Origin of the sequence: Anabaena sp. UHCC 0187 (genome assembly GCF_009712035.1) — a bacterium.
GTDB lineage: Bacteria > Cyanobacteriota > Cyanobacteriia > Cyanobacteriales > Nostocaceae > Dolichospermum.
Genome location: NZ_VILB01000013.1, coordinates 29,563 through 85,747 on the forward strand (window position 1 = coordinate 29,563; position 56,185 = coordinate 85,747).

Annotated in this window: 59 protein-coding genes; 38 read left to right on the forward strand and 21 right to left on the reverse strand. The window is 38.1% G+C overall.

The genetic code is table 11. The features are described from left to right. From FJR11_RS13085 to FJR11_RS13100, 4 genes are all read left to right on the forward strand, one after another. A partial coding sequence (locus FJR11_RS13085; protein WP_168504342.1) for a DUF4114 domain-containing protein occupies nt 1-1,073 on the forward strand: 1,073 nt, incomplete at its 5' end. A 51-nt stretch (nt 1,074-1,124) separates the two neighbouring features. Further along, nucleotides 1,125-1,601 (forward strand): GNAT family N-acetyltransferase, encoded by a 477-nt coding sequence (locus tag FJR11_RS13090; RefSeq protein WP_168504344.1) that lies wholly within the window; start codon nt 1,125-1,127, stop codon nt 1,599-1,601. Next, nucleotides 1,598-2,263 (forward strand): ComF family protein, encoded by a 666-nt coding sequence (locus tag FJR11_RS13095; RefSeq protein ID WP_168504346.1) that lies wholly within the window; start codon nt 1,598-1,600, stop codon nt 2,261-2,263. Before FJR11_RS13090 ends, FJR11_RS13095 begins: the two co-directional genes overlap by 4 nt. A 50-nt stretch (nt 2,264-2,313) precedes the next feature. After that, nucleotides 2,314-2,769 (forward strand): PPC domain-containing protein, encoded by a 456-nt coding sequence (locus tag FJR11_RS13100; protein WP_168504347.1) that lies wholly within the window; start codon nt 2,314-2,316, stop codon nt 2,767-2,769. Nucleotides 2,770-2,858: 89 nt separating this feature from the next. Here the strand turns inward: FJR11_RS13100 and FJR11_RS13105 are convergent, their stop codons facing one another. Both FJR11_RS13105 and FJR11_RS13110 read right to left on the reverse strand, forming a co-directional pair. Beyond that, on the reverse strand, nt 2,859-4,205 hold the full coding sequence (locus FJR11_RS13105) for a DEAD/DEAH box helicase (protein ID WP_168504349.1): 1,347 nt from the start codon (nt 4,203-4,205) through the stop codon (nt 2,859-2,861). A gap of 278 nt (nt 4,206-4,483) precedes the next feature. After that, nucleotides 4,484-5,386: a DUF4351 domain-containing protein gene (locus FJR11_RS13110; protein ID WP_168504352.1), complete on the reverse strand. Its 903-nt coding sequence runs from the start codon at nt 5,384-5,386 to the stop codon at nt 4,484-4,486. A gap of 152 nt (nt 5,387-5,538) precedes the next feature. Between FJR11_RS13110 and FJR11_RS13115 the strand changes: the two genes are divergently transcribed. Further along, the gene (locus tag FJR11_RS13115) at nt 5,539-6,273 is read left to right on the forward strand and encodes a DUF1995 family protein (RefSeq protein ID WP_168504354.1); all 735 of its coding nucleotides are present in this window, start codon (nt 5,539-5,541) and stop codon (nt 6,271-6,273) included. A 144-nt stretch (nt 6,274-6,417) separates the two neighbouring features. Then, a complete protein-coding gene (gene dnaN / locus FJR11_RS13120) occupies nt 6,418-7,569 on the forward strand; it encodes a DNA polymerase III subunit beta (RefSeq protein WP_168504356.1) in 1,152 nt (383 codons plus the stop codon). Between the two features lie 58 nt (nt 7,570-7,627). Here the strand turns inward: dnaN and FJR11_RS13125 are convergent, their stop codons facing one another. The 3 genes from FJR11_RS13125 to FJR11_RS13135 are packed head-to-tail and all read right to left on the reverse strand — an operon-like array spanning nt 7,628 to nt 9,217. Beyond that, nucleotides 7,628-8,647 carry an aldo/keto reductase gene (locus FJR11_RS13125; protein WP_168504358.1) on the reverse strand — a complete coding sequence of 340 codons (1,020 nt, stop codon included), beginning with the start codon at nt 8,645-8,647 and terminating at the stop codon, nt 7,628-7,630. 13 nt (nt 8,648-8,660) lie between these two features. Next, the gene (petJ, locus tag FJR11_RS13130) at nt 8,661-8,996 is read right to left on the reverse strand and encodes a cytochrome c6 PetJ (protein WP_168504360.1); all 336 of its coding nucleotides are present in this window, start codon (nt 8,994-8,996) and stop codon (nt 8,661-8,663) included. After that, nucleotides 8,993-9,217, reverse strand: coding sequence for a hypothetical protein (locus tag FJR11_RS13135; protein WP_168504362.1), 225 nt, complete (start codon nt 9,215-9,217; stop codon nt 8,993-8,995). Before FJR11_RS13135 ends, petJ begins: the two co-directional genes overlap by 4 nt. Nucleotides 9,218-9,427: 210 nt before the next feature. On the opposite strand from FJR11_RS13135, the gene FJR11_RS13140 reads away from it, so the two are divergent. Continuing rightward, a complete protein-coding gene (locus FJR11_RS13140) occupies nt 9,428-10,204 on the forward strand; it encodes a histidine kinase (protein WP_168504364.1) in 777 nt (258 codons plus the stop codon). Between the two features lie 78 nt (nt 10,205-10,282). Here FJR11_RS13140 and FJR11_RS13145 read toward each other — a convergent pair whose 3' ends face one another. The 3 genes from FJR11_RS13145 to FJR11_RS13155 all read right to left on the reverse strand — a co-directional run bounded on the left by FJR11_RS13145 (nt 10,283) and on the right by FJR11_RS13155 (nt 13,164). Continuing rightward, nucleotides 10,283-10,474 carry a YqaE/Pmp3 family membrane protein gene (locus FJR11_RS13145; RefSeq protein ID WP_168504366.1) on the reverse strand — a complete coding sequence of 64 codons (192 nt, stop codon included), beginning with the start codon at nt 10,472-10,474 and terminating at the stop codon, nt 10,283-10,285. Nucleotides 10,475-10,505: 31 nt separating this feature from the next. Continuing rightward, nucleotides 10,506-10,874: a phage holin family protein gene (locus tag FJR11_RS13150; protein ID WP_168504368.1), complete on the reverse strand. Its 369-nt coding sequence runs from the start codon at nt 10,872-10,874 to the stop codon at nt 10,506-10,508. Between the two features lie 130 nt (nt 10,875-11,004). Continuing rightward, nucleotides 11,005-13,164, reverse strand: a complete 2,160-nt coding sequence (locus tag FJR11_RS13155; RefSeq protein ID WP_168504370.1) for a Tex family protein — start codon at nt 13,162-13,164, stop codon at nt 11,005-11,007. Nucleotides 13,165-13,383: 219 nt separating this feature from the next. On the opposite strand from FJR11_RS13155, the gene FJR11_RS13160 reads away from it, so the two are divergent. The 5 genes from FJR11_RS13160 to FJR11_RS13180 all read left to right on the forward strand — a co-directional run bounded on the left by FJR11_RS13160 (nt 13,384) and on the right by FJR11_RS13180 (nt 18,825). Then, the gene (locus FJR11_RS13160; protein WP_168504372.1) at nt 13,384-13,596 is read left to right on the forward strand and encodes a hypothetical protein; all 213 of its coding nucleotides are present in this window, start codon (nt 13,384-13,386) and stop codon (nt 13,594-13,596) included. A 332-nt stretch (nt 13,597-13,928) separates the two neighbouring features. Further along, complete coding sequence (locus tag FJR11_RS13165; RefSeq protein ID WP_168504374.1) at nt 13,929-15,188, forward strand: AAA family ATPase; 1,260 nt, start codon at nt 13,929-13,931, stop codon at nt 15,186-15,188. Between the two features lie 8 nt (nt 15,189-15,196). Then, nucleotides 15,197-15,721, forward strand: a complete 525-nt coding sequence (locus FJR11_RS13170) for a hypothetical protein (protein WP_168504376.1) — start codon at nt 15,197-15,199, stop codon at nt 15,719-15,721. Nucleotides 15,722-15,866: 145 nt separating this feature from the next. Further along, nucleotides 15,867-17,339: a TldD/PmbA family protein gene (locus FJR11_RS13175; protein ID WP_168504378.1), complete on the forward strand. Its 1,473-nt coding sequence runs from the start codon at nt 15,867-15,869 to the stop codon at nt 17,337-17,339. A 145-nt stretch (nt 17,340-17,484) separates the two neighbouring features. Further along, the gene (locus tag FJR11_RS13180) at nt 17,485-18,825 is read left to right on the forward strand and encodes a TldD/PmbA family protein (protein ID WP_168504380.1); all 1,341 of its coding nucleotides are present in this window, start codon (nt 17,485-17,487) and stop codon (nt 18,823-18,825) included. Nucleotides 18,826-18,907: 82 nt separating this feature from the next. Here the strand turns inward: FJR11_RS13180 and FJR11_RS13185 are convergent, their stop codons facing one another. Both FJR11_RS13185 and larC read right to left on the reverse strand, forming a co-directional pair. Next, entirely contained in the window at nt 18,908-19,840 is a 933-nt protein-coding gene (locus FJR11_RS13185) for a lysylphosphatidylglycerol synthase domain-containing protein (RefSeq protein ID WP_168504382.1), read from the reverse strand. Nucleotides 19,841-19,967: 127 nt separating this feature from the next. Beyond that, nucleotides 19,968-21,239, reverse strand: a complete 1,272-nt coding sequence (gene larC / locus FJR11_RS13190; protein WP_168504384.1) for a nickel pincer cofactor biosynthesis protein LarC — start codon at nt 21,237-21,239, stop codon at nt 19,968-19,970. A gap of 110 nt (nt 21,240-21,349) precedes the next feature. Between larC and FJR11_RS13195 the strand changes: the two genes are divergently transcribed. Together FJR11_RS13195 and FJR11_RS13200 are read left to right on the forward strand one after the other, a co-directional pair. After that, nucleotides 21,350-22,009, forward strand: coding sequence for an L-threonylcarbamoyladenylate synthase (locus FJR11_RS13195; protein WP_168504386.1), 660 nt, complete (start codon nt 21,350-21,352; stop codon nt 22,007-22,009). A gap of 406 nt (nt 22,010-22,415) precedes the next feature. Further along, nucleotides 22,416-23,636 (forward strand): HetZ-related protein, encoded by a 1,221-nt coding sequence (locus FJR11_RS13200; protein WP_168504388.1) that lies wholly within the window; start codon nt 22,416-22,418, stop codon nt 23,634-23,636. 237 nt (nt 23,637-23,873) lie between these two features. Here FJR11_RS13200 and FJR11_RS13205 read toward each other — a convergent pair whose 3' ends face one another. After that, nucleotides 23,874-24,701 (reverse strand): DNA adenine methylase, encoded by an 828-nt coding sequence (locus tag FJR11_RS13205; RefSeq protein WP_168504390.1) that lies wholly within the window; start codon nt 24,699-24,701, stop codon nt 23,874-23,876. Nucleotides 24,702-24,766: 65 nt separating this feature from the next. Between FJR11_RS13205 and FJR11_RS13210 the strand changes: the two genes are divergently transcribed. The 3 genes from FJR11_RS13210 (at nt 24,767) to FJR11_RS13220 (ending at nt 26,238) form a co-directional block, all read left to right on the forward strand. After that, nucleotides 24,767-24,973: a DUF751 family protein gene (locus FJR11_RS13210; protein ID WP_168504392.1), complete on the forward strand. Its 207-nt coding sequence runs from the start codon at nt 24,767-24,769 to the stop codon at nt 24,971-24,973. Between the two features lie 126 nt (nt 24,974-25,099). Continuing rightward, nucleotides 25,100-25,498, forward strand: coding sequence for a 30S ribosome-binding factor RbfA (gene rbfA / locus FJR11_RS13215; protein WP_168504394.1), 399 nt, complete (start codon nt 25,100-25,102; stop codon nt 25,496-25,498). Between the two features lie 497 nt (nt 25,499-25,995). Further along, nucleotides 25,996-26,238, forward strand: a complete 243-nt coding sequence (locus FJR11_RS13220; RefSeq protein WP_168504396.1) for a DUF4327 family protein — start codon at nt 25,996-25,998, stop codon at nt 26,236-26,238. A gap of 195 nt (nt 26,239-26,433) precedes the next feature. On the opposite strand, the gene FJR11_RS13225 is transcribed toward FJR11_RS13220, so the two are convergent. The 3 genes from FJR11_RS13225 to petN form a co-directional block, all read right to left on the reverse strand. After that, nucleotides 26,434-28,962, reverse strand: coding sequence for a GAF domain-containing protein (locus tag FJR11_RS13225; RefSeq protein WP_254444748.1), 2,529 nt, complete (start codon nt 28,960-28,962; stop codon nt 26,434-26,436). Between the two features lie 157 nt (nt 28,963-29,119). After that, nucleotides 29,120-29,281, reverse strand: coding sequence for a hypothetical protein (locus FJR11_RS13230; protein WP_168504398.1), 162 nt, complete (start codon nt 29,279-29,281; stop codon nt 29,120-29,122). 7 nt (nt 29,282-29,288) lie between these two features. Next, nucleotides 29,289-29,375, reverse strand: a complete 87-nt coding sequence (petN, locus tag FJR11_RS13235) for a cytochrome b6-f complex subunit PetN (protein ID WP_013189847.1) — start codon at nt 29,373-29,375, stop codon at nt 29,289-29,291. A gap of 101 nt (nt 29,376-29,476) precedes the next feature. Between petN and FJR11_RS13240 the strand changes: the two genes are divergently transcribed. Both FJR11_RS13240 and FJR11_RS13245 read left to right on the forward strand, forming a co-directional pair. Further along, complete coding sequence (locus FJR11_RS13240; RefSeq protein ID WP_168504400.1) at nt 29,477-29,917, forward strand: hypothetical protein; 441 nt, start codon at nt 29,477-29,479, stop codon at nt 29,915-29,917. A 126-nt stretch (nt 29,918-30,043) separates the two neighbouring features. Beyond that, complete coding sequence (locus FJR11_RS13245) at nt 30,044-30,595, forward strand: 3'-5' exonuclease (protein WP_168504402.1); 552 nt, start codon at nt 30,044-30,046, stop codon at nt 30,593-30,595. 4 nt (nt 30,596-30,599) lie between these two features. On the opposite strand, the gene FJR11_RS13250 is transcribed toward FJR11_RS13245, so the two are convergent. Both FJR11_RS13250 and FJR11_RS13255 read right to left on the reverse strand, forming a co-directional pair. Continuing rightward, complete coding sequence (locus FJR11_RS13250; RefSeq protein ID WP_168504404.1) at nt 30,600-31,847, reverse strand: adenylate/guanylate cyclase domain-containing protein; 1,248 nt, start codon at nt 31,845-31,847, stop codon at nt 30,600-30,602. Nucleotides 31,848-31,880: 33 nt separating this feature from the next. Continuing rightward, nucleotides 31,881-32,309: a DUF4363 domain-containing protein gene (locus tag FJR11_RS13255; RefSeq protein WP_168504406.1), complete on the reverse strand. Its 429-nt coding sequence runs from the start codon at nt 32,307-32,309 to the stop codon at nt 31,881-31,883. 116 nt (nt 32,310-32,425) lie between these two features. On the opposite strand from FJR11_RS13255, the gene FJR11_RS13260 reads away from it, so the two are divergent. The 10 genes from FJR11_RS13260 (at nt 32,426) to FJR11_RS13305 (ending at nt 41,274) form a co-directional block, all read left to right on the forward strand. Beyond that, nucleotides 32,426-33,103, forward strand: a complete 678-nt coding sequence (locus FJR11_RS13260) for a response regulator transcription factor (protein ID WP_168504408.1) — start codon at nt 32,426-32,428, stop codon at nt 33,101-33,103. Continuing rightward, nucleotides 33,048-34,478, forward strand: a complete 1,431-nt coding sequence (locus tag FJR11_RS23895; protein ID WP_217358232.1) for a HAMP domain-containing sensor histidine kinase — start codon at nt 33,048-33,050, stop codon at nt 34,476-34,478. The genes FJR11_RS13260 and FJR11_RS23895 overlap by 56 nt, the downstream gene beginning before the upstream one ends. Nucleotides 34,479-34,512: 34 nt before the next feature. Continuing rightward, nucleotides 34,513-34,983: a beta-lactamase hydrolase domain-containing protein gene (locus FJR11_RS13270; protein WP_168504410.1), complete on the forward strand. Its 471-nt coding sequence runs from the start codon at nt 34,513-34,515 to the stop codon at nt 34,981-34,983. Between the two features lie 72 nt (nt 34,984-35,055). Next, complete coding sequence (locus FJR11_RS13275; RefSeq protein WP_168504412.1) at nt 35,056-35,457, forward strand: heavy metal-responsive transcriptional regulator; 402 nt, start codon at nt 35,056-35,058, stop codon at nt 35,455-35,457. Nucleotides 35,458-35,459: 2 nt separating this feature from the next. After that, the gene (locus tag FJR11_RS13280; RefSeq protein ID WP_174763043.1) at nt 35,460-35,690 is read left to right on the forward strand and encodes a thioredoxin family protein; all 231 of its coding nucleotides are present in this window, start codon (nt 35,460-35,462) and stop codon (nt 35,688-35,690) included. Between the two features lie 258 nt (nt 35,691-35,948). Beyond that, nucleotides 35,949-36,956, forward strand: coding sequence for a permease (locus FJR11_RS13285; RefSeq protein ID WP_168504414.1), 1,008 nt, complete (start codon nt 35,949-35,951; stop codon nt 36,954-36,956). Between the two features lie 252 nt (nt 36,957-37,208). After that, complete coding sequence (locus FJR11_RS13290; RefSeq protein ID WP_168504416.1) at nt 37,209-37,889, forward strand: rubrerythrin family protein; 681 nt, start codon at nt 37,209-37,211, stop codon at nt 37,887-37,889. 2 nt (nt 37,890-37,891) lie between these two features. Further along, the gene (locus tag FJR11_RS13295; RefSeq protein WP_168504417.1) at nt 37,892-38,335 is read left to right on the forward strand and encodes a ubiquinol-cytochrome c reductase iron-sulfur subunit; all 444 of its coding nucleotides are present in this window, start codon (nt 37,892-37,894) and stop codon (nt 38,333-38,335) included. Between the two features lie 8 nt (nt 38,336-38,343). After that, nucleotides 38,344-40,935: a cation-translocating P-type ATPase gene (locus FJR11_RS13300; protein WP_168504419.1), complete on the forward strand. Its 2,592-nt coding sequence runs from the start codon at nt 38,344-38,346 to the stop codon at nt 40,933-40,935. A gap of 54 nt (nt 40,936-40,989) precedes the next feature. Then, nucleotides 40,990-41,274: a peptidase gene (locus tag FJR11_RS13305; RefSeq protein ID WP_168504421.1), complete on the forward strand. Its 285-nt coding sequence runs from the start codon at nt 40,990-40,992 to the stop codon at nt 41,272-41,274. Between the two features lie 17 nt (nt 41,275-41,291). Here FJR11_RS13305 and FJR11_RS13310 read toward each other — a convergent pair whose 3' ends face one another. Further along, nucleotides 41,292-42,710, reverse strand: a complete 1,419-nt coding sequence (locus tag FJR11_RS13310; RefSeq protein WP_168504423.1) for a hypothetical protein — start codon at nt 42,708-42,710, stop codon at nt 41,292-41,294. Between the two features lie 259 nt (nt 42,711-42,969). On the opposite strand from FJR11_RS13310, the gene FJR11_RS13315 reads away from it, so the two are divergent. Next, nucleotides 42,970-43,758 carry a peptidoglycan-binding protein gene (locus FJR11_RS13315; RefSeq protein WP_168504425.1) on the forward strand — a complete coding sequence of 263 codons (789 nt, stop codon included), beginning with the start codon at nt 42,970-42,972 and terminating at the stop codon, nt 43,756-43,758. A 72-nt stretch (nt 43,759-43,830) separates the two neighbouring features. On the opposite strand, the gene FJR11_RS13320 is transcribed toward FJR11_RS13315, so the two are convergent. Beyond that, a complete protein-coding gene (locus tag FJR11_RS13320; protein WP_168504427.1) occupies nt 43,831-45,159 on the reverse strand; it encodes an S-layer homology domain-containing protein in 1,329 nt (442 codons plus the stop codon). A gap of 374 nt (nt 45,160-45,533) precedes the next feature. Here FJR11_RS13320 and FJR11_RS13325 point away from each other — a divergent pair, with 374 nt between their 5' ends. Both FJR11_RS13325 and FJR11_RS13330 read left to right on the forward strand, forming a co-directional pair. Then, nucleotides 45,534-46,739: a histidine kinase gene (locus FJR11_RS13325; protein ID WP_371417529.1), complete on the forward strand. Its 1,206-nt coding sequence runs from the start codon at nt 45,534-45,536 to the stop codon at nt 46,737-46,739. A gap of 223 nt (nt 46,740-46,962) precedes the next feature. Next, on the forward strand, nt 46,963-47,223 hold the full coding sequence (locus tag FJR11_RS13330; protein ID WP_168505542.1) for a chlororespiratory reduction protein 7: 261 nt from the start codon (nt 46,963-46,965) through the stop codon (nt 47,221-47,223). A gap of 2 nt (nt 47,224-47,225) precedes the next feature. On the opposite strand, the gene FJR11_RS13335 is transcribed toward FJR11_RS13330, so the two are convergent. From FJR11_RS13335 to FJR11_RS13345, 3 genes are all read right to left on the reverse strand, one after another. Next, complete coding sequence (locus tag FJR11_RS13335) at nt 47,226-47,681, reverse strand: response regulator (RefSeq protein WP_168504429.1); 456 nt, start codon at nt 47,679-47,681, stop codon at nt 47,226-47,228. A gap of 376 nt (nt 47,682-48,057) precedes the next feature. After that, nucleotides 48,058-50,298 carry an ATP-binding protein gene (locus FJR11_RS13340; RefSeq protein ID WP_168504431.1) on the reverse strand — a complete coding sequence of 747 codons (2,241 nt, stop codon included), beginning with the start codon at nt 50,296-50,298 and terminating at the stop codon, nt 48,058-48,060. An 8-nt stretch (nt 50,299-50,306) separates the two neighbouring features. Next, nucleotides 50,307-51,209, reverse strand: coding sequence for a cation diffusion facilitator family transporter (locus FJR11_RS13345; RefSeq protein WP_168504433.1), 903 nt, complete (start codon nt 51,207-51,209; stop codon nt 50,307-50,309). Between the two features lie 293 nt (nt 51,210-51,502). Between FJR11_RS13345 and FJR11_RS13350 the strand changes: the two genes are divergently transcribed. The 6 genes from FJR11_RS13350 to FJR11_RS13375 all read left to right on the forward strand — a co-directional run bounded on the left by FJR11_RS13350 (nt 51,503) and on the right by FJR11_RS13375 (nt 56,175). Continuing rightward, nucleotides 51,503-51,850, forward strand: coding sequence for a hypothetical protein (locus tag FJR11_RS13350; protein ID WP_168504435.1), 348 nt, complete (start codon nt 51,503-51,505; stop codon nt 51,848-51,850). A gap of 471 nt (nt 51,851-52,321) precedes the next feature. Beyond that, the gene (locus FJR11_RS13355; protein WP_168504437.1) at nt 52,322-52,552 is read left to right on the forward strand and encodes a hypothetical protein; all 231 of its coding nucleotides are present in this window, start codon (nt 52,322-52,324) and stop codon (nt 52,550-52,552) included. After that, on the forward strand, nt 52,545-52,955 hold the full coding sequence (locus FJR11_RS23325; RefSeq protein WP_174763044.1) for a hypothetical protein: 411 nt from the start codon (nt 52,545-52,547) through the stop codon (nt 52,953-52,955). The genes FJR11_RS13355 and FJR11_RS23325 overlap by 8 nt, the downstream gene beginning before the upstream one ends. A gap of 43 nt (nt 52,956-52,998) precedes the next feature. Continuing rightward, entirely contained in the window at nt 52,999-53,328 is a 330-nt protein-coding gene (locus FJR11_RS13365) for a hypothetical protein (protein WP_168504439.1), read from the forward strand. A 32-nt stretch (nt 53,329-53,360) separates the two neighbouring features. Then, nucleotides 53,361-54,806, forward strand: a complete 1,446-nt coding sequence (locus FJR11_RS13370) for an ABC transporter ATP-binding protein/permease (RefSeq protein WP_168504441.1) — start codon at nt 53,361-53,363, stop codon at nt 54,804-54,806. Nucleotides 54,807-54,960: 154 nt separating this feature from the next. Then, nucleotides 54,961-56,175: an FIST N-terminal domain-containing protein gene (locus tag FJR11_RS13375; protein WP_168504443.1), complete on the forward strand. Its 1,215-nt coding sequence runs from the start codon at nt 54,961-54,963 to the stop codon at nt 56,173-56,175. Nucleotides 56,176-56,185: the final 10 nt, after the last annotated feature.

Consider the following 56,185-nt stretch of genomic DNA (forward strand, 5'->3'; position numbering starts at 1 on the left):
GTTCTGTAACTGTAGGTATTACCGATAACTATAATAATATTCCTCTAGTCAAAAATTCTAACAATGATATTTTTACTATTCACAGTAATAGTAAAAAAGCAAAACTGCAAATTAATCTTACAGGAAGTAGTTCTAATCTGGTAAATGAACTCGGAGTTTTTATCGTTGATGATACTGAAGGTAGAATTGATGGAATAGCTCCTGGTGCAGCAGGTTATGCTCAAGCTGCTCTTGATAGAGCTAGGGTAATTTTTTCTACTATTGTTAATAATCCGAATGGATTTAATGCAAATAATTTAGCACGAATATTGGAATTTAGTGCTGGTGATAATTTAAGATTTTATTTAGTGAAAAATAGTACCCTTGATGCCGTAAAAAATAGAACTACTTCAACTACAAATGTACTATTTTCTGAATCATCAAACCAAAAAATTACGGATTTAGGTACTGATGGTTTTTCCCTAGCTTGGAAAGATGGATCTGGTAAAAGTGTCAATGATTTCAGAGATTTAGTGGTACAGATTCAGTCCACAAATCAACCATTGCCTTTGGGGACAAATTTACAAGGAAAGCCACAAGGCGAAGTTATTGATTTACGAGGAATTACAAGTCAGGTAAAAGCTGATTTTGTGATTAACAGAGAAGCTGGTTACAACAATTTTGTAGGATTCTATCAAGTAATTGATGAAAATGGTGGGATTGATACGAATGGTGATGGTAATGCAGATATTCTGCCTGGACAGGCTGGTTATATTCAAGCCGCAGTTCGTGGACGTATTGCTGGTATTGACTTAACAGTTAATAACCAAGGTACTGCAAGTTACACAGGAACTTTTCAACCTGGTGCTATTTTTACACCATTTATTATTATTAATAGTAGACCAGAAGCCATTCTTGATAGTAATCCAAATAATGATCCGGCAGTTTATTTTCCATATTTAGCAGCTAATGCCGATAAAGTTGATCATATTAGGTTGTTAGGAAATAATGTTTTTGGCTTTGAGGATTTACCAAATGGTGGTGATCAAGATTTTAACGATATAACTGTACAAGTTAAATTAAAGGAAGTTTGATGAAACTAACCACAAAATTGCTATCTCAATGGAGAAATAGGGAAGAGAGAAATGTATTTTTACCAACATTTTGTAATTCGCAATTGGCAAGAAAAAGATCGCACTTTAGCAGCTAGAGTCATTAGTTCTGTATTATCAGAATACGGTTTACCTTGGCAACCAGAAGAAGCTGATAAAGATGTATTAAATATTGAAGAATATTATTTAGCAACTGGTGGAGAATTTTGGGTAATTGAATACCAAAATCAGATTGTCGGGACTGCGGCATATTACCCCATAAATCGTGGCGAAAAAGCTGTAGAAATTAGAAAAATGTATCTTTTACCAAAAGTGCGGGGTTTAGGATTAGGAAAATATTTATTACAACAACTAGAAATAGCAATTGCTTTGCGGGGATTTGAGAAAATTTGGATTGAAACTGCGAGTATTTTGGTTGAAGCTGTTAAACTTTATGAAAGTAATGGTTATCTACCAACCACAGGTGTAGAAACTACCAGATGCGATCGCGTTTATGTAAAATATCTATGATGAAGATATTCCAAAACTTTCTTAGTCTTTTTCTTAAATCCTCTTGTCCCCTGTGTCAACGTCCTACAGATAAGGAACTTTGTCCATATTGCATTAGGCAAATTCAAAGTTGTCACAAACAAAATCCCGCTTATTTATGGAAACAACCATTACCAATATTTGTGTGGGGAAGTTATGGTGGTGCAGTCAAAAGAGCGATCGCTGCATTAAAATATGAAAATCAGCCACAAATTGGTTATGTTTTCGGACAATGGTTAGGGGAATCATGGTTATTACATTCACCTCAACCACAGCAACAGGTTTTAGTTGTTCCTATCCCTATGCACCCGAAAAAACAAAAACAACGGGGTTTTAATCAAGCCGCATTAATAGCGGAGGGTTTTTGTAATGTTACAGGATATAAATTAAAAGTCAATGGTTTAGAACGCATTAAGGAAACTGAAGCCCTATTTAATTTATCCCCAGCCGAAAGACGAGAAACCCTCGCAGATGCTTTTATCCTTGGTAAAGATTTGCGTCGTCTTCCCAACATACCAATATTATTAGTGGATGATATTTATACTACTGGTGCTACTGTCAAAGCTGCTGTCAAGACCTTTGAACAACATCAAATTAAAGTCTTGGGTGTAGCTGCTGTTGCCACGACAAATAAACAAAAATAAAGCTATATTAAATTAGTTACCCTGTACTTGTGGGAACACTATTTAAATTTATGAAAAAGATTTTTACAGCGGGTTTCAGACAAATTTTAATTATTCCTATCACATTGCTAACCATAGGAATTGGGATAAAAACAGCCCTAGCACAAAATAAGTTATATAGCCCCATTCCTTTAACTAATTTTACAGAAATTTCTGATACTTTATCAAACAAAGATATTCCCACAGGACAGGGAGGATTTGCTCGTGATTATGCAGTTAAGTTAAATAAGGGTGATAATTTAGCCGTTGAGTTGTCATCAGAAAACTTTGATAGCATTATTACGCTATTAGCCCCTAATGGCTCAACAGTCCTAGAAAATGATGATGCTCCTGATGGTACAAGTAATTCTCTGTTATTTACCCGCATCACAGAAGCAGGAACTTACATTGTCCGCGTTCGCTCTTTTGGAGAAACTGGGGTAGGTAATTTTAAACTCAAAGTGACAAAGCTGCAACCAGTTAAATAGTTAAATAAGGGGGAGTCAGGAGTCAGGATATCAAACCCCAACTAGCACTTTTCTTACACCCCTACACCCCTACACCCTTAACTAACAGATTACCTACGTTTACCAGTACGACGTGGAGTAGGAGAACTAGAACCAGGCTTTTTCTCACCTGCTGCTGTGCGTGACGAGGGCTGTCTAGGCGACTTTTGGGAAGCAGATTTAGGAGCAGAACGACGAGTCCGTTGATTCCCACCACCACCACCAGAAGGAGCTTTGCGCCCATTGGGGATTGGTTCAGCCTTAATTTCTGGGTTGACTCCAAAACCAGCCACCACTTCTTTAGGTAAACGCTGCTCAATTAGTTTCTCAATATCCGCTAACAAATGGTGTTCATCAACACACACAAGGGATATGGCTTGACCTTCCGCACCAGCGCGTCCAGTCCGACCAATGCGATGCACATAATCCTCTGGGACATTGGGTAAATCGTAGTTAATAACGTGGGGTAGTTCGCTGATATCAAGACCCCGCGCGGCAATGTCAGTTGCTACCAATACCTGTAAAGTCCCATCTTTGAACTTAGCCAAAGCGTGAGTTCGCGCTCCCTGACTCTTATTACCGTGAATAGCTAGGGCTTGAATGCGGTCTTCACCCAATTGCTTCACCAATCTGTCAGCCCCATGCTTGGTGCGGCTAAACACTAATACTTGATACCATTTATTTTCCTGAATCAGATGAGAAAGTAATTGGCGTTTCCGTTCCCGGTCTACATGATAAACTTTTTGTGATATCGTGGCCGCAGTTACGTTTCGGCGGGCGACTTCAATCATTGTTGGGTTATGTAGTAACCCAGCCGCGAGGGTTTTGACTTTATCTGAGAACGTGGCAAAAAATAGTAAATTCTGCCGCTGTTTGGGCAAAAGCGAGAGGACACGGCGAATATCATTAATAAAACCCATGTCTAGCATTCGATCTGCTTCATCCAGTACCAACACTTCCACACGGGACAGGTTAACAGTCCCCTGTTGGACATGATCTAGCAGTCGTCCGGGGGTAGCCACCAAAATATCTACACGGGTTCTCAATTTTTGTTTTTGGGGACCAATACTAACTCCCCCAAACATCACCATCGAATTCAGATTTAAGTATTTACCGTAATCACGGACACTTTCTTGCACCTGTGCAGCGAGTTCACGGGTAGGTGTCAGAATTAACGCCCGAATTGGGGGAAATCCAGTAGTATGACTGGGAACGTTCTTATTAGCAGATAACCGATGTAAAAGTGGCAAAGTGAAGCTGGCGGTTTTACCAGTACCAGTTTGCGCTCCAGCTATAATATCACCTCCAGCCAATACCACAGGAATAGCCTGTTTCTGGATTGGTGTGGGTTTATCATATCCTCGCTCAGTGACAGCACGGACAATTTCAGGGGACAAGCCGAGATTAGAAAAAGACATAGAACTCCAAAAATAACATCGGCCTGTCGCCAATCACGGCTTCAGTCTTAGGCGGACGAATGGTTTAAAATCTTAAATGGGCAGTAAGCACCAAGACTAGGAGCAAATCCCACAGTTCCCCATCATAGCAGAGTTATCGTTAAATCGGAAACTATGTGCATCTGAAATTAATTTACAGAAGGAATTAAATATACTCTTTCTAAAACCTTTGTAGAGACGTTCCATGGAACGTCTCTACTTTTTTACCAGATGTGTCATTCCCAATAATTAGAGAATCACTATTGTTGGCTGGCTTTTTCCCTTAACCAAACTTCTAAATCACCAACTTCTGAAAAGTCTAATAACACATCTCCTAATGACTCCAATTCATCAGTAGATAATTCTTGAATTTGCTCTATTAAAGATAATTCAAGTTCCCCAAATCGGCGCTTTAATAACCGGAGAATTATCTGTTTTTCTCCTAGTTGTTCTCCCTCTTGTCTAGCTTTTTCTCTGTCTTCTTGATAAAGCGGTGCTAATCTCATCACTAACTCCCTATCATCTGTTTCTATTTGTTGATTAATGTTCAAGTTTTTCTGGAGGTTGTACAGCAATTCTAGCGTTACTTTCCGAAATGGATGATTTGCCGGTAGTGCTGCTAATTCATCAATTGCCTGTTTTTGAACTGTGCCACGTCCCAATACTCTCAACCACAATGTTTCTTGAGTACATGGTAACTGATGCAAGGCCACGATGACTGTCCGTAAATACTCAGGTAAAAAATGTACTCCTGCAACCCAGTCTGGTTTTTGAGTTGCACCAAATCCTGAGAGGATAGTGGACGATGCAGTAGGAGTGAGAATCCATAATTGCGGGACTTCTATATTTTGAATAGAAGTTTTATTGCGGTTTGCTTCTCGTTGTAATGCACTCCGCACTTCCAGTAATTTTAACAGACAATCACAGATTTCTTCTTTAGCTGCTGGATTGCGAAAAGGTTCAAAGATTGCAGGTTTAGTTGCCATCTTCCCCAATAACCCTAATATTTCTAAACTAGCATTTTGTGGAGAAAAAGGCGAAAATAATACATCTATTTCTCGAACTTCTGCTGCAACGCGACTAGGTGCTTGAATTTCTCCATAGGGTTTGAGTAACTCTTCTAAATAGTCTTTGGAAAATTGGTCATGAATAAATCGCGTCATTGAAAATCATGTAAGACAATGTGCTAATTACTCGGATTTTATCTGTTTTTTAGTATCTTTAGAAAAATGTTTGCAGAAAATAACTTTAGAAACAAGTCTTAATAATAAATATAGTGAGAGAATTAAAGATTAATCCAGCGACTTTGTAAACTATGGCTGAACTACCTAAAACCCTAGAAGATGCGATCGCTCAATCAACTGAAGCGGTAAAATCAGCTTTAGCTGATGGTATGACTCGTATTCAAGTTGAGTTATTATTTCCAGAACTCAAATTCATGACAGTTGCGGAACAGTTTCTTCCCCTGTTCACTGAATATGAATCCCGTCTCAAAGTCTTCTTTGCTGATGCTGGTGCGGCTGCTTTAGCCCGTCGTGATTGGACAGACGCACAATTCAAAATTTCCGATATTGGTACAGGTAGGGCTGCATCTTTAGAAGCGAAAATTCAGCCAGAAGATGAAATTTTCCTATTTATTGCTCCCACATCCGTAGAAGTTCCACAATTAGAAAAACTGTGTGAACTGATCGGGGAACGCCCCGTAATCATGTTAACACCCCGGCTAGAAGATTCTAGTGTCGTTGGTATTGGTTACACAGCCAGAGAAACCCGTCGTCGCTTCATTAGTACCATCGAATCTTGTTACTATATCCGTCCCGTAGATGATGAATCTGCCCTTTTCCGCTGCTACCCTGGAGTTTGGGAAGTATGGCTAGAAACAGAGGATGAATATCAAAAAGTTGCCGAACTCCCTAAAAAACCCTCTGGTGATGAATTAGACGCGATTCTGATGGGGGGACAAAGGGAAAATACTACGGACGCTACACCTGCGAGAAAACCCAGTGTGTTTAAGAGTTTGCAACGATTTATCAAGGCTTTGAGCAGTTAGGATCACAAAGTAGGGGCAAACCCCCTGTGGTTGCCCCAAATATGGGGGTAGGCATGGGGGCGCTACTTTTATATAATTTATTTTGCTTGCCTATTTACCAATTACAATTACCAATTACCAATTCCCCCATTATTGATTTTAAAGATGAAATTAATCTGTTCTCAAAGTGATCTTAGTAGCAATCTTTCCCTCGTTAGTCGTGCAGTCCCGTCCAGACCGACTCACCCTGTCCTTGCTAACATCTTATTACAAGCAGATGCCGAAACTAATCAAGTGAGTTTAACAGCTTTTGATCTGAGTTTAGGTATCCGTACCAGTTTTAGTGCCGAGGTATTAGAAAGTGGCGTGATCGCTCTCCCTGCCAAACTGCTTGTAGATATCACTTCTCGCTTACCAGAAGGGGAAATCACCCTTGATGACCAATCAGGAGATCCCAGTGGAGAAGGTATACTTGTTACCCTCAAACCCAAAAGCGGACGTTATCAAGTACGAGCCATGGGTGCAGAAGAATTTCCCGAATTACCAGTAATTGAAAACGCCGAAGCAATTACCCTCACCACTGCGGCACTAATTGAAGGGTTGAAAGGTTCTTTGTTTGCTACAAGTTCCGATGAAACCAAGCAAGTTCTCACAGGTGTACATTTAACTCTAAAACAAGACACTTTAGAATTTGCAGCCACGGACGGACACCGTTTAGCAGTGCTGGAAACCACTAATGAGCGTCCTGTGGAGGGGAGCGAACAGGTAGAGGTGACAGTACCGGCAAGAGCATTACGAGAACTACAACGGATGTTAGGACATAATTCTACATCAGAAGAAACTGTAGCAGTATATCTTGATCAAGGGCAAGTAGTATTTGCTTGGCAAAATCAACGGTTGACAAGCCGCACTTTAGAAGGACAATATCCCGCTTATCGGCAATTAATTCCTCGGCAATTTGAACGCCAAGTTACATTAGAAAGAAAGCAATTTATCAGCACTTTAGAACGAATTGCTGTGTTAGCAGATCAGAAAAATAATATTGTCAAAGTTAGCATTGATAATGCCAATCAAGAAATTACTTTATCTTGTGAAGCGCAAGATGTCGGTAGTGGGACAGAATCAATGCCAGCGCAAATATCTGGGGAAGATATAGACATCGCTTTTAATGTCAAATATCTCATGGAAGGTTTAAAAGAATTACCATCTTCCGAAATTCAAATGCACTTAAATCAAAGTTTAACTCCAGTAATTTTTACTCCTTTGGGTGGTTTGAAAATGACCTATTTGGCTATGCCTGTACAGCTTAGAAATTAGTTTTTGATTTGTTATATTGTGCGTTCCTTAACGCACTTTTTTATATCTTATTGTTCAATTAGCGTCTATATTCATCTCCACAATCACCAATTAACTGATATAAATCTCTTGACTGTTGAGAAACTGCATCTATTTTCCCTATATCCTCAGCATCTAAATTGAAACCAAACACCCTAGCATTATCTTCTAAATGTTCAGCAATTCCTAATCTTGCTCCCACAATTACCCCTCCTACTGCTGGCTGATTTAAAATGTAATTTACAGCCACATTAGCAATACTAACTTGATGTTTATCAGCAATTTGTTTTAGAGTATCTAGTAACTCTTGAAATAATTGCCAATTACCCCAGTTAGCAATCATTTGTTTGTATTTTCTCAAGCTAGTGGTGTTGATTTCTGAGCTTTTTGGTTCTGGTTTACCTAAATATTTTTCTGACAACAAACCACCGCAAACACTACCATAGGTAAATAGTTTGATGTCATTGTCTTGACAGAATTTAACCATATTTACTTGTGGTCTTCTGTCAACCAGGGAAAACTGGACTTGATTAGAAACAATCTTGATTCCTGCTTCTGTAATAATTTGCAAATGTTCCGTATCAAAATTAGTTAAAGCTAAATGTTTGATTTTCCCTTCAGTTTGCAATTCTGCCATATATTTGAGAGCATCTAAATAATTAGAATCTCGATAATCCCACCAATGGAACTGCATTAAATCCAATGATTTAACATCCATTCTTCTCAAAGAAATATCAATATTGTCCTCGACAAGTTTTTTTGTCATCTTCCCCGCACGCGGAACCCATTTTGTAAAAGCTTGAATATTATTTGCAGCTTCTTCTCCACGAGTTGCAATTAATTGACGACGAAATTCACCAATAAAATCTTCTGCGGGTCCATAATGATCTGCTAAATCCCATGTTGTAAAACCTGCATCTACATATTGAAACATGGACTCAATAGCAGTTGTGGGGTTAATGCGTCCATGTCCTCCCGAAACTTGCCACATTCCATTTAAAATTCGGCAAATTTTCAAATCTGGGGTAAATTGTAAATAGCTTGATTGAGGTAACATCATATTTTTTATCTTGTTATTTCCAGTCTTTTTCTGCTTGTTCCAAAACATAAGCCGCAACTTTTTGAATTTCCTCTGTTGTCAATCTTTCTTTATAGGCTGACATATTATTTTTACCATTAGTAACAATGGCTGTAATCGCTTCTAAAGAATCCATTCCATATTTTTTGAGGGCATTCTTTTTGAGGTTTTTACCACGTCTAATAATGTTTCCTCCATTAATATGACAACCAGCACAATGGAAACTAAAAATTTCTGTACCATTTGCTGTATCTAAAGCATTAGCAGGTAAGGTAAAATTGATAGTCCACAAGCAAAATGTGCATAATATCAATATTATTACTTTTTTCATAAAGCTTCAAAATCAGAGATGAAGCCGACAAATTTTGTACATTCTTCTTGAAAAGCTTCTGCTTCGCTGACATCTTCAATTTTATAGGACATAATGCGTTTTCCATCTGGCATTTTTTTAGAACCAATCAATTCAGCTTGGTAATTTTCTGCCATTTTCTTAAATTCAACAGCATATACTTTCCAAGCTTCACCATCACAAGTGATATTTACCTGCCACATAATTAAAATCTAGTTATTGACCAATATTGATTATTTCATAAATTGGCAACATTTAACTAAAAAAATCAAAGATTCAGGGATATTGTGATTAATGTACTTTAAACTACCTGGAGATAGATATGATTTTATATCTTTAGAGGGTGTTAATAGCAAAAATATTTCGCCATACTGAATGTAAGTGTTGTATCGAGATTTGTATTCAATATGACCATGAATAAAAACGTTAAAGAACAAATTCAATTAGATTTACGCCAAGCTCAAGAAACAGGACAATTAAAATCTGAACGGATTCGGGAAATTGTCAAATCTGCTGTTTCTCAAGTAGGTTCTGAGTTTCAAGAAGGTTCTCATGAACTGCGTAATTTAGTTAATGATGCTGTTTCTACTGTTGTTGATAATTTACAAGAAAAAGGTAGTGAGTTCAAAGAAGGAGTGGTAGCTTCAATCGAAGGAGCTATGGAAGCTATAAATCTGAAAAAACACTCAGCTATTGTTAAAACCCAAGGAGAAATAAAGCAATTACAAGCTCAATTAGATCGGGAGGAAGAAGAACTACAAGCAGAAATTGAAGGAATGTTAACCAAGATAGTAGAAACCAGTCAAGATAAATCAGCAGATACAAAAATTGCTATTGATTCAGCAATTGATTCTATCAAAGATAGTGAAGAAATCGGATTATTAAAGAAACGCTATGCACAATTACAAGCACAATCAGCAATTGTCAAAGCAAATTTATCTGCACGTTATAGTGGAAGTGATCAAGAGGTACAGGATTATTTAAATGAAGCAAAACAATGGTGTGATAAATCCCATCCGAAAGCTGAATCTATCACTGTACAGGTAAAAGAAAGTTACTCACTTCTAGAACAAAAAATGTCAGATGCAGGTGCAGTTATAGCTAAAAAAGAACGTCAATTAAAACAAACTTTACGCGAGTTACTTTTAGCAACCGCTGATTTATTCAAAGATAAAGATATTCGGGCTTAAAGACTAACTATCCTATTTGATTTGAAAGTTAGCTCCTCGACTTCTCTAAGCAGTCGGGGAGCTTGTTAATGGCTATGCTTAATAAGTACCTTCCTCTCTATTAATATTTTCTTCATGCTTGACAATTACCCAAACTGCATGAATGCTACCAGGAAGCCAACCAAGCAGAGTCAGCAAAATATTAATTAACAAAGTTGGCCCAAATCCAACTGTGAGAAAAACCCCTAAAGGGGGTAAAAATACACCGAGCAGTATCCGTAATAAGTTCATGGATATTTCCTAGTTTTTAAATTGGGTTTACCTATTGACTATCTTGTAATTCAAATCCTTTTTCTGCGAAGTATTTACTAAGAAAGGTATTAGCTAAAGACAGAACTACAGGACCGATAATAAAAGCGATAAATCCTTGAACTTGAAACCCTGGAACTAAAACTGATGCTAACCAAAAGCAAATTCCGTTGACAATTAGGGAAAATCCCCCCAAGGAGAGATATGTCAAAGGTAAAGATAAGATATTGATAGTTGGTTTAATTCCACTATTAATTAAACCAATCACAACAGCAGCAATTAACGCTGCGGGAAAATTAGCAATATTTACACCAGGAACAACTAAATCAACAATCAGCAAACTTAAAGCTGTAGCGAGTGCGATGAAAAAGTATGACAACATTTTTTACCTCAGTAGCAGCAATACCAGTGCTAACTACTATTTTTCACCAGGGATTAATTTTTCACATCTTTTCTTGGGTAGAATTCTTATCTATCTGAGGTTAGAGTTAATTTTTCTCACGCAGAGAGGATTATTGTTTAATTCCTTTCATGGATAAACTTATGCGTTTGAGTTTTTCGTTGATTTCTAAAACTTGTACTTTGACAACTTGTCCAACTTTGACGATTTTTTTGGGATCATCTACAAATTTATCAGCAAGTTGGGAAATATGCACTAAACCATCTTGATGGACTCCAATATCAACGAAAGCACCGAAGTTAGCAACATTGCTAATGATTCCTTCTAATTGCATTCCTACGGTTAAATCCCTAATTTCTTTGATTCCTTCTTTAAAGGTAGCATATTTAAATTCCGCACGAGGATCTCTTCCCGGTTTTTCTAATTCGCTGAGAATATCGCGCAGAGTTGGTTCTCCAATCGTATCAGTAACGTATTTTTTGATGTTGGCTTTTTTGAGGTTTTCTGCAACTTGTGTAACTTGATTTAAGGATACTCCTAAATCAGCCGCGATAGATTTTACCAGAGAGTAACTTTCTGGATGAACTGCGGTATTATCTAAGGGATTTTCACCACCACGAATTCTTAAAAACCCGGCGGCTTGTTCAAAGGCTTTTGGTCCTAATTTCGCTACTTTCAAAAGTTGACGACGATTTTTAAAGGCTCCATTTTGGTTACGATAGGCAATAATATTATTGGCTATGGTTGGGGTAATTCCCGAAACAAATGTCAGCAGTTCTTTAGAAGCAGTATTTAAATCCACACCCACATAGTTAACGCAACTTTCGACGGTTTCATCTAATTTCTTTTTCAGTAATTTTTGATCAACATCATGTTGATATTGTCCCACACCAATTGATTTAGGATCTATTTTCACTAATTCGGCTAAAGGATCTTGTAATCTTCTCCCAATACTAATTGCACCCCGCACGGTAATATCTAAATCAGGAAATTCTTCTCTAGCTACGTCGCTGGCAGAATATATAGATGCACCAGATTCATTTACCATAACTTTAACTGGTTTATGGGCTATATTTGGTAATACTTCCGCGACAAATTCTTCTGTTTCCCGTGAAGCTGTGCCATTACCAATAGCGATTAATTGGATTTGGTATTTTTCAAGGAGTTTTTTAATAGTTTGGGCGGCTTTTTGGCGTTGTTCTGCTGCTTGGTGGGGAAAGACAGCTTGATATTCTAAAAATTGCCCAGTTTCATCTAAAATAGCCACTTTACACCCGGTTCTAAAACCTGGATCTATAGCCATTGTCGGTTTCATTCCTGCGGGTGCGGATAACAGCAATTCTCGCAAATTGGTTTCAAAGGTTTTGATTGATTCTATGTCAGCAAAGGTTTTTTTCTCGTTTGTTACTTCGCTAAGTAATGAGGTTTTCATCAAGCGGTTAAAACTATCTTTTAACATTCCTTGATAAAAATCTCGAATATTGCGAACTTTAGTTTTTATTTCTTGAGATTCTAAATAACCCAGAACAAAATCTTCGTCAAAAGCAACTTCAAAACTGAGGATTTTTTCATCTTCTCCTCGACATAAAGCCAACAGATTATGAGGGGCGATATTTTTGACTTTAATCTGATAATTTCGGTACATTTCAAATTTGGTTGTTCCTTCAGGATGTTCGTCTTTAATCCGAGACACAAACACCCCATTTTCTAACAGGTATTCGCGGATATATGCGCGTGATTCTGCTTTTTCTGCTACTTCTTCAGCTAAAATATCAGACGCACCTTTTAAAGCTTCATCTGCGCTTTTTACTCCCAAGGTTTCCGAAATATACTTTGCTGATTCTGCCTCTAAAGATGCAGAAATACCATTTTTGACATTTAGGGATTTAATAAAAGTTGCGAGTGCTTCTAGCCCTTTTTCTCTGGCAATGGTAGCACGGGTGCGGCGTTTGGGGCGATAGGGTAAATATAAATCCTCAAGTTCGGTTTTTTGTAAACAGGATGCTATTTTGGTTTGTAGTTCTGGGGTGAGTTTACCTTGTTCAGAAATCCCATTGACAATTACTTTCTTTCTGTCTTCTAACTGCGTTAAGTAATTATGCCTATCTTGTAAATCCCGTAGTTGCACTTCATCCATTTCATCTGTTCTTTCTTTACGGTAACGCGCAATAAAGGGAATTGTCGCTCCTTCTGCTAAAAGTTCCAGTGCGTTTTGAATCTGCTGGGGTTTAAGTTGTAGTTCACTTGCAAGAAGTTGGGAAATGTTCAACATTGGATATTTAAATTGAAAGTGTTAAATTGATTCCAGCACGAATAGATAGTGTTAACTTAATTTAGCAAATAATGGCATCATTTGAAAATAGCTATTTTATGGCTTTGCAATAAATTTCTTGCCATTTTGCCTTACTTAAGTATATGATCAATAACGTTCCAGAAAATAGTTTAAACCTACTGGTATTAACAGTAGCTCGTAATTTAGAGATTAGTAAAAATGCCTTTATTTTTCTTGATGACATTAGTTACAGGTGTAATCACTGGCTATCTCTTCAAAAGAAATGATGATGAAATCACCAATATTGCAGGTGTTTTAACCGCCGTCATTTTTATTGTGAGTTTAGTATTAGCACCCTGGCAAATTCAGTTTGGTATGTTGATGTTTGTGGTCATTGTCAGTAACAAACTGCTGAATAAAAATTGGTTTTAAGCCAATTTTTGCAATTTAGAAACGAAATACAATCAAGTCGGCGATTATCCACCCTCTATCAAAGTTAATAATTGAGGGGAAATGAGGGTGTTGATACTTGGATAAAATATAGAATAGTCTCAAAGATAAAAAAGGATCTCACCTCCTTACTATGTTTTACAGATTTTAAACCTTTTTGGTACAACTAAGGTTTATCAAGCTTCCGCTTATTGCGCCTTTTTACTACCCTAACATCAAAAATAACTATATCAACTAGCAAGACTGACGCAGAATAAAGAAAATCTGGTTTATATTACAAGTATTAACTAAATAAAATATATGTAGTTTTGATGATGCTGAAAAAACTCATTCTCGAAAATTGGAAAAGTTTCCGTTATGCTGAACTTCCACTTGATCCTTTAACTGTGCTTATTGGCACTAATGCAAGTGGTAAGTCTAATGTGGTTGAAGCTTTGGAATTTTTGCAAAGAATAGCGAACGGTGAAAATATTGAAGCAGCTTTAGCAGGAGATAAAACACTTTCTTCTATTCGTGGTGGTGTTGAATTAGCTGCAAGAAAAGGTGAAAATGATTTTAGTTTAAAGGTATTAGTTTCAGGTGAGGATGATGACAAAGATTATTTATATGTTATAAAAACACAAACACTACCTGAGTGTAAATTCGTAAAAGAATATATTGAGAGTTATATATATACCCAAGATACTACTTCTAATAAATTAACAAGATTTACTGTAAAACAAATACACTCTAATGCTAAAAGTGGCATAAAAAAAATAGGTCATAATTTTAATTATAGTGATATTATCATTAATAATATTTATCATGAAATTGGTGAAAACGGTGGTCTAATTATAGGTAAAGAGCTTGAAGATAACTTCTTACCTGCAAAAAAGAAAGCGCAAGAATTTATTATTTCTAATTTAGAAAATCTTTTCATACTCAATCCCATTCCTTCTAAAATGCGCGATTTTTCACGACTTTCTGAAGATATAGAAAGTGATGGTTCAAATATCGGAGGTGTATTAGCAGCATTACCAGATGAACAAAAAATAGAAGTTGAATCAAATCTATCTTACTATATCAAAGATTTACCAGAAGGTGATATTAAAAAAGTATGGGCAGAAAAAGTAGGAAGATTGGGTACAGATGCAATGCTTTACTGTCAAGAAGAATGGAAACCAGGAGAAATCATAGAAATTGATGCGAGAAGTATGTCAGATGGAACATTACGCTTTCTAGCTATTCTCACAGCATTATTAACCCGTCCTGAAGGTAGTCAAATTGTCATAGAAGAAATAGATAATGGTTTACATCCTTCCCGTGCAGCATTATTGGTGAAAATATTAAAAGAAATTGGCAGTAAACGTAATATTGATATTTTACTTACTACCCATAACCCAGCTTTACTAGATGCTTTTGGTTCGGAAATAGTCCCCTTTGTAGTTGTCGCACATCGAGATTCAGAAACAGGAGAAAGTAAACTTACCCTTTTAGAAGATATTGACAACTTCCCCAAATTGTTTGCATCCTATTCCTTGGGACAAATGACAACAAAAGGCGCAATTGAACGCAGCCTTTCTCATGGGGAGTAATTGAAAATATGAGAAAAGTTTTATTAATAGATACATCTTTATTGTGCGTTTGGTTAAAAGTTCCAGGTAAAGAAACTGCTGGTAATAATAAATGGGATTTTGAACTTGTTAACGAGAAAATCCTCACAGAAATTGAAAAAGGAACAACCTTGGTACTTCCATTAGCCACAGTTATAGAAACAGGAAATCATATTGCCCAAGCTAAAACTACAAATTCAGATAGTAAAAGAATAACATCAGAAAAATTTGCCCAAATCATGATTTATGCTGCTGATGAAACAAGTCCTTGGGCTGCTTTTCGTGAACAAATTGTACTATGGGAAGCAGAAGGATTGAAAAATTTAGCCGAAAAATTTCCTAATCAAGTTGTAGAAAAAACTTCTATGGGAGATGCGAGTATTGTAGTTCTGGGTTGGTATTACTATCATGAAAAAGGGTTTCATGTAGAATTTCTGACAGACGATAATGGTTTAAAATCTCAAGAACCACCACAGCCTCAGCCACCAACACGCCGCAGTAGTCGTGGAAAATAATGAGAGTATTAACTAAATTCATCCACAAATGGCGGAAAACCCTACAGCCTAACTGCCAACAACGGCTTTCATAGATTTGTTAGACTGAATACACCAGGATTTTTTCAGTCACATCTGTAGATAACGCCAGCAGACGAGGCACTTCATGCTTACAAATACCCTAATTCTCTCAAATCAACTTCCCAGTTTACAATATTCATCCACCACAGAACGCTTCGATGACACTTGGGAAGCACCACTGGCGACCCTTTTGGGACTAGGACGCGCTGCCGGTGCTGATTTTGTGGAATACTTCTTAGAACGTCGCAACTACATCAGTTGTTTAGCCGAAGAAGACACCATCACCAGCATTTCCCCCAGTTTAGCTACCGGTGCGGGAGTGCGAGTATTTCGCGGCAAAGCTGACTGCTACGTTAGCACCAATAACCTCACATTTGCCGGTTTAAAAGCCGCCTTAGAAAAAGCACTTTCCATCTTAGGATTACAACTACCCGGACCGAGTGCCTTCATTCCTGAAATCAACCTAGAACTACTCAGAGACTACGCCAGCAAACGCGGTAAAGACGGTTGGCTACCCCTATGTAGTTCTATCAGCGAAATGGGAGAAGTCCTCCTTGATGGTACAGCCCAACTCAACAAAAAAGCTACCCACGTCCAATCCCGCCGCGCTTCCTACTTCCGCGATTGGCAAGAAGTCTTAGTTGCAGGTAGTGACGGCACATTTGCCCGTGATATCCGCCTCACCCAGTCCGTTGGCTTTAATCTGCTTTGTGCTGACGGTGCTAACCGCTCTTCCATTGGCGAACGGGCAGGTAACACCAGTGACGCGAACTTCCTCAGAACCTGGGATTATCAACAAGCCTCTGAACACATCGCCGAATCTGCTGGTAAAATGCTTTACGCAGATTACGTAGAATCAGGAACTTACCCGATTATCATGGCCAATCACTTTGGCGGCGTAATTTTCCATGAAGCCTGCGGACACCTTTTAGAAACCACCCAAATTGAACGCAAAACCACACCATTTGCCGATAAAAAAGGTGAAAAAATTGCCCATGAAAGTTTAACAGCTTGGGACGAAGGAAGGGCTGACAATGCCTTTGGCACAATTGATATGGATGATGAAGGAATGCCCGCCCAAAGAACATTATTAATTGAAAAAGGCATCCTCAAAAACTTCCTCGCTGATAGAACCGGTTCAGTGCGGACAGGACACCCCAGAACAGGCAGTGGCCGCCGTCAAAACTACACCTATGCCGCCGCTAGTCGGATGCGAAATACATATATTGATTGTGGAGAACACACAACAGAAGACCTATTTGCCTCCGTTGATAAAGGCATTTACTGTAAGAAAATGGGTGGCGGAAGTGTCGGCGCAACAGGACAATTTAACTTTAGCGTTGATGAAGCTTACTTAATAGAAAATGGCAAAATTACCAAACCATTAAAAGGTGCTACCCTCATCGGTGAAGCTAAGGAAATCATGAATAAAATTTCCCTATGTTCTCAAGATTTAGAACTAGCTCCCGGCTTTTGTGGTTCTGTTAGTGGCAGCATTTACACTACAGTTGGACAACCACATATCAAAGTTGATTCCATCACCGTTGGCGGAAGATAAAAACAACAGATAAAAATCATGAACCGAAAACAGATAAACCATACATATTATCTAAATCTATCTGTTTTCTTCCTTTGCGCCTACTCTTCGAGATCACGAAGCGTGATTGCGCCTTTGCGTGAGACTTTCATCTTAAAATTCAATCATGTCTAACATTCAAGAAATCGCCACCTCCGCTCAAGAAAATGCCGCCAAACTTGGCATTAAAAAATTCGACATTTACGGCTCAACTGTAGATGATACCAGCGTTCAAGTTGATCAAGGTGAACCCAAACAAGTTAAAGCTTCCAATCGTTCTGGGGTAACAGTTCGGGTTTGGAATGAAGAAAATACAATGGGTGTTACTAGCACCACAGATGTAGATCCTAAAGGATTAGAATTAGCCCTGAAAACAGCTTACGAAGCCAGCTTTTTTGGGGTGAAAGAAAATGTTCCTGATTTTAGTCCAGAAGCAACTATTCCTATTCCTAATACACATCAGAAAAAAGCTCTGCAAGCACCTGTTTCTGAACTAATAGAAAAGCTATTAGTAGCAGAAAAAGAATTAATGGCAAAACATCCTGCCATTACAAGTGTGCCTTATAATGGTTTAGCACAAAGAGATATTGACAGATTTTATCTCAATAGTGATGGTGCTGTGAGAACTGAATCTCATTCTTTAGCTTCTATCTATTTGTACAGCAAAACTGAAGAGGAAAATAAAAAACCCCGCAGTGCTGGTGCTTATCGAGTTAAGGAAAGTGTAGCTGAGTTAGATATTGCAGGTTGTATTCAAGAAACTGCTGATAAAACTATCAGTCATTTGCATTATGAAAAAATCAAAACTGGTAAGTATCAAGTAGTTTTCTCTCCTGAAGCTTTTTTAAGTTTATTGGGTGCTTTTTCTAATTTATTTAATGCCCAAAGTATCCTTGATAATCAAAGTTTATCGAAAACTGATGATATCGGTAAAGAACTGGCTTCACCTTTACTTTCAGTTTATGATGATGCTTTACATCCTGCTAATATTGGAGCAGAAAGTTTTGATGGTGAAGGTACTCCCACCCGGCAAATTAAGTTAATAGAAAAAGGCATTTTAACTAGCTTTTTGCATAGTGCGGGAACTGCAAAACGGTTAAATGCTCAACCTACAGGTAATGCTAGTATTGGCGCAAAAGTAAGCGTCAGTCCTAATTTTTATCACGTTTTTGCAGCAGGAACACCGGAACAAGAGTTGAGTTTGGAAACTGCGGAAAATGTGATTTTAATTGATGATTTACAAGCTCTTCATGCGGGTGTTAAGGCTTTACAAGGTTCTTTTTCTTTGCCTTTTGATGGTTGGTTAGTTAATAAGGGTGAGAAAACCAGTATTGAGTCAGCCACCGTAGCTGGTGATTTCTTAGAAGTTTTGAAATCAATTGTTTTTGTGGAGAAAGAGGTAGAGTTAACACCAGGGGGAGTTGCACCTAGAGTTTGGGTAAGCGAACTTTCGATTACTGGAGATTAATATCTTTTTTTCACTCTGTGCGTTTGTGGTTTAAGGTTAATTTATCGAACCGCAGAGGCACAGAGGACACAGAGGAATGAGGTTAATGAGGAATTTTTTCACTGTGAATACGTTCAAATAACCAAGCTAGGGCTGCTCCTGCGGTTTCTGCTAAGATACTAATGAGACGATAAAAAGCGATCGCACTAATCACTAAAGCTGCTGGGAAATGATATTGTAATAGTAATATGGCTGTGGTTTCAAATACTCCTAAACCACCAGGCGCACCAGGAACGATTAACCCCAATACCCACGCACAACTAAAAGCCCCTACTAGTAAGGGAATTTGCGCCCAAGTTAAAGAATTTAACGCCAACATAGTTAAGATAAATCCAGTAGCCCGCAACCCTAAAAATACTAATTCTCCTAATAAGGGTTTTACTGGATATTGTTGAATTATAAAACTATCAATTAATTGGTTTTCTTGATCAGATTTTTTATTTTTCCATTTATTTAATAGTTGAATAGCTGGGTTTAAAAATCGAGGATGAAGTATAGCTAAAACAATTATTAAGGCTAAACATTGCAGAATAATTAAATTAAATTTCAGATTATTAACAACAAGTTGACTACCAAATAAAACAATAATAATTAAAGCTGCTGCTAACATTAACAATGGTTCTAATAAAACGCTTAAGGTAGCAATATCAGTAGGAATATTAGCATTTTTAGCTGCCATAATGCGCCCGTAATAATGCCAGATATTGCCAGGTAAATATTTAGCAATATTCGTTTTTAAATAAACTTGAATAAATTCAATAGAAGATACAGATTGATTTAATTCCTTTAATACCCAAGTCCAAATCCAACCCGCCCAAATATGGGCAAATAGGGTTACAGTCGTAGCAGTTGCTAATATTAACCATCCATTTTCATTAATCCGAATCGCACTAACTCCTAACCAATTATCTTTTAATGCTTTCAACAAAAAAAACAGCGTTCCACCTAAAATCAACCACCGGAGAAATTTCTTCATTTTTGATTTGTAACCATTAAAATATTCGGAATTCTCTATTTTTAAAGGCGGGCAGGATGCCCACCCCACAAAATTAATATATTTATTGTGAGGTGGGCTTCTAGCCCGCCCATTTTGTTCTACCTGATTAATTTTGAGATTGTAAATACCAACTTTCTAAAGCCAAACGGTGAATTTCTCGCCAAGGAATATTATTTTGCTTTGCTAATGCTGCACAATCTTCATATTCTGGCTGCACATTAGTAATTACCTTTTCTGGAGCTTTTCCTGTCCATGCCACTTTTACCGCTATTGTTCCATAAATAGTTTCCACTTTGTGAATTTCCCTTTGTAAAAATGCCCGTTGTTGAGTAGTACGACGAATCCCTAAAGTGCTAGTTTCTCGAAATAACAAAGCTTCACAACTAGCTAATTTCTCAGGATGACAAATCACAGTTAATAAAATTCCAGTCCGTGACTTTTTCATCCCTATGGGTTGGGTAAAAACATCCACCGCACCAGCAGCAAATAAAGCCTCAAATACATAACCGAATACTTGGGGATTTAAGTCATCTATTTGAGTTTCTAGGACAGTAATGGTTTCTAAACTTGGGGAATATTCCCCTAAATCAGAGTTATCAGTCTGTAAAGATTCATTTTCACCGTACCAGAGCCGTAGTATATTAGGAATGGGTAAATCTAGAGAACCTGCCCCTAATCCTACCTGTTTGATAGTGATTGGTGGTGGAGAACCAAAGTCTTGTACTAAAGTAGTAGCGATCGCTGCCCCTGTTGGTGTTACCAATTCTCTGTCAATACCATTGCTATAAACTGGACAACCCCGCATTTCCCACAACTTCAACACCGCTGGTACTGGTACTGCCATTCGTCCGTGGGCAGCATGAACAGTTCCACCTCCTGTGGGGAAAGCAGAACAGTATAGCAAGGGCAACCCCTCCCGATTGCTGTCAATACCCAACCAATCCAACCCTAAACAAGTACCCACAATATCCACAATCGCATCCACAGCCCCCACTTCATGAAAATGAACTTTTTCCGGTGCGATGCCATGAACAGCCCCCTCTGCTACTGCCAACCGTCGGAAAACAGCTAAACTCCAAGCTTCCGCCTGCTTTGGCAAATTCCCCTTGACAATCATCTCCTCTATTTCTGGCAAATGACGGGTGTGGTGGTGATGATGATCATGATGATGATCATGAACCAAATCCACATGAACTTTAGTCCCTTGCTGACTTTGACGGTGAACCAATTCCACCCGCAATCGGTATTCCTGCTCAATTCCCAAGCCATTGAGTTTTGCCACCAAATACTCTACAGGCACACCCAGACTAACTAACGCCCCCAAGCACATATCACCAGAAATCCCTGTTGGGCATTGAAGATAAGCGATTTTATTCATAAATTTATTTGTTAATTGTCAGTTGTCAGTTGTCACCAATCCCCAGTCCCCAATCCCCAGTCCCCAGTCCCCAATCCCCAGTCCCCAGTCCCCAATCCCCAATAATCATTATGGCCAAAATTTTCACCATTCATCCTGATAATCCTCAAAGCCGCCGAATAGAGGAAATAAAGTTAGCGCTATTAGGTGGCGCTATCATGCTCTACCCTACAGATACAGTTTACGCAATTGGTTGTGATTTGAATTCCAAGTCGGCGGTGGAAAGAGTGCGGCAAATTAAGCAGTTAGCAAATGATAAACCTCTGACATTTTTATGTCCCTCACTTTCCAATGTGGCGACTTATGCCTCCGTAAGTGATACAGCCTACCGGATTATGAAGCGATTAATACCAGGACCCTACACATTTTTGCTTCCTGCTACCAAACTAGTACCGCGACTGGTGCAAAGTCCCAAACGCAAAACCACAGGAATTCGAGTGCCAAATCATAACGTTTGCTTGGCATTAATGGCAGCGTTAGGAAACCCGATTATTTCTACTTCGGCTCATGTCAGAGCTAATGACGAAGACCAAGAAATAGTTGAGGACGGACAACAACCAACTTTGTCACGGGTAGATTTATATGATCATTTGGATAAATTGGTAGATATCATTATTGACACTGCTGAAGAACCTACATATCAAGTGTCTACCATTTTAGATTTGACCGATGAAGAACCAGTTATTATTCGGAGGGGTTTAGGTTGGGAAGCCGTAGCTACTTGGGTTTAAAAATAAAGCTTTACAAGTGCAATCCTTTGTTTTGGACTCGATTGCGCTAATTATGATTACCTTACGTCAATTTTGAAATTGTCATACTCAAAAGCTCTATCATCCCCAGTCATCAAATTATGGCTACGCCACGCAGGCTAGGAGCTAACCTTGACATGACTAGGCTTTTGGCATTTTGCCTTCAAAATGAATATCTATATGCCATCTTTGATTTAGTTGCTAAAAAAAAAGCGACACAAGTAACAAGCCCTTAACTTTAGAAATTTCCTACAGTATTTACATATCAGCGGTCTAAGTGCTGAGTCTTGAGGGCTAAATACCCAAAAGACATCTCACTAATGTGACTGGACTTAAATACTGTATATGCGTTTGAGTTAAGGTGCAATACCAATTTCACAGAAAAGTCATGAAAGCTAACATCGCCAATCTGCCTAATTCTACATCTGCTTTTGATAACTATATTTCTCTTGAAGAATTGTCTGTTCCCACTAGCGATACATTGGTGCAACTTTTATCCCACGAGATGCAATCTCAAGTCAAAGCTGCTACTGGAGGTGTGCAAGATGTCGTTGGACGCATAGCCAAAGAAGTAGAACGGATATGTGATAAAAGCTCTCGCATCCAAAATTCAGGAGAAATTCAGTCCTGGCAAATTACTTTAGGAAGACATCGTTTACAAAAGTGCCTACGTTACTATCAACTTGGTTCTAAACAAGGACGTGTGGAATTACATAGCAGTTTGGGCGCAATTGTTTATCGCCACGTTACTGTTGCTGGCTCAGATTTAGGATTTGAGGCTCGTTACAATCTCATTGAAGATTTTTTACAAGCTTTTTATATCGAAGCTATTAAAGCTTTTCGTCGGGAAACCGAATTACCTGAAGATTACACCCCTCGGACTCAGTTACAAGTCGCTGAGTATATGGCATTTACAGAACAGTATGCCAAACGCCGGATTAATTTACCTGGTGGTGCTAATCAGCAATTAATTGTTTTACGCGCTCAAGGTTTTGCCCGTCGTCAACCCCAAGAAACTACTGTAGATATTGAAATGGCGGTGGATTCTGCGAAAACGGAAGAAGCAGAGTCTTATCAACGCAATGTGGCAGTGCAGCAAATTCGCTCACAAATGATTGCTAAACCTGGTTTTGATCCTTCTGAAGAGTCAGAACGCAATCGGGTGATTACCGAATTGATGAAATATCTGGAGTCTCAAGGACAATCTGATTGTATGAATTACTTGACTCTCAAACTCCAGGATCTTTCTGCACCGGAAATTGACCAAATCCTCGGTTTAACCAGTCGTCAACGCGATTATTTACAACAAAGATTTAAATATCACGTTGAGAAGTTTGCCAAACAGCACCAATGGCAATTAGTTCATCAATGGTTGGGCGCTGGTTTAGAACATAAGTTAGGTTTATCTTCCCAGCAATGGGATATTTTTTGGAATCAACTCACACCACAGCAGCAGCAAATTTTTGAATTGAAAACTGCTTGTCAAAGTGATGTACTTATTTCTAAAGCTGTTCAATGTACTCCTAAACAACTCCAAAAGCGCTGGACGCAAATGTTAGAATTAGCATGGTCTATTCGTAACGGTCATGCTGAATCTAAGAGCAATTAAGGTCAATTCAGCTTTGTTGGGTTGACGTAAGGAAACCCAACATTTTCATGGAAATGTTAAGTAGGGCTTGCTGAAAAATTGTCGTTATAGCAAGGCAAGAGTCAAGAAGTTTTCAGTGATTTTACGTTTCTTTACACAGGTTGGTTTTATTGTGTTGACCTACTTGGATTTTACAATATTGGGTTTAACAGGTTTTACAATGTTGGGTTTCACTTCGTTCTACCCAACCTACAATTTTTAATAAGAAGTTACTAATACTTCAGTAATCTTCCCTCGCTTTTGAGCATGAGAATTAATTGACCTTGCTGCCAATACGGTGTGAATATTAAAATCACTATAAAGGTCACGAATAAATGGGCAATCGGAATTAGATAACATAACTTTCACGCCTTTATCAGCTAATTCACTAAAAATATCCCTGAGTTTTATCTGTTGATTCTCGTCAAAACAAAAATTACTATAAGCTGTAAAATTGCTAGTTTGATTTAGAGGATAATAGGGGGGATCAAAATAAACAAAGTCATGACTACCAGTTGCATAATTTAGCACTTCCTCAAAATTGCCCTGTTTAATTTCTACTTTTTTTAGAGATTCAGATGCTAATTTCAAAACTTCTTCTTGACAAATACCAGGATTTTTATATTTGCCCACAGGGACATTAAATTTTCCCTGAGAATTAACCCGATAAAGTCCATTAAAACAAGTTTTATTCAGATAAATAAACCGAGCCGCTTTTTCTAAATTTGTGCCACTATGATAATTTCTCACATCATAGTAATACTCTAAATTATGTCTTTGCTTATGTGCTTGCAGCAAAGTCATTAATTCTTCAAGATTATCTCTAACGCACCGATAAGTAAGAATTAAATCTGCATTAATATCAGTTAAAACTGCATTGGATGGTTGCAAATAGAAAAAAATTGCCCCACCACCTAAAAATGGTTCATAGTAGGTATGATAGTCTTGAGGAAAATAGTCTTTATATTGCGAAATTAATCTAGTTTTACCCCCAGCCCACTTTAAAAATGGCCGTGGGTAAGTTTGTTTAGGGATTTGACTTACCATCTACTTACGATTAAACTAAAAACGAACTAATCAATAAAGTCTATAATAAGGCAGTCTAAATTCAAATGTTTGATGGATTTTGGGATAACGTCTTTCGCTACCCTCGGTACTTGATTAGTATCGTCTTGGGTATTTTTCTAAACACCCTTGAGCCGCTGTTTCCACTATTAAAACGTCCTGTGACGCTGATTGCTATTTTAGGCTTGTTTACTGGTGGTCTTTTTTTCGTAACGCTTACCGTGCGGGCTATGCTGGGATTGAATCCAATGTAAACTAAAAGCCAGGAAAGGGTTGAGTTTATTGGGCTGTTGCTGTTGATTTTATCACCTCAAGCACTGTCCACTTTCATTTGCATTTAGAATCATGTTATTAAACCTCTGTGAGAAGGCGGAATTTATATGGCTACAAATCGCCGCGTTTCCCGCGTTGCTGAATTAATTAAACGGGAAGTTAGCCAAATGCTACTCAACGGTATTAAAGATGACCGTGTGGGTACGGGAATGGTCAGTGTTACCGATGTGGATGTTTCTGGGGATCTACAACACGCCACCATCTTTGTCAGTATTTATGGAACCCAAGAAGCTAAGACCGAAACAATGGCTGGTTTAAAGTCCGCTACAGGTTACGTCCGCAGTGAATTGGGAGCTAGAGTCAGATTACGACGCACTCCAGAAGTGATCTTTGTTGAAGATACTTCTATAGAACGAGGTACTAAAGTGCTGAGTTTGTTGAGTCAACTGGAGGAAAAACGCATATTGTCAAGTATGGATGAGGTAGCAGAAGAAATTGCTGAATGATTGATGTAAATTTTCCCAAAATATCAATAAATCTGGAACTTGCTGCTTGTTAAAGCAATCTAGATGGGGATAATGGGCAATGCCTTTATTCCCTATTTTTAGAAAATTATGGGTGTTGCCAATCCTGTACCCTAGGATAGATGTCAAAACCCATAAACTCACATATACTAATACAGTTAACGTCACAGCAAATCTAGTATGTTCTTAATAGTTTTTATACAGATTACTTTACAAGATATTGAAAATGGAAATATCTAAGTTTCTTAGTAAAATTATCTGCCTGTATATTAGGGATATGAATTTCAAATAGCATGAATGTCATGCTTTCTTGACAAACTTAACATTTCTTTAGATAATTTAGAGGTGTATAGCGTCAAAATGATAATAGTTCCGTATAGCAAACTACAAAACCCTGGACACAGGTTTAATTATTGCCATCTTTGTTCCTAGTCAATAATGGGAACGCTATCTAAATGTAATTTTGTGAGAAAAAAACCATGAGCGTGAATACGGTGCCTTCTATCAATTACAACTACTACTCTCTGAATGTTATTCAGGACGAAGCTCGCCGACTGGTGGAAAAGGGAATGGTTGGTCGTCAGCAACCAATATATACTCTTTGCCAGTTTATTCCAGCTAGAGAGTGGGTTTGTGTGGAATGTGAATTAGAAAAATGCGATTTTTTACTCCGTGACCGTATTGGTGATTTAATCGGTCGGGAAGAATGGGATAACGACTAATAATTTTGTTTTTTTAATAAACTACTGTTATTTTTTATTGTACTTGTTTGTAGTTTCTAACTATAGACAGGTATATTTTTTTCTAGTTTACTGAATTTTATTTCGCGCAGAGGCGCTAAGGAGCAAAGGCGCAAAGAGGAAGAGAAGGAATTATTATTAGTCGGTTTTAACCGACTTTTACTATTAGACAGGAATTTATTCGTTGGATATCTGCTGTATGGGTATTTCAATTAAAAACTCACAACCTTTACCAAATTCGGAAATACATTTAATCTGTCCACCGTGTTTTTCGACAATAATTTGATAACTCACAGATAATCCTAAACCGCTACCTTGTCCAATTTCTTTGGTAGTAAAAAAAGGTTCAAAAATGCGATCACGGACATTTTCTGGAATCCCACAACCATTATCAGCAATACAAATTTGCAGATGATTTGTATCTATAACTTTTGTGCGAATCCAAATTTTTGGACTGGCTATTAATGATTCTTTTAAAGCATCAAGAGCATTAGTCAGAATATTCATAAATACCTGATTCATTTGAGCAGCATAACAAACTACTGGAGGTAATTCACCATATTCTTTAATGACTTCAATTTTCAGGGTATGGTCCTGTGGTTGAAAACGATGTTGTAAAATTGAAAGAGTGCTATCAATCCCTTCATGTAAATCAACAGGCTTCATTTCTGCTTCGTCAAGCCGCGAGAAAGTCCTTAATGAAATCACTAATTGACGAATTCTATCGGCTCCACACATCATAGAACTGAGCATTTTTGGCAAGTCATCATTAATGAAATCTAAATCTATTTCTGCTGATTGATATTGAATTTCTTCCGGTGCTTGGGGATAGTTATTTTGGTAAAGACGCACTAAATTTAATAAATCTTTGATATGATCGGTAACATAGGGAATGTTCCCGTAAATAAAACTAATTGGGTTATTAATTTCGTGTGCTAACCCCGCGATTAACTGACCTAAACCCGCCATTTTTTCACTTTGAATTAACTGGCTTTGAGTAATCTGCAATTCTTTCAAAGTTTGAGCAATTTCTTCTTTTTGGATCTGCATCTGTTTTAAAGATTCAGCTTGCTGTAATGCTACACCCAATTGCACTCCAACTTGGGCTAATAAATTGATTTCTTCCTCTTGCCAATAACGAGGTTGGGAGTTTTGATAAGCTACTAATAATCCCCAAAGTTTTTCCCCTTGGGAAATGGGAACAAAAACTTCATTTCTGGCATATTTTCCCGCTTTTATTTCTTGTAAAAGCACTCGTTCAGTTATAGGTTGAGGTTTAGCAACTGATGTCCAACCATCTAAAATAGAATCAGCGACAAATTCACCACTCCAATCCGGATAAAACCGATAAATTGCGACTCGTTCTACTTCTAATAGTCTACAAACTTCTTGAGTAGTGGTTTTAAATATAATGTCAATATCTAAAGATTGCCTAATTTTATCAACAGTATTCACTAATGCTCTTTGTCTTTCGGCTGCTTTGCTAATTTCTGCGGCTTGTGTTCGCAATTTTTGTAAGTATTCTGCTTGCTGCAAAGCCACTCCCAATTGACCACCAATTTGGGTAAGTAAATAAACTTCATCTTCTTGCCAATAACGGGGAGTAGTATTTTGATAAGCTGCTAATAATCCCCAAAGTTTTTGATTATAAAGAATAGCGACTATGACATAAGCTTTTGCTTGATAGCTTTCTAAAACTTTGATGTAACAGTCGGTAAATCCACAATTATAAATATCATCACAAACACGGTATACTTCACCTTTGGCAAAGCGACCACCAGATGTATCTTGGAGGTAGGTATCAGTTGGTGGTTCAACTAAATCTTTTAATTTACATTCACTGATGTTATCACCTAATTCTGGTCGTTGTAACTGTTCTTGCATCAGGTTTACCCACCCTTCAGCTACAGATTCAAATACAAATTCACCACTCCAATCAGGATTAAAACGATAAATTGATACTCGATCAACATTTAGTAATTGTCTGAGTTCGTCGGTAGTAGTCCGAAAAATACTTTCTAAGTCTAAAGATTGACGAATCTTTTCAACGGTTTTGGCAATAGTTTTCTGACATTCTGCTGATTTTTCTCTAGCTTTGGCTTGGGCCAGTTGGGCTGATTGTAATTTAACTTGTTCTATATAATCAGCTTGTTGTAAAGCAACTCCCAAATGTTCAGCAATTAATTGCACAAATTCAATTTCTGCTTCTTCCCATTGCCGGGGTTCACTACATTGATGAATACACAATAATCCCCATAAATCTTTGCCTTTCATTAAGGGGACGGCTATATTAGCACGCACTTGGAATTTCTCTAAAATTCTCACCTGGCAATCATTACTACTATCTTGATAAATATCAGATATTACTTGAATTTTTCCTTCTTGATAAAGTTGGGCAAAATCTTCTGTAAAACAATGATCATGTAGTTTAGTTGATAATGCTGAAACCCATTTTTTGTCTACATCTTCATAGATAAATTCACCTTCCCAACCCAATTTAGGATCAAAACGAAATACCCCCACTCTATCAGTGTTCAATAACTGACGAACTTCAGTTACTGTGATTGTAAAAATGATATCTATATCTAGAGATTCTCGAATCCGAGAAATTACTCTAGACAAGGCTTTTTGTCTTTCACCTTGATTTAGAGAAAATGACATATTTTTTTGATATATTTGGTGGGAAGTTGGTTTTTGGATTTCCATGTTAAAAGTATTCCCCGTTCCCAGTCGGATTTTTAATATTTTTGGACTTATATATAATGTAGCAATAAATATAGATTATGTAGGGATAACAACTATTTGTATCCCTACATAAACACTTTTTAACGCAAAATACAGCTATACATAAGCTGTAAGAGTATCATTTTCGCTTGCTAGTGCTACGTCGGGCTTCGCGGGTTTCGTCTTCGAGACGACGGCGATCGCGCCAATCTGCTAATGTGAGATAAACAACACCACCAGTGACTCCTACTAGCAGCACTACACCAAATAAGGCCAAAATACCCAAAAATGGACTTTCCACAATTCCTCTATAGTCCGTTGCGTCCCCAAACTACCATAGAAATAGACCAAGTAAACACAACTAACAGCGATACCCAACCCAGTGTCAAAATCATAGTTCTACTTTTCAAATAATTACAAAACGGCTCTAATATTCATCATACTGGGAAAACGCAGTGGATTCATTAACTATATTGGTAGGAGAGTTAGAAAAATTATGGAATTAATGGCAGAACGGTTAGAATCCCTCAAAGCGGGAGTAATTGGCAGCGTATCTTTGGGTTTGGCTTTCCTTAGCACTAGCTTTATTAATGTTTTATGGCTGGATAAGTATTTTCCCTTGGTTAGTTATGATAAAATTGATATAGTAAATTTACAGATGTTATTAAATGGTGTGATAGCCGGTTTTTCTGGGTTTCTCTTTGGTGTCACCTACCGCTATATTATCCGCGTAGATAAAAATCCTCATCTCAAAACTGGTGGAGTTTGGGCTTTTGGTTTGGTGCGGGGTTTAACTCAAATAGAAGTTGGTTGGGAGATAAATAATCCAGTTTTGCCTTTTTTAATCTTAGCAGGAGAAAGTATATTGTGGTTTGCTCTTGCTGCTTTTGCTTTAGATATTGCGATTTTACGAAAATGGCTTAAACCTTTTTCATGAATTGTCAGAATCAGGATATCCAGGATGAAAAGATGTACAGGATGAAAATTGTCAGAATCAGGATATCCAGGATGAAAGGATGTACAGGATGAAAGTAAGTATTTTATTACCTATTACCAATTATCTATGAATCACTACTTTTTGATAATTGATCTCGAAGCTACTTGTTGTCATCAAAAGAGTATTCCCCGTCATCAAATGGAAATTATTGAAATTGGTGCGGTAATGCTAAATCGGCAAACTTGGGAAATTGATTCTGAGTTTCAACAATTTATTAAACCTGTGCGAAATCCCCAACTTACAACTTTCTGTACAGAATTGACTAGCATTTCTCAACAACAAGTTGACGCAGCACAGAGTTTTCCAGAAGTGATGTCAAAATTAACTGATTGGATGAATTTATTTCCTAATCATATATTTTGTTCTTGGGGTAATTACGATAAATCGCAATTTTTACAAGATTGCAAATTTCATCATGTTCCTTATCCTTTTGGTGCAGAACATAGAAATATCAAAACGGAATTTTCAGAATATTTAGGTGTATCTCATAAATTTGGTATGGCACAAGCCTTGCAACATTTAGGCATGGAATTACAAGGTACACATCATCGGGGAATTGATGATGCGCGGAATATTGCCGCTATTTATCGTTATATGCAAACTACTAAAAAAAGTTAATTGCTTAGGAAATAATTAATGGTACAAGTTGCCAAGCTGTCAACATTTCTGCTTTCCCTTTAAGAGCGATCGCAACGCGTGGTTTAACCGTTAATTTGCAGTCTAATCTTCTATAAACAGCATCAGAAATAGTAATCTCCCCGGCTGGGGTTGCGCCTTCTAAGCGTTTAGCCGTATTCACTACATCCCCAATCACAGTATAAGTGCGGGCTTCCTCTCCACCAAATAACCCCTCGACTACTGTGCCACAGTGAACTGCACAACCAGCCCCAATGCCGTAAGGTGAGAGAATTTCCACAGCGGCTTTTTGCATGACTTGGGCGGCTGTAACTGCCTGTTCTGGAGTGGCATAAATGGCCATGATTTCATCAGCAGTTAGAGTAATGCGTAAAGGTTGAGAATGGGCAGCAGCGGGTTCTACGTGCTGATAATAACTGTTAAGAACACTAGCCACAATCTTGGGTTCAGTCTGTTCACACCAAGAGGTAAACCCACGAATATCCATAAACAAAATCGCGCGATTGCACTGTTGAAATTCCAAACCTTCTGGGTTGTTAACTGCGGTATTTACAGCATGACTTCCCATGCCCCATTCTGCCAAATTTCGCAATAATCCAGCGGTTTCTTGGAGTTGTCGTTGCTGAATAATAATTTGCAATCGCTGAAAACCAAGTAATAAACCAACTAAGAATAAACTAGCAACTAAGTATTTATGGGTAGCTGCCGATGAAAACTTTTGTAGAAGTGGTAAATTATCCTGCTGATTGGGATTTATACCAATGCTCACAACTAGATAAAACCCCAGTAGCATGAGCATCCGCACTACGCTTTCTAAGGGAATTGTCCAACGTTCTAGAGTTGGTTTCCAGTGATAGCGAATACTTTGCAGTGCAGCTATGGCCAGAGAAAATGCCCAAAAAACAAAATGACTGGGGTTTTGTAGAAACTCAGCCCCATCTACTGGTAAATCAATTAAAGTGTAAATACTCACACCAATCAGATTACCAAAAAACCGAGATGCGCCGGGTTTCGATAAATAAAATGTTTGTATCACCATTGCCCCAATCAGTAAATATTCGGTTGGATCAGTAATATATGTTTGCCAACCGTAAAGTGCAACATCAGAAAGATTTTTCAGGATCAAAAAGTGTCCACTGTTACTTAAAAATTCACTGATAAAGGTATTTAAGCGAGTTCCCACCAATTTAGACTCGATAGTGCTATTGAATTTGTGTTTTAATAGCTTTGACATTTATCTACTCTGTTGGGAGATTGGGTAAATTCATTAAGACTTAGAAACAGCATTAATAGTTTTTTCTAATGATTGTAATGCTGTGATTAATTTGTCTTTTTGGGGTTTAGCAGCTTTGAGTTCTCCTGATATCTCATCCATACTTTTTTCTACAGCGTCATAATTATCACGAGATTTAGCTTTTATGCCGTCTTCTACTTCTTTCCAAACATCTTCAAACTTGTCAAATTCTTTTTTTGCTTGGACAAAATTACCAGATGTAACTGCGGTTTTAGTTTTGGAGACTACAGCTAGTAAACCATCATTACCTGCTGTGGATGTTGTGGCTGGATTTGCTGCTACATTAGCATTAGAAGTTGCCGCTGGGGTGGTTTCAATGGTAGCTTGTTCACCATTGGAGCAGCCTACCAAAGTCAGCAAGCTGATACCTGCAATCATCAAAATTGGCTGAAAACGCTTCATTGTAAACTCCTTGATTAATTAAATTGAGAATATGTGATTTGCGTCTTGACTATTCTCTACAATAAAACAGCAAAGGTAAAGAACTCGTAAAGATTTATATTATAAGTTACAGCGTTATGAAATTTTTATTAGTAGAAGATGATGAACGAATAGCTTCATCTCTTGCAGAAGCCTTGACTGACAATAATTACGCCGTTGATATAGCTAGTGACGGGGAGTCAGGATGGGAATTTATCACCGCATTCAGCTATGATTTAATCCTTCTTGATGTCATGTTACCAAAGTTAAGCGGGATAGAATTGTGCCAAAGACTTAGGCGACGGGGTTATTCAGTGCCAGTATTGATGTTAACAGCCAAAGATACCAGTACGGATAAAGTAGCAGGCTTAGATGCTGGTGCTGATGATTACGTGATTAAGCCTTTTGATTTAAAAGAACTACTCGCCCGCATTCGGGCTTTGCTACGCCGGGGAAATACTGCATTATCAACCTTTTTGGAGTGGGGTGGACTCCAACTTGATCCCGCAAATTGTACTGTTACTTACAAAGATAAATTGTTGTCTATGACACCGAAAGAATACCAATTGTTAGAACTATTCCTTCGTAATCATGGTCACGTTCTGAGTCGGCACCAAATTCTTGATCACCTGTGGTCATCTATTGACACACCTGGACAAGATACAGTTAAGGTACATATTCGGGGAATCCGGCAAAAACTCAAAGCCGCAGGAGCAAAACATGATTTTATCGAAACTGTTTATGGGCTTGGGTATCGGCTTAACCAAAACGAATAGAAACAAAAACAGATTTATTCTACCTTGGTGGTGGGGAAATATTTTAGCTAATCCCCAATTTCGGGCTACCAGTTCGCGGTTACTGTTATCTTATTTGCTGGCGATGATGGTGGTAATGGGATTGTCATCAATGACAGTGTACCATTTTTTTGCCCATAGTCTCTATCAACAATTGGACAGTCAGTTATTAATCTTAGCAGATGCGGCGGCTCATAATTTATCGGCTATTCAGGCAGATAGAATGGCTGTACATCACAAAATGCCGCGAATTTTGGATCATGATGGAGATTTGGATATTCCTTGGCAAGATCTGCGGTTATATCGTCAAAGTGTGGAATGGTTTGATTCCCAAAAGCAATTATTAGGAAAAGCCGGCAAGCAATTTCCACAAACACCATTTGTGACGAGTTTCCATTCATGGCAAAAAAATGGCCTCCGCACATTAACTATTCCAGTTTATTCTGCTGGGAAAAATCGCCAACTTTTTGGTTATGTGCGGGTGAGTGCATCAACTGTAGAAGTAGAAAAAGAACTCAACAGACTATTGATGGGTTTAGGATTTGGTGCTGTTTTGGGGATGATTTTGATTGGTGGTACAGGTTGGTGGTTAACAAGTAAAGCATTACAACCTATTGAGCAGAGTTTTCAGCAATTACAACAATTTACAGCAGATGCGTCCCATGAATTACGTAGTCCCCTGACAGCAATTAAAACAACAGTGGAAGTTATCCAAAATCACCCAGAACGCATTCACCCCCTGGATATTAAAAAAATCACAGTTATCGAAAGTGCAACGCGACAGATGACGCACTTAGTAGAGGATTTACTGTTGTTAGCAAGAAGTGATGCTGCCTCTGTAAGTTTGCCAAAAACTGCTATTCCCATGCCGATAGATGAAATTTTATTTGATTTAATTGATAGTTTACAGTCGCAAGCGCAAGAAAAAGAAATTACTTTAGAGGCTGATTTGATTGACGAGGTGTGGGTAAAGGGTGATGCAAATCAGTTACAACGACTTTTTGGGAATTTGCTAGAAAATGCCCTGCAATATACGTCTAATGGCGGTTTCGTAAAGGTAAAAATCCTTAAATCGGATGATTTTGTAATCATAGAAGTGACGGATACTGGTATTGGTATCCCGTCTGAAAATTTATCTTTGGTATTTAACCGCTTTTGGCGGGCTGAAAAAGCCCGTTCTCGTCGTCAAGGTGGTTCAGGTTTAGGTTTGGCTATTGTGCAAGCTATTACTTATGGTCATGGTGGTGAAATTTCTGTAACGAGTCAAATCGGTGTGGGTAGTTGTTTTCGAGTGAAGTTACCAGTAATTTTTAATTTCCCGAAGGGGGTTGACTTTATACCTAAGTATAGGGTTTAGAATTAGCTCACTTAATTCTGAATAATAGCCACTTATGGAAAACATCAAATATATCAATAAAGACCTGGCGGTTTTGCTAGGACAGCCTTCTATGGCAGATTTGGAACAAGCGGCTAAATCTGGATTTAAGTCTGTGCTTAATTTAAGATCACCGAATGAAGAAGACTTTGTGAGTGATGAACAGCAATCTGCGGCAGTCGCAGGACTCAACTATGTGAATATGCCCCTGCGTCCTGATCTCCTCAGTGATGAACTCATTGATCAGATACTAACCGAAATTGATCAATTACCTAAACCCATTCTCAGTCACTGTAAAACTGGCTTACGTGCCGTTACCACTGGGTTAATGTATATTGCAACTCGTGAAGGTATGAGTGCGGAAGCAGCCTTTGCTAAAGGTGAAGAATTGGGGTTTAGCTATGATGATAAGCCGCGAATGCAGCAGTTTTTACCAAACTACATTACCAGTCGTTCAAAATCATCTGTGCAGCATAACAAAATTTAACGATTCAACCCTTGACCTTATACCACAGTATAAGGTTTAGGATAAACTTACTTGAATCGAGAGGGTAATGAAATGCTGCAAGTTGGTGAAATCTGCCGCAAGTTGGGGTTAAATCCCCAAACCCTTTATTTCTATGAGCGAATTGAGTTAATTCCTCCACCAAAGCGCACAGAATCTGGTTATCGTCTGTTCAGCGAAAAAGATGTAGAACGCCTAGCTTTTATTAGTCGGGCTAAAGCATTAGGTTTGAGTTTGGACGAAATCAAAGATATTTTGAAACTGAAGGAAGGGCAATCTCTGACTTGCCAAGCAATGCACGAACGATTACTAAAAAAATTGCGGGAGATTGAAGACAATATTCGACAACTTCAGGGATTGCGGGATGAATTGCTGCCTTTAGTTGAGCGTTGTTTTCAAAAGTTGGAACATTCCGATTCAAGTCATGAATGTATCGTTTTAGAAAAGGTTGAATAAATATGTTGAAATTTGAAATTCTCGGTACAGGTTGCAAAAAATGTCATCAGCTAGAAGCCAATGTTCAAGAAGCGATCGCCACCCTGGGACTAGATGCTGAAGTCATACATATTACTGATACAATTGAAATTGCCAAAAGAAGCATTATGACTACTCCAGCTTTAGCTATTAATGGCAAAGTAGTCAGTAAAGGTCAGGTTTTAGCCGCAGATCAAATCCAGAAACTTTTGTAGTTAGGACTTACGCAAGTATCACATTCAATAGACATCTGGTCAAAAAGATTGTAGGGGCAATTCATGAATTGTCCCTACAATAGTTCCAGGTTACGCACATTTAATTACCGGATAAGTCTAATATTTCCTATAGCCTGTCTCCGACTTGAAAATTAAGGCATAACATAATTAATACTCTTAATTAGCAACACCTGAAAAAGTCTCTACCAAGATTCTGCAAGACGCATATTCATATCTTTTTGCTACGAGGATTGTCCGATGTTTGATCTATTCTATCCTTTTGACTGGTTGGCAACCCAAATTGTCACTCGACTGTTGGGGCTATCGCTAGAATCTAATTTGGGAGCAAGTTTGCATTTCTTCTTTTACGATGTTCCCAAGGTATTGACGTTATTGCTAACTATTAGTTTTGCAGTAGGTACGCTGCAAAGCTTTCTCCAACCGGAACGAGTTAGCGTTTGGTTAGGTGGTAAGCGTACCTTGCTTGGTAATATTATGGCAGCGGCAGTAGGAATTATTACCCCCTTTTGCTCTTGTTCTGCTGTACCTTTGTTTATTGGATTTTTGGAAGCAGGTATACCTTTAGGAGTGACTTTTTCTTACCTAATGTCAGCCCCAATGGTGAATGAAGTGGCTGTTGTCTTGTTGTGGGGCTTATTTGGGCTAAAAGTGACGTTGCTGTATATTGGCTTTGGTGTGGGATTAGCGATCGCCGCAGGTTACACTATAGGTTTGCTAAAACTAGAAAAATGGGTAGAACCTTTTGTTTGGGAACTCCAAAAAGCCAGAGGTGAGCAACCAAACAATCAAGAGGAAGAGGATTTTCAGATCACTAAATTAACATGGCGCGATAGATTCCAGCAAGGACAGTTTCAATCTACCGAGATTTTTAAATCAGTTTGGATATATGTAGTAGTTGGGATAGGTGTGGGGGCAGGTATTCATGGCTACGTTCCCACAGAATTAATCACCCGTTGGGCTGGCTCTGAAAATCCTTTTGCAGTTCCTATTGCAGTCATGCTTGGCGTTCCTCTCTATGCCAATATTGCCGGAGTTTTACCGATTACTGAAGCCCTAGTCAACAAAGGAATGCCCATAGGAACAGTGCTATCTTTTACAATGGCAGTTACGGCTCTCTCATTTCCTGAGATGGTTATTCTCAAAAAGGTTCTGAAACCCCAACTGCTGTTAGTATTCATTGGGCTAATGACTTTGGGTATCATCAGCTTGGGTTATCTGTTCAATTCCATACTTAAAGTAAGTTAATTTACTTTCCATTTACAGATATTCTTCCCTAAAATGGCTTAAATCTGTCCACAGGTTTGGCAACAGTTGAGAAATACAGAAATCTACAATTATTACTTTGCTATATGTATCTAGAGGAAGTTGAAAATGGAATTGATGATGTTTGACAATCAATAGCGGGTATCTTTACTAGTTCTTTACTTTGTTTATTTTATTCTGTGAGTTGTGTAGAGATAAATCGCTCTGCTTTTGAATTTACAGGAGATTTTCGTCATGGGTTTGATTAAGAAATTACAATTTTTCAATCTTAAGACTGTTGTTGCCTCTGGCGCAACTGCCCTAAGTATTTTAGTTTTAAATGGTTGTAGTCAACCAACTCCATTTGCAATTGTTGAACCATCTGATTCTGTTGCTCAAGCCGCTACCCCATCTGAGTCTACCACTCTAAAAAATCTGATCTCTGCTTATAACGGCGAATCTAACGCCCATGTTATGTATTTGGCTTTTGCAAAAAAAGCTGATACGGAAGGTTATAAGGAAGTTGGTAGTTTATTCCGCGCTGCTGCAAGAGCAGAAGCAATTCACCGCGACAATCATGCTAAGGTGATTCGGGGCATGGGTGGCACACCTAAAAATAATATTGCCACACCTGTAGTTAAATCTACTATTGAAAATCTGACACAGGCTATTAAAGGTGAGTCTTACGAACGCGATACTATGTATCCTGGCTTTATCAAAGAGGCCAAACAGGTTGGAAATAAAGCGGCTGTACAAACTTTTAATTATGCTTTAGAAGCGGAAACTGGACACGCTCAACTTTACACCACAGCTAAGAATAATCTCGCTACTTGGAAACAAGCAAATCGTCCTTTCTATGTTTGCCCTATATCTGGTTATACAACACTTGATGCTAAGAGCAAAAATTGTTCCAAGCCTTTTGAAAAGGTAAACTAGGTATGAATAGACGTGAATTTTTCGGCTGGGTAGGTTTGGGCGCTATCGCTAGTTCGTTACCTGTAGCCCTTGCTGCCTGTTCTCCTCAAACTACAACGTCTGTAGCTAATACTTCATCGCGTTCTGATGGTTTTAAGACAGTGGGTACTGTCGCAGAGTTAGACCAAAAAGGTCAGATTTTGAATCAAGATTCTGGTGATAGTCCGGTAATTATCATCCGTAATCCCACTGATAAAAATAGTCTAATTGCTGTTAATTCTAATTGTAGTCATGCAGGTTGTGCGGTGAATTGGGAACAAGACCAAAAATCTTTTGTCTGTCCCTGTCACGAGTCGAAATTTGCAGTAGATGGCAAGGTACTGGGAGGCCCAGCAACAGAACCACTACAAGTTTACACAGCCAAGCTGGAAGACGGCAATGTCTTAGTAAAAACAAAAGTTCTGTAGCTGTGATTATGACTCATAAAATTGAACTCGAATCTATTACAGGGTTATCTGCATCATCAGCAAGCAATCGCCTCAAACAAGAAGGATATAATGAGTTACCATCTACCGAACAGCGGCATATTTGGGGAATTGCCTTAGAAATCTTTAAAGAGCCAATTTTCCTCCTGTTATTAGGCTGTGGTGTCATTTACTTATTTTTGGGTGATACGCAGGAAGCTTTGATTTTACTAGGCTTCATCCTTTTCATTGTCTGCATTAACTTATACCAAGAACAAAAAACAGAAAAGTCACTAGAAGCATTACGGGATCTCTCTAGTCCTCGTGCATTAGTTATTCGTGGTAGGGAACGTCAACGGATTGCGGGACGGGAAGTAGTTAGAGAAGATGTGATTGTTTTGTCAGAGGGTGATAGAGTTCCTGCGGATGCTGTGGTGATGTGGTCTACTCATTTGAGTGTTGATGAATCGCTGTTAACAGGGGAATCTTTACCTGTTCGCAAGCAGGATACCACCGATTTAGAAAATACCATCAGAACCGCCACACAGCACCGTCCAGGTGGTGAAGATTTACCTTTTGTCTATTCGGGAACGTTGGTAGTTCAAGGTCAGGGAATTGCCCAAGTCTATGGAACAGGTATGCAGACAGAAATGGGCAAAATTGGTAAAGCCTTGCAAACTGTGGAACAGGAAGATACGGTTCTGCAACGGGAAACCCGAAAAATTGTCAGTAAATTGACTTTTGTAGCGATCGCTATTTGCGTGGCTGTCATCGTTATTTACGGTGCAACTAGGGGCGATTGGCTACAAGGAATTTTAGCAGGTTTGGCACTGGCAATGGCAATTTTGCCGAATGAAATTCCTGTGGTATTGGCAATTTTCCTGGCTTTGGGGGCTTGGCGATTTTCCCAGGCTAGGGTTTTAACTCGGCGTGTTCCCGTAGTAGAAACACTGGGTTCAGCAACCGTTCTTTGTGTAGATAAAACTGGAACTCTGACTTTTAACCGGATGTCAGTGCAGCAATTATTTGTATATGAAGCCACAACTTTAACACCGCAATTTTACGATGTTGCCCTGCATGAACGGGAAGCACTCCCGGAAACCTTCCATGAATTAATCGAATTTGGGATTTTAGCCAGTCGCAAAGACCCTTTCGACCCCATGGAAAAAGCCCTGAAACAAGTGGGTGATGACTATTTAGCCAGAACAGAACATTTACATCAAGATTGGGAAATCCTGCGGGAATATCCCCTCACAGGTCAATTATTAGCCATGTCCTGTGTGTGGCAATCCCCAGAAGAAAAATTAGTAGTTGCTACTAAAGGAGCGCCGGAAGCGATCGCTGATCTTTGTCATTTTAACACCCAACAAAGGCAAGATTTAGAACAACAGATTAATAAAATGGCTGCTGCTGGTTTGCGTGTTTTGGGTGTAGCCAAAGTCATTGGCCAACATCAAAAAAACAAAACCCTCAAATCTCTTCCTGAAGTACAACATGACTTTGAATTTGCCTTTTTAGGACTGCTAGGTATGGCTGACCCCGTGCGTCCAACGGTCGCCCCAGCCATTGCCGAATGTTACACTGCTGGTATTCGGGTGGTGATGATTACAGGTGATTATCCAGCCACTGCCCAAAATATTGCCCGTCAAATCGGACTAACACCTGCTACAGAAGTAATTACCGGGGCAGAACTGGCCAAAATGTCAGAAGGGGAGTTACTATCTCGAATTCAAACCGTGAATATTTTTGCGCGGGTTGTTCCAGAACAAAAATTACTAATTGTGAATGCCCTCAAACGGCGCGGTGAAATCGTGGCTATGACTGGAGATGGGGTCAATGATGCCCCGGCTTTGAAAGCTGCTGATATTGGTATTGCGATGGGTGAACGGGGTACAGATGTCGCCCGTGAAGCTGCGGATTTAGTGTTGCTAGATGATGATTTTTCTGCCATTGTCCAATCTATTAGGCTAGGACGGCGAGTATTTGACAACCTGAAAAAAGGGATGGCTTATACTTTGGCAGTTCACATTCCGATTGCGGGAATGTCCTTGATTCCGGTAATATTTCATTGGCCGCTGGTATTATTGCCTATCCACATTGCTTTTTTGCATTTAATTATTGACCCGGCTTGTACTGTAGTATTTGAGGCCGAACCAGAAGAAAGCAATATCATGAACCGTCCACCTCGCAATCCTAGAGAGTCGTTATTCAACCGTCGAACTTTGAGATTGGCACTTCTGCAAGGAATGAGTGTTTTAGTGGTGCTGGTGGTTGTATTTGCTGTGGCTTTTTATTTTGGACATGGAGAATTTGATGCCCGCGCTTTGGCTTTTACCACCCTAATTGTCTCGAATTTAAGTATGATTTTGAGTAATCGTTCTTGGTCGCGGACTATTCCCGAAATGTTACGTACTCCTAATGCGGCACTTTGGTGGGTATTAGGTGGTGGTGTGGTGTTTATGGGTTTGGTGCTGTATGTTCCTGTGTTACGTCATTTATTCCGTTTCTCTTTTCTTCATTTTGATGATTTACTAGTTAGTCTCACTTCTGGGGTTTTTAGTATTTTGTGGTTTGAAGGTTTGAAGGTTTGGCGACGTAGATAAATAAGATGTTTCGCGCAAAGGTAAGACTTTTAATGATTATTTTGGAGGATTATTATGAAAAGGGCATTTCGCAAGTATCATCGGACTATTGGTATTATTGTTTGTTTACCACTTTTATTAACTGTGTTGACGGGAATGTTAGCTACTGTTGTTAAGGAATGGCCGATTAATATTGGACTTTCTTCTCGATTAATGTTGGAAATTCATACTGGGGAAATTTTTCATTTACAGGCAATTTATCCAATTTTGAATGGTTTCGGATTAATCGGTTTGTTGGTGACGGGTATGAGTATGTCGGGTTTGTTTAATCAGAAAAAAAGACCTAATGTCAATAATTAAAATCCGGTTTTGATGATTTATTTGCGAATAGATAAGCTACTGGATGATTCTGTTCGCATTTTTCTAGTTTCTTCCAAAATTTTATCTATATCCTCTTGGGATAAACGTTGAATGTAGTTAATTTTAACTTCTTCTAAAAAGTCATTCAGCAAATTTTGAATTTCTGCCAGAACTTGTTTTTGCTGAATTTCTGAAGTGAATGAAGTTGTGAATTTTTCTATTAGCTGAGTGGAAAGTTTTGCCGCAACAGGATCTTTGATACTACTGGCTAAAGCCGCATATATGTTATTAGTAATTTGTGTGGCTAGTTGTTGACTAATTTGTGTTTGCGCTTTACCTAATCCTGGTACCATGCGGATATTACCATAACCTGGTAATTGTTGACAGGCAATTTCGATGCTATGGCACAAAATTGCATTTACTTCTGGTTGGATTTTTGGTAATACTTGATTAACCAGTGTTTTAATTAAAAGTCCAGCAATTGCTTCTACTTCATTGATATTATTAATATCTATGTAAGAACGCACATTTTCTGATTCTAATAGCCAACGTGTTATCTCACCTCGTTGAATTGAACCTTGAACTTGATTAATTACTTGGACTACGACAATTTCTGTAATTTCTTCAGCAAAATTGGCAAGAATACCTTGATGAATTTGCCGTCTAATTATATAAAAATCAATTAATTTTGCTTGATCTAGTCGCACTGTAACTGGTATGACTCTTAACCATCGCCAAATTGGTATTAGTAAGAATATATCATACCAACGCCATAAAATTGCTTCTAACCAACTTAAATGGCGATATCTCCGTTTGATTAAGAATGTACGTCCTACTAATTCTGTGGCAAATAGCACTACAAAAGGTAAATCAATTATCCAAAAGTCATCTAAAAATTCACCATTTTCATCAATTTTACGATAATAGTTTCTGGCAATTCCTGGACGAATTTTTTGGTTGAAAAAATCTATTTCTTGATTCCAACTATTTTTAGATAAATACTCCTGACTCCAAAAAGTATTAAATGCAACTTTTGCCGATTCTTTACCAACGTGTTCTCGCATCCGGTTTTTGATTTTTTCCAATGTTCCACTTTTCCCCGCACCCGCAAAAGGATTAGTTTCAATCATCTCTTTGCTGAGAAGACGAATATCTGCTAACTTATTTTTGACTTGAGGTGATTTTAATCCTGTTTGAGTTACCTGTTCTTCTAATTCAGCTACTGCTTCTAGATATTTTTTTGTGTCACGATGAGGTTCAATACCTTTAATTGGATCGTACAATCGAGTAATTTCATTAACTCTACGGAAGTAAAAATCCCGCCAAGATACGTAACTTAAATCAAATACAACTAACAGTAGATTGACAGTGGCGGTAATTGCCATTATTCTCTCAAACCACAGGTTTTTTTGCTGGGAAGTTTTAAATTTACTCATGATTCCTGGTATATGTTAGTTATGACTGCTGTTATTGGGAATGTTAGCAACATAGGTTCTTAACAAAGCATCATTACGGATTTTTCAAAATTGAGACTATTAATAGATGTCAAAGAGTAATTTTTCTGATCTGGTTAATAATCAATCAGAGTCAAATTAATCAAAATTTATTAATCATTGTTAAAACAGTGGTTAAAGAAACTTAAAATTCAGTGGTGACACTTTGATCTTATTGATTTACTGCTAAGGAGTTTTTATCATGTGGTGTGATTTAGGAAAATATAGCACAACAATTGTTCTAACCTGTCTCGTAACAGCTAGTGTTGTGGCTTCAGATATAGCTTTTGCAGCCCGTCAGCGCAACTATAAGCCTGATGAATTCCGATCTGTATTACATGGGTTGGGTTATAACGTTAAAGTTACAAAAGATCCTCTCACTGATGAGGAAACAAAAAAAGCCATCACTGAATTTCAAACAGGCTACAAGCTAAAGATAGACGGGAAAGTTGGACCACAAACCCAAGATCAGGCGGCGACGATTGTCCAAATTTTGCAAGCTAATTTAAATACTGTACTTAAGCCAAATCCTTTACTTCCCCGTGATCAATTTTACAGTTCGCGGCTAGAAGAGTTAGTCAAGGAGTATCAGAAAAAGCATGAACTTCCAGAAACTGGTATTGCTGATTTACGACTTCGCCAAAAACTAAATGAAGAAGTTAAGAACATTATTGGTAAGCCAGTAACTAAGCCAACTCCTACAGCCACACCTACAGCTAAACCTACGGCTACACCAACAGCCAAACCCACAGCTAAACCAACGGCTACACCTACAGCTACACCAACGGCTACACCTACAGCTAAACCTACAGCCAAACCCACAGCTAAACCCACAGCTAAACCAACGGCTAAACCTACAGCTAAACCAACGGCTACACCTACAGCTAAACCTACAGCTAAACCAACGGCTAAACCAACGGCTAAACCTACAGCTACACCAACAGCCACACCCACAGCTAAACCAACGGCTACACCTACAGCCACACCCTAAAAGTAAAGTCAAGAATTAACAAGTAGAAATGACAGGCTATTCGGCCTGTCCTATATTTATGTCAATTTTTATTTATTTCAATTTTAAAGCTTCCGTTGCTGACATTCCCTCGCCTTGAGTACCGAAATACCACAAAGCTGCACTAGCTTCAGCGCGAGTTACAGGTTTTTTCGGTTGGAATAAGGTTGTATAGCCAAAAACTCGGCGAATATTTGATTGTTCAGCATTTTGAAAATCAGCTAAAACTGCCCTTAATGCTTTCGGTTCAATGCTACCTGCATCTTGAAAACCCCAAGTTTGTTTAACGGCTTCTAAATTGGCTGCGGGTAAGGCTTGACGGGTATCTAAAGGAACTTTCCATAAAATTAATTGTTCTCGCGTTAAGGGTGCATCAGGACGAAATAACACGGCTGTGGCATCTCCAGACAAAGCACTGGGAATTAAACCTGCTTCGGCTAATCCTTGAATAACGGGAAAATCAGGATCTTTGGCTAAGATATCCCTAAAAGCTGGTTGAGTGCTGGAGGATGCTAACCGAATTTGTTTAGCAGGATTGTTAGCATACATGGCATTATTAGCCGTAACTAACCAGCGGGCATATTCCCGACGGGTGATAATTTTATCAGGGAGAAATTCCTTTGTTTTCGGTTCGATGGATAATACACCTAATGCTGCTAAATCTTGAATATGAGATCTCCATTCTGGAGGTGCTTTCTGAATATCAGTGAATTCCTGTGCTGTTAAAGTCTCAGGTTGGCTGGTTAGCTGCGGAGTTGGCTGGGTGACTACGTTAGTATTATCAGTTTTAGGCAATACTGGACCAATAAACTGGGAATCGTTGGATGGGGTAACTGGGTTAGTAGCCGTAGCTTGAGAATTGGACGAATATTCAATTAATATTTTAGTAGCTGTTTGGGGTTGATTGGGTTCAGCTTTAGTAACGGTTTGTGGTTTAATTGTGATGTTGATGAGTAAATCATTGCGTCGGGCGGAAAAAGTTCCCTCTACATCATCTTGAGGCTGTTGGACAATCTGCCAGTTTTTAGCCTGAAATTGCTGACGATAAAAGCTGCTAATTAAATTACTAGGATCAGCACTTTGCCACCGAATAGATATTTTATTTTCAGAATTAGCTGGTATAACTTCCTCTAGCTTGGCATTGGGATAAATGGGAATATCTGCGGGAAAATCAGCCGGTAATTTAATTGTTGATGTGTTGGGGTTTGGTGTTATTTGCTGACTCTGAGGTTTGCCAAAGGGAACAGGATTATTTTGCAACTGAGGATCAGCCGCTAATGATTGTTCTAGATTTTTAGCAGATTGACTGTTGGTACAGGCTGTTAAGGAAGATAGTACAACAGCAAAACTTAGGAAGACAGCAGGGCAGTTACGGGAAAACACAAAGAAATCACAAATTGATTTTCACTTCCTACACTAGCATTTTTGGTGGTTGGCTAAATCTTCAATTTTCAAAGGCAATTCTCAACCCCTGCTATTCATCCCCACCCTATGAGTACATTGAGGGTGGAGACTTTGACGATGTGTAACGCTGGATTGAGATTGTTTGGGGGCTGTAATTCCTGAATTAAAAGCCTAGTAGGCGTATAAGTAAGGGCAAATGGCAGCAAAATTCCGAAAAAATTCGTCTTATATCCAAAACCTAGATCGAATTACAGTAGGAAAAATCTAAAATAGATATTAAATTGGAAAAATAACGGCCATTAAGCAACGTCAGTCCATTTTACTTTCTGTAAAGCGTCCCCAGGTTGTTACCAGTGCTGAAACAAGATGTCATGCAAGTTTCCCAGGATCAGCCTATTTATGCTGAGGCTCCACTCCAACTATTGCTGTTTGTTGATGGACGGACTCAATCCCGTCAACAAGTACAGCGAATTCGCGCTTATTTGAAAGAATTAGAGGATGGGTATAGTTTTGAACTACAAATTATTGATGTTGGGGAACAACCCTACTTAGCGGAACATTTTAAATTAGTAGCCACCCCTGCCCTAGTTAAAATTCATCCAGAACCCCAACAGACTATTGCTGGTACTAATATCATTCCGCAATTGAAAACCTGGTGGCCGCGTTGGCAAACCGCCGTTGACACCTTTTTGAAATTAGAGGAAGATTCACAAGAATGTCTGGATGAAAAAAGTCAGGGAATCTTGCCTAAATCTACCATTCATTCCGTTGCAACTTCGGCTGAGACGATTCAACTCTCGGATGAAATTTTTCGTCTGAAGCAGGAAAAGGAAAAACTGCAAGAACAGCTACAGTTTAAAGACCGAGTAATTGGGATTTTGGCCCATGATCTCCGTAATCCTCTTACGGCTGCGTCTATTGCTATTGAAACTCTTCAATCTAATTACAATCCAGATACAGGGGGATTTCAACGCCTCAAACCAGGGTTGGCTATACATTTATTAAAACAAGCCCGTAAACAAACAAAGATAATTGATAGAATGATTGCTGATTTGTTGCAAGTCGGGCGCAGTGAGGATACAGAATTACCAATTATACCACAAAAGTTACAATTAGGAGAACTGTGTTTTCAGATATTAGAGGAATTGAGCGATCGCTACATTGCCAAATCCCAAACAGTGGAAATAGATATTCCCCAAGATTTACCCTGTGTATATGCAGATCCTGAACGAATTCGGCAAGTGCTAGTTAATCTTTTAGATAACGCCATCAAATATACACCTGCTGGCGGCATAATTACTGTAGGGGGATTACATCGCACTACACAAAAAGTTGAATTTACTGTTGGTGATACAGGTCTGGGGATTCCTGAAGAAAACCGCGATCACATTTTTGAGAATCTTTTCCGTCTCCAACGGGATCAAGGTACGGATGGATATGGAATTGGTCTTTGTTTATGTCAACGCATTATCCGCGCCCATTACGGTCAAATTTGGGTAGATTCATCTCCCCAGGGTGGTGCATTGTTTCATTTTACAATGCCAGTATATCCATCGTAGGGGCGGGGTCTCCCCGCCCAATTGTCAATTGTCAGTTGTCAGTGGTCAGTTGTCAGTGGTCAGTTGTCAGTTGTCAGTTGTCAGTTGTCAGTGGTCAGTTGTCAGTTGTCAGTGGTCAGTTGTCAGTTGTCAGTTGTCAGTGGTAAAACTATTACCAATCACCAATTACCAATCACCAATCACCAACCACCAATTACCAATCACCAATTACCAATTACTAAAAATGCCAAATCAATTAATGTATCAACAGGACGATTTTGTTGTTTTGGAAACCAATCAACCAGAACAATTTCTCACAGTGACGGAGTTATTAACAAAGTTGGAAAAAACTTTATCACAAATGCCTCAAGAGGATTTACCACTAGATGTACAAAAGTTAAAGTCTGTAACCGAACAAGCCCAATATTTGCTAGATACAAGTTGTAATTTAGATGTGGGGCCAGGAGAATATTTACAGTGGTATGCGGTACGTTTGGAAAAATAAACTTATTTGTTTAAAGAATCGGGAATAACTACAAGATCCAGCCAATAATTGAGAAAGCCTTGAATAGTTGCTACCAATCTTTTAATATCTATTGGTTTCAAAATATAACTAGCAACAGAATATTGATAACAGGCTTCAATATCTTTGGGGTTAGAAGAAGTAGTAAAGACAATTACAGGAATTGTTTTTAAATGTTCATCCTGTTTGATTTCCTTTAATACTTCTCTGCCATCTGTTCCTGGTAAATTTAAATCAAGTAAAATGAATGCGGGTAGGGGGAAAGCATGGGAATCCTGATAAACACCATTGCGATATAGATAATCTAGTGCATCATCACCATCTGTGCAACGAAAAATAGGGTTGAGAATAGCTTGTTGTTTGACAACTCTATAAAAAGCTTCAAAGTCTTCATCGCTATCTTCAATTACTAAAAAAGGTTTCGTATAATTGCCAATCATTTTTTATTATTTTGATTTAGATTCTAGTTTATGGCTTATTTCTAACAAGTAATGAGAATATAGGAATCATAAATAATTTCCGTTGGCGTAGCCTGCGCTTGTGCTTAAAATATTAAGTAGTGTAGGCATTGCCCACCCTACGTATATAGCGGTTATTGATTGGGTGAAATACAAGAACCCCACCCCCTCCCCGCAAGCGAGGAGGGGGCTTATGACTGTATCTCATTCAAGTGCATACCGCTATAGTATGGCTACACCACGCAAGCTATCAAAAATCAAATAGGAGTCCTAGGTTAACTTATTACTGATAATGTTGATCATACAGCCTTTGTTGCTCGCAATAGTTAAAACAACTTTAATTATTCCCTATTTCCTGCTATAGTTCGTCTCCCTGCAATATAAAGTAGAAGGTACTACCTTCACCATAAGTTGATTCTACCCAAATTTTACCACCATGTTTTTGCACAATTTTTTGAACGATGGTTAATCCTGCACCTGTACCACCACCATATTTGTTAGGACCATGTAGTCGTTTAAAGATGCGGAAAATGGTATCAAAATGTTTATTTTTAATCCCAATACCGTTATCTTTGATGTAAAATTGTAACGGGTTACTATCTTTAATATAGCCAATTTCAATCCATTTTTTATCTTTATCATTGTATTTAATGGCATTGGCTATGAGATTATTAAAAACTTCACTCATCTGAATGCGATCACAAGATATTTTTGGCAAAGATTTGGGAATACGAATTTCTATTTTCTCCTGTTCAATGCGGGGGCTTAACAAATCTATACTGTTATGTAAAATTTTATTCAAATCTGTTTGCTGCATAGATAAATCTATTCTCCCTAAGCGGGCAAAATGCAGAAGTGAATCAATTAGATCTTCCATGCGTTGAGTCAATCGAATTAATGTTCTTAATTTTGACTGACCATCTTCATTGAGAGTTTCACCATAATCTTCAATCAAGAAATTGGAGTAATTATGAATTCCTCGCAATGGTTCTTTTAAATCATGGGAAGCAATATAAGCAAAGGAATCTAATTCATTATTACTGCGTTCTAAATCCCGATTTAATAGTTCCAATTCATCTACTTTTCGCAGAATTACACCAATAATTGAATTTCTCAATTCTAAAGCTGCACTAATTTCACAGGATTTCCAAGGCAATGATTTTAACTGAACTATTTCTTTCCATAGTTCAAAAGATTTACGGGGTAATAGTTGTATATCTTCCTGTTCTATTATTTCTAATGATTGATAAGGATTTCCTCCCCAATCTACAGTTTGTAATACTTCTGGACGAAACCACAAAATATAGTTTTTCTGACTTCTAGAAATAGAAACTACTAGCAAACCACTAGCTAAATCCTGAAATTTTTCGGCATCAGGATAAAAATGATAGAGATTATTAGTGTAAAATATTGCTTCTTGTAGGTTTTCACTGATCCATTGTACTAACTTTTGAATATCCTTTTGCTTAGGTGTGTTACCCAAGGGAATATATTCTCCATCAAAACATATTACTGCGCCTTGGGCATTGACTAAGTTGAGTATATTAATTTCGTTGTTAATTAAACCGCCAATAAAGTTTTTATCTATTGACATATATTCAACTAATTTTGCTTGAATAGATGCCAAATATATTTTATATTGACTATCTTCGTTATCTTCTTTATTAGCTAATTCTAAAGATGCCATCTGTCCTAAAATTTCGCACGCACTACGAATTTCATAGGGGAGATATTTTTGTGATTGATGATGACAAGCGATTAATCCCCAAAGTTTTTGATCTTTAATTAAGGAGATGGTTAAAGAAGCACCTACACCCATATTATGTAAATATTGAATATGGCAAGGTGCAGCACTTCTGAGCATGGAGTTAGTTAAATCTGTGGGCTGATTTATGAGAGGATTATTGTAGGGAATAATTTCTATAAGTTCAGCACTCGTATCTGGTATTAATCTGGTATAATTGGAGGTAAATAATTCTCTAGCTACGCGAGGAATATCTGATTCAGGATAATGTAGTCCTAAATAAGATTCTAAACTTTCTAATTTCTCTTCAGCAATTACAGAACCATGTCCGTCATCATCAAATTTATATAACATTACCCGATCAAATCCGGTAATTTTTCTCACTTCTTTGGCTAAGATTTGACAAAGATCAGGCAAATTATTAGCACCTTTTAACTGAGAAACAGCTAGTTTTATTAACGGATAAAATTTAAAGAAACCTTGATTTTTATCTAAAACAGTGGGTTCTAATTCCAGAATTAAGATGTTATCACTACGATGAATAACGCCATCAAAATTAATATTTTTATCTCCTACTTTAATAGGAAATTCAATGGGATTACTTGATTGTAAATCTTGTTGAGATAAGTAATCTCTAAATATATTAATTTGCTCATTATCTATCAATATACTTAAAGGCTGATTCAGTAAATCTTCTGGTGCAAACCCTAAAAAATGTAATGTATTATTACTAACTTGCAGAATAGTTAATTCTGGTTCTGCGATGGCTAAAAAGACTCCATGGGGTTGAGTAAAACCAATAAATTTTATTGGTTCTGCTTCATATTCAGAAATAGGTAAAAGGTGATTATTCATTTTTTAATTTATGTTTGTTCGGATTCAAAGGTTATGCGCTCAGACTGATATGCAGGTGGTTCAACATGAATTACAATCCTGACGGGATGAAAACGTTGTTCTAATTGTTTTTCGACTTCTTCTGTAATATTGTGAGCAGTTTCTACATCTGGTGCATCTACGATTAAGTGCATTTCTATAAACACTTGACGACCGATGACACCACGGGAAGCGATATCATGACAGTTAAGGACACCGGGTACGGAAACCGCAATTGTATGAATAGTTTCGGGGGCGATCGCCATTTGATCCACAAGCCAGGGTAAATTTTCGGTTAAAACTGACCAACCACTCCAGAATACCAGTAAAGCCACTGGGAAAGCTAGTGCCACATCTAACCATTGATAACCCAGCCACACACCAATTAAACCACCAATAACGGAGATTGTCACCCAGACATCACTCATGGTATGGGTAGCATCAGCGATTAAAATGGAACTACCTACTCTTTTTCCCACATTCCGTTCATAAAAGGCGACAAAAATATTTACTCCCAACACAATTAGTAATAACCACAATTCTGGAGGTGATACTCTCACTGGTTCACCACCTTTGAGAATCCTTTCTACTGCACCTTGGACAATTTCAAAACAGGCTATTCCCAAAAATGCCGCGATACCTAAAGCGCCGACTGCTTCAAATTTATTATGTCCATAAGGATGCTCTCGATCTGGCAATGGTGAAGAAAACTTAATAGCCACTAATCCTAAGACGTTATTAGCACTATCTGTGACACTATGTAAGGCATCAGCCAGCAAACTTAAAGAACCTGTCCAGTAACCTACAAGGGCTTTTAAACCCATCACGAATATGTTAAGGAGCAGGGTAATAATTAAAACTTTTCTTACTTCCGTGCGGTTATCGTAAGTCATATATTAATCTTTTGTTAATCTTGTGTGATTTGTGGAAAAAAAAGACTAGAGAATTTATTTTCTTTAACTCTTACTGTACAACAATAGGTATTTATTTCTCAGAATAACTATATAGGAAATATGTCAAAATTTGCTGGAAATATGTCAAAATTTGCTAATTAAGAATTTATCTCTTTATTGAAGAAAAAGATCCCCAAGTTCTTTGAGAAGTCGAGGATCTGGATATTAGAAATATTCTAGAGAACATCTTCCGGTAATATAGATAATTACGAATAATTGTTAATAAGTAGCTTATGTCTTCTGTACCTCTCACACTGAATTTAGTAGAAGGTTCTGTTTCTGTCAGTTTTTCACCCCAAGCAGCACAAGAATTAAAAGCAGCAATAGATGAATTAATGAAAAGTCTCAAAGTGGTTGCTAGTAAAACTCCAGGTACTGGTAAAGTCAGTCCCCAACCCTCTTTAGAGTATCGTTACACTGGGGATGTATTTATAGAAATATTCTGTAATCCTAATATTTGGCCTACTCCCTTTGCGGCTAAAGTTTTGTTAACAATTCGCAATATGGGGATTCGGTTGACGACAGAAGCGGAACTTACTCGCATTATTGAGGATCTTAATCAGTATTTAGAGCAGTTTTAAATTATCGTCTAAACTATGATTTTTGTGATTTTGATGATTTTTATAATGAATCCCTCATTTTCATCAAAATCATCCTAGAAATCACAGTTAAATTATCGTCTAAACTATGATTTTTGTGATTTTGATGATTTTTATGATGAATCCTTCATCTTCATCAAAATAATCCTACAAATCATAGTTCAGACGTTTTTTCGTTTCCATACTCTATATGGGAATGAATTCTAGAAGCCTCTACCTATGGCTTACGTCACGTTGCGCTATCAATAACAGTAGAGACAGAGCCTCTGAATAGCATTTCCAGTCAGAGGCTGGGAACGAGATTAAACTTGTCACGAAATTTGGGTGGAGGTATTGTTGTTATCCTCTATTTTGCTTTGACTTGTGTTATTCCATGTTCTATGTATACTATGTAATAGGATTTGAGACATTGACAGACAGAACCAAACGAAACTAAGTATGGATTTTGGCAATATGAGTAACTCAGTATATAAAGTATTTGAAGAAATCGAGTTTAAAGCGAAACTACTGGCTCAATACTGGAATAATTTTCACACGGAAATATCCCAGCACCTACCAGAGAGTTATCAGCCAGAAATTCAAGAACTATCCAACAACGATGAAGTGGATGATTTATTAGCATTTACAGAACAGTTGGTAGCTTATTTTCTAATTACTTTAACTATGGATTTTTTCAATGATTGAATCATTTAAACCCAAACTACAATCTTCATTATCTAATGTATTATTGGTATTTTTTATATGCTGGACAATATTTATGGGAGTGACAACATGGAAGATTCAGCATTCATGTCAGCCAATGATTAGACAATTAGATATATCTAAGTCTAATCAATGTATTCCAGATCCTATACCCAGCCCTAGACCAACGCCTACACCCAGTCCTATACCCAGTCCTATACCAACGCCTACACCCAGTCCCAGTCCTACACCAAACCCTATACCGGATGTTGTAGGAGTAGCTGTTGGTGGAGCAGCAATGACTGGTTTAGCAATAGTACAAGCTCCCGTTTTAGCTGTGGTAGCAGCAGGTATAGGAATTTGGTTTCTAGTCAGAACTACTATTAAATTAATAAATGGTAGTTGAAGCGATTTTCTAATTTAGATTTTGCCAATAGGAGTTGAATAAAATGGAATCACCACAAGATCAAGAAACATCAATAATTAATTCTACTGTTGTCAAAATTGTTGTTGTTGGAGTATTAGTTATAATTTTAATAGCAGTATTTTTTATTGCAACTAAAGGTAATGATATTTCTTTTTGCTTATTTAGTCCCAATTGTAATAAGCCAGTAGTAATAAATCCTCCGCCAGATCCAGTTGGTTTTGATGATTTACTGGCAGCAGGAGCAGGTGTAACAACAGCAGCAGTATTAACAGCAATTATTGATGCTCCTATAACTGTTGCCGTAGGAGTTGGAATTGCTATTTGGTGGATTGTCAACGCTTTACTTCATTAAATATTTAGAAAAAATTCATTCATTATTAGGTTATGAAAATCATAGAACTGAATAATATTTCCAAGTCATTTGGACGAGGCTCAGACGCGAAATCAGTATTAAATGGAATTAGTCTCACAATTAGCCAGGGAGAGTTTGTAGTTTTACGCGGAGTGAATGGTTCTGGTAAAACTACTTTACTCAATATTATTTTGGGTCTTCTGAAGCCTGATAGTGGAGAAGCAAAGCTTTTGGGAAGATCACCACAAGAAGCTGAGTCGAAAGCTAGTATTGGTGTAGTTCTGCAAAAAGTAAATGTTCCTAAACATCTCAAGGTTAAAGAATTAGTTAACCTGTTCCGCAGTTATTATCCAAATTCACTTTCTGTTGAAGAAATCCTGAATAAAGTTAATTTAGAAGGTAAACATGATGCCTGGGGTTATAAATTATCTGGAGGAGAAGAACAACGACTTTATTTTGCTCTTGCTTTAGCTGGTAATCCCAAACTATTAATTTTGGATGAACCAACCAGAAATTTAGATGAAGAAGGTTGTACGGATTTCTGGCATCAGGTCAAAAGCTGCGTTCAGGAGGGTATCACTATTCTTATGGTTACTAATAACCAATCTGATTGGCAAGAGCTTAATCATCTTGCTACTCGCTCTATCACTCTCAAAGATGGACAAATTAGTGAAGATAAGGATATTAACAAAAGGGAAGAATTAGCAAAATCATCAGAAATTAATGACAATAAAATTGATTGTTTACCCGGTAAAATCAATACTTTTAAGTCAATGCTGCTCAAACAGATTTGGGCTGAATCTCTACAGTTTGTGCGTAATCCTGGCTACTTGCTAGGTATTATATTATTTTCTTGCTTGATTGTATTTTTCCCACCTGATCAAACTTTAGGTAAATTAGGATTAATATTTTTTGCAGGAATTAATTTATTAACTTTTGCTATTGAGAGATTAGGAAAAATAATAGCATCTGAAAGAATCGAAGGTTGGCTAAAGCTGCTGAGAATTACTCCTCTTCCTCCTGTAATATATTTAAGTGCCAAAATTATTATGGCTCTGAGCATTTTAACAGTTAATCTGACTATTGTTCTTTCATTGGGCGCTTGGAAAATAGGAGTTGAGCAAAGTGTAGGACAATGGTTAATTATGTTTTTCAGTTTAATAATGGGAATAATTCCCTTTGCTATCTTTGGTTTAGCTCTTGGCTATTTGGTTAAACCAAAAAGTATTGATTCTATAGCGGCTCTATCTATTCCTATAGCTTTATTTAGCTGCGGTCTACCTCTACCTGTCCCTAAATTTGTACAAGATTTAATTTCATTTTCCCCTTTTTATCACTATGGCCAATTAGCAATGTGGTCAGCCGCGTTAGATTACGACCAGCATCTTTGGTTACATCTACTATGGTTATTATGGGTTGGATCTATATTTAGTTTGGTAGCACTTTGGGCATATAGACGTGACCAAGTGCTTCAGTAAGATTGAGGAGGTCAACTAGTATTTGGAAAAGTTTTAAATTAATTTACAGCCAACAGTTAAGTTAACAGTTAACAATCAACAATTACCAATCACCAACTACCAAACTTAGTTAAAATAATCAACTAACCTCAAAACAGAAATAAGCCGAAAACTCATGGCAGATCAAATGCAGTGGACAAATGCCCTATCAACCCGTCCTTCCTTAGAAGCGGCTATTACAGATGTCGTAGAACAAGCAATGGCATCTTTAACAGCACCAGCGGATTTAGGGCTGGTATTCATTTCTTCTGCCTTTATGAGTGAGTATTCCCGACTTTTGCCTTTATTGGCGGAAAAACTTTCTGTACCTGTATTAATTGGTTGTAGTGCTGGGGGTGTAATTGGCAGAAAACAGGCAGGAGAAACCGAAGAAATAGAAGCAGAACCCGCCCTGAGTCTGACTTTAGCCCATCTTCCCGGTGTCGAAATCCGACCTTTTCATATTGTCGCGGAAGAATTGCCAGATTCCGATAGTTCCCCCACAGCTTGGGTTGATTTGCTAGGTGTGCCACCTTCCGTAGTCCCCCAATTTATTCTCTTGTCTAGTCCCTTTGCTTCAGGAACGAATGATTTGTTGCAGGGTTTAGATTTTGCCTATCCAGGTTCTGTAGTAGTAGGAGGACAAGCCAGCAGCGGCTTTATGAATGGTCGCGTGGGTTTATTTTGTAATGATAAATTGTATCGGGAAGGTACGGTAGGCATAGCTTTAAGTGGCAATATCGTCTTAGATACTATTGTTGCCCAAGGATGTCGTCCCATTGGTGAACCGTTACAAGTCACTAAAGCGGAACGGAATATTATTGTTGAGTTAGATGAAAAAGTCCCGTTGGTAGTATTGCGAAACTTAATTAGTAGTTTAAGTGAAGAAGATCGAACATTAGCACAACATTCTTTATTTGTAGGTTTAGCAATGGACGAATTTCGGCTAAATCTAAATTCAGGGGATTTTTTAATTCGCAATATTTTAGGAGTAGATCCTAATGCTGGGGCGATCGCAATTGGCGATCGCATTCGTGCCGGTCAAAGGTTACAATTTCATCTGAGGGATGCCGAAGCATCAGCCGAAGATTTAGAAATTTTACTCCAAGAATATCAAAGTGAAAATGCCAGCGAACCCTCTCCCGTAGGCGCTTTAATGTTCACCTGTTTAGGACGAGGAACAGGACTTTATGGCAAACCTAATTTTGATTCTCAACTCTTTAGCCGTTACGTCCACGACATCCCAATGGGTGGCTTTTTCTGTGGTGGTGAAATCGGTCCAGTTAGCGGCAGAACTTTCTTACATGGTTATACTTCTGTATTTGCCATTTGTCGTTCTCTTGGGGAATAGGAGTAGGGGC

Coding starts and splice junctions, on each gene's coding strand:
- FJR11_RS13295 (WP_168504417.1), top strand. CDS start 37,892: ATGAATAGACGTGAATTTTTCGGCTGGGTAGGTTTGGGCGCTATCGCT.
- FJR11_RS13285 (WP_168504414.1), top strand. CDS start 35,949: ATGTTTGATCTATTCTATCCTTTTGACTGGTTGGCAACCCAAATTGTC.
- FJR11_RS13145 (WP_168504366.1), bottom strand. CDS start 10,474: ATGAACTTATTACGGATACTGCTCGGTGTATTTTTACCCCCTTTAGGG.
- FJR11_RS13300 (WP_168504419.1), top strand. CDS start 38,344: ATGACTCATAAAATTGAACTCGAATCTATTACAGGGTTATCTGCATCA.
- FJR11_RS13180 (WP_168504380.1), top strand. CDS start 17,485: ATGTCTAACATTCAAGAAATCGCCACCTCCGCTCAAGAAAATGCCGCC.
- FJR11_RS23895 (WP_217358232.1), top strand. CDS start 33,048: ATGATTTTATCGAAACTGTTTATGGGCTTGGGTATCGGCTTAACCAAA.
- FJR11_RS13155 (WP_168504370.1), bottom strand. CDS start 13,164: ATGTTGAACATTTCCCAACTTCTTGCAAGTGAACTACAACTTAAACCC.
- petN (WP_013189847.1), bottom strand. CDS start 29,375: ATGATTTTGACACTGGGTTGGGTATCGCTGTTAGTTGTGTTTACTTGG.
- FJR11_RS13250 (WP_168504404.1), bottom strand. CDS start 31,847: ATGTCAAAGCTATTAAAACACAAATTCAATAGCACTATCGAGTCTAAA.
- FJR11_RS13140 (WP_168504364.1), top strand. CDS start 9,428: ATGAATAAAAACGTTAAAGAACAAATTCAATTAGATTTACGCCAAGCT.
- FJR11_RS13105 (WP_168504349.1), bottom strand. CDS start 4,205: ATGTCTTTTTCTAATCTCGGCTTGTCCCCTGAAATTGTCCGTGCTGTC.
- FJR11_RS13280 (WP_174763043.1), top strand. CDS start 35,460: ATGTTGAAATTTGAAATTCTCGGTACAGGTTGCAAAAAATGTCATCAG.
- FJR11_RS13100 (WP_168504347.1), top strand. CDS start 2,314: ATGAAAAAGATTTTTACAGCGGGTTTCAGACAAATTTTAATTATTCCT.
- FJR11_RS13240 (WP_168504400.1), top strand. CDS start 29,477: ATGGAATTAATGGCAGAACGGTTAGAATCCCTCAAAGCGGGAGTAATT.
- FJR11_RS13345 (WP_168504433.1), bottom strand. CDS start 51,209: ATGACTTACGATAACCGCACGGAAGTAAGAAAAGTTTTAATTATTACC.
- FJR11_RS13195 (WP_168504386.1), top strand. CDS start 21,350: ATGGCCAAAATTTTCACCATTCATCCTGATAATCCTCAAAGCCGCCGA.
- FJR11_RS13310 (WP_168504423.1), bottom strand. CDS start 42,710: ATGAGTAAATTTAAAACTTCCCAGCAAAAAAACCTGTGGTTTGAGAGA.
- FJR11_RS13340 (WP_168504431.1), bottom strand. CDS start 50,298: ATGAATAATCACCTTTTACCTATTTCTGAATATGAAGCAGAACCAATA.
- FJR11_RS13210 (WP_168504392.1), top strand. CDS start 24,767: ATGTTTGATGGATTTTGGGATAACGTCTTTCGCTACCCTCGGTACTTG.
- FJR11_RS13315 (WP_168504425.1), top strand. CDS start 42,970: ATGTGGTGTGATTTAGGAAAATATAGCACAACAATTGTTCTAACCTGT.
- FJR11_RS13175 (WP_168504378.1), top strand. CDS start 15,867: ATGCTTACAAATACCCTAATTCTCTCAAATCAACTTCCCAGTTTACAA.
- FJR11_RS13090 (WP_168504344.1), top strand. CDS start 1,125: ATGTATTTTTACCAACATTTTGTAATTCGCAATTGGCAAGAAAAAGAT.
- FJR11_RS13375 (WP_168504443.1), top strand. CDS start 54,961: ATGGCAGATCAAATGCAGTGGACAAATGCCCTATCAACCCGTCCTTCC.
- FJR11_RS13220 (WP_168504396.1), top strand. CDS start 25,996: ATGAGCGTGAATACGGTGCCTTCTATCAATTACAACTACTACTCTCTG.
- FJR11_RS13170 (WP_168504376.1), top strand. CDS start 15,197: ATGAGAAAAGTTTTATTAATAGATACATCTTTATTGTGCGTTTGGTTA.
- FJR11_RS13255 (WP_168504406.1), bottom strand. CDS start 32,309: ATGAAGCGTTTTCAGCCAATTTTGATGATTGCAGGTATCAGCTTGCTG.
- FJR11_RS13290 (WP_168504416.1), top strand. CDS start 37,209: ATGGGTTTGATTAAGAAATTACAATTTTTCAATCTTAAGACTGTTGTT.
- FJR11_RS13205 (WP_168504390.1), bottom strand. CDS start 24,701: ATGGTAAGTCAAATCCCTAAACAAACTTACCCACGGCCATTTTTAAAG.
- FJR11_RS13335 (WP_168504429.1), bottom strand. CDS start 47,681: ATGATTGGCAATTATACGAAACCTTTTTTAGTAATTGAAGATAGCGAT.
- FJR11_RS13260 (WP_168504408.1), top strand. CDS start 32,426: ATGAAATTTTTATTAGTAGAAGATGATGAACGAATAGCTTCATCTCTT.
- FJR11_RS13110 (WP_168504352.1), bottom strand. CDS start 5,386: ATGACGCGATTTATTCATGACCAATTTTCCAAAGACTATTTAGAAGAG.
- rbfA (WP_168504394.1), top strand. CDS start 25,100: ATGGCTACAAATCGCCGCGTTTCCCGCGTTGCTGAATTAATTAAACGG.
- larC (WP_168504384.1), bottom strand. CDS start 21,239: ATGAATAAAATCGCTTATCTTCAATGCCCAACAGGGATTTCTGGTGAT.
- dnaN (WP_168504356.1), top strand. CDS start 6,418: ATGAAATTAATCTGTTCTCAAAGTGATCTTAGTAGCAATCTTTCCCTC.
- FJR11_RS13135 (WP_168504362.1), bottom strand. CDS start 9,217: ATGTGGCAGGTAAATATCACTTGTGATGGTGAAGCTTGGAAAGTATAT.
- petJ (WP_168504360.1), bottom strand. CDS start 8,996: ATGAAAAAAGTAATAATATTGATATTATGCACATTTTGCTTGTGGACT.
- FJR11_RS13185 (WP_168504382.1), bottom strand. CDS start 19,840: ATGAAGAAATTTCTCCGGTGGTTGATTTTAGGTGGAACGCTGTTTTTT.
- FJR11_RS13355 (WP_168504437.1), top strand. CDS start 52,322: ATGAGTAACTCAGTATATAAAGTATTTGAAGAAATCGAGTTTAAAGCG.
- FJR11_RS13115 (WP_168504354.1), top strand. CDS start 5,539: ATGGCTGAACTACCTAAAACCCTAGAAGATGCGATCGCTCAATCAACT.
- FJR11_RS13350 (WP_168504435.1), top strand. CDS start 51,503: ATGTCTTCTGTACCTCTCACACTGAATTTAGTAGAAGGTTCTGTTTCT.
- FJR11_RS13225 (WP_254444748.1), bottom strand. CDS start 28,962: ATGGAAATCCAAAAACCAACTTCCCACCAAATATATCAAAAAAATATG.
- FJR11_RS13370 (WP_168504441.1), top strand. CDS start 53,361: ATGAAAATCATAGAACTGAATAATATTTCCAAGTCATTTGGACGAGGC.
- FJR11_RS13365 (WP_168504439.1), top strand. CDS start 52,999: ATGGAATCACCACAAGATCAAGAAACATCAATAATTAATTCTACTGTT.
- FJR11_RS13160 (WP_168504372.1), top strand. CDS start 13,384: ATGCCTTTATTTTTCTTGATGACATTAGTTACAGGTGTAATCACTGGC.
- FJR11_RS13270 (WP_168504410.1), top strand. CDS start 34,513: ATGGAAAACATCAAATATATCAATAAAGACCTGGCGGTTTTGCTAGGA.
- FJR11_RS13150 (WP_168504368.1), bottom strand. CDS start 10,874: ATGTTGTCATACTTTTTCATCGCACTCGCTACAGCTTTAAGTTTGCTG.
- FJR11_RS13305 (WP_168504421.1), top strand. CDS start 40,990: ATGAAAAGGGCATTTCGCAAGTATCATCGGACTATTGGTATTATTGTT.
- FJR11_RS23325 (WP_174763044.1), top strand. CDS start 52,545: ATGATTGAATCATTTAAACCCAAACTACAATCTTCATTATCTAATGTA.
- FJR11_RS13095 (WP_168504346.1), top strand. CDS start 1,598: ATGATGAAGATATTCCAAAACTTTCTTAGTCTTTTTCTTAAATCCTCT.
- FJR11_RS13275 (WP_168504412.1), top strand. CDS start 35,056: ATGCTGCAAGTTGGTGAAATCTGCCGCAAGTTGGGGTTAAATCCCCAA.
- FJR11_RS13125 (WP_168504358.1), bottom strand. CDS start 8,647: ATGATGTTACCTCAATCAAGCTATTTACAATTTACCCCAGATTTGAAA.
- FJR11_RS13200 (WP_168504388.1), top strand. CDS start 22,416: ATGAAAGCTAACATCGCCAATCTGCCTAATTCTACATCTGCTTTTGAT.
- FJR11_RS13165 (WP_168504374.1), top strand. CDS start 13,929: ATGCTGAAAAAACTCATTCTCGAAAATTGGAAAAGTTTCCGTTATGCT.
- FJR11_RS13330 (WP_168505542.1), top strand. CDS start 46,963: ATGCCAAATCAATTAATGTATCAACAGGACGATTTTGTTGTTTTGGAA.
- FJR11_RS13245 (WP_168504402.1), top strand. CDS start 30,044: ATGAATCACTACTTTTTGATAATTGATCTCGAAGCTACTTGTTGTCAT.